A 55801-nucleotide genomic window follows, 5' to 3' on the forward strand; every position below is an offset into this window, starting at 1 on the left:
TATGCCTACATTCCCGACATGTCAGTGGCCGGCGGCCAACTGTCGTTCAACGTCAATGCGCGGGTCATCCGCCGCGACAAGCTGGATGAGGCGTTCTTCGTCCCTCCCGATGCTCCGGGCGTCCAGCGTGTGCGCGGCATCGAGGGTGAATCCGGCCGCCTCACCGCCGAGACCGCGTGGAAGCGCAGCTTCACCACTGACGGCGGACTGGTGCTGACGCCGCTTCTGGCTCTCCAGGGCGACGTCGACTATCTCAACGCATCCTCGGCTTCGCTCACCGCCATCAACCAGATGGCTACCGATCCCAGGATCAACGCTGACGACGACATGCGCTCCTCGTTCGCCCGCTTCATGGCGACCGCCGGGCTCGAAATGCGCTGGCCGGTGCTGTTTTCGATGATCGGCTCCAGCCACATCGTCGAGCCGATGGCGCAAGTCTTCGTGCGCCCGAACGAGCAATATGTCGGCGGGCTCGCCGTTCCCAACGAGGATGCGCAGAGCTTCGTCTTCGACGCCACGACCCTGTTTGAGCGCGACAAGTTCTCCGGCTACGACCGCGTCGAAGGCGGCACCCGCGCCAATGTCGGGTTCCGCTACTCCGGCGCCTACGACAATGGCTGGGGCACAAACGCCATCTTCGGCCAATCCTACCAGCTGGGCGGCCGCAACTCGTTCGATTCCCCGGATCTGGTCAATGCGGGTGCCGATTCGGGGTTGGAAACTGAGACCTCCGATTATGTCGGCCTCATCGGCTTCAGCAGCCCGAGCGGCTTCTCGGGTTCGTTCAGCGGCCGCTTCGACGAGCAGAGCTTCGAAGTTCGCCGTGCCGAGGTGAAGGCTGCCTATTCCGGCCTGCCGATTTCGCTGAGCGCCAAATACGCCTTCATCCAGGCGCAGCCGCTTTACGGTTTCACCACCGATCGCCATGAAGTGACGCTCGGCGCCTCGACGCACCTAGCCGAGAACTGGCGCGTGTTCGGCACCGGCACCTACGACCTGCAGCAAAGCGTGCTGGTCAAGGACGGCGTCGGCTTTGCCTACAATGATTCCTGCTTCACCTACCTGATGACGTTCTCGGAATCGCGCGACCTCATCACCAAGGAAGTGTCGCAGAATGTCGGCTTCAACCTGTCGTTCCGCACGCTCGGCGATTTCGGTTCGTCGCAAAGCTCGATCGACTCCATCCAGTAGAGCCGGCTGACGACATCGTTTTGCCGCATAAAGCGGGCACGGCATTCGCTCATCCAAAACCGGGCTAGAATTGGGATGCTTTCGATGAGGAAATACCTGTTTTCGGCAGGATTCGCGCTCCTGATAGCGGCGACCTCGGCCTCGGTCACCCTGATGGCGCCGCCGGCCTTCGCCAGTGAAATCAAGTATGTCGTCAACAACATGCCGATCACCACCGGCGACATTGCGCACCGGGCTGCCTTCCTGAAGCTGCAGCGCAAGAAGGGCGACGCGGGCCAGGAAATGATCGACCAGGCCCTGCGCACGGCCGAGGCCAAGCGCCTCGGCATCCGTATCACCGACGCCCAGGTCGAGGCCGCCTATCAGCGCTTTGCCTCGAACAACAAGATGCAGCTCAAGCAACTGGACGGCGTCATGGCGCAGTCCGGCGTAACCAAGGAGCATTTCAAGGAATTCATCCGCGCCCAGATGGCGTGGAACCAGGCGCTGAGCGCACGCTATAGCGGCGGCGGACAGGCGAGCGAACAGGACCTGGTCAAGCACATGCTCGAAAAAGGCGGCGCCAAGCCGAGCGCCACCGAGTACATGCTGCAGCAGGTGATCTTCGTGGTGCCGAAGGCTGAGCGCAGCGCCACACTCGCCAAGCGCAAGCGTGAGGCCGAGGCCATGCGCGCCCGCTTCAACGGCTGCGCCACCACGCGTGAATTCGCCAAGGGCCTCATCGACGTCACCGTTCGCGATCTCCCCCGGGTGCTGGCGCCGCAACTGCCGCCGGACTGGGCCGAGCAGATCAAGGCCACCAAGCTGGGCGGTGCCACGGCCGTGCGCGAGACCGATCGCGGCATCGAATTCATCGGAATCTGCTCGTCACGCGAGGTTTCCGACGACAAGGCTGCCCAGATGGTGTTCCAGAGCGAAAGCACCGGCGACAAGAACGCCGACGAACTCTCGGCCAAATATGTCGAGGAGCTGAAGGCGAAAGCCAAGATCGTCACGCGCTGAAGCCGGCCTGGCCGTGCGTGAGACAGAGCTTCCGCTGGCGTTGAGCGTCGGCGATCCGTCCGGCATTGGACCGGAAATCGCCATTGCCGCCTGGCAGAGGGCACGCCATTCCGGGGCAGCGCCCTTCTACCTTCTCGCCGATCCGGCGCTGATTGCCGCGCGGGCGCGGCGGCTCGGCGCCGAGGTGGCAATCGCGGAGACGCTGCCGGCACAAGCCGCCGATGTCTTTCAACATGCATTGCCCGTGGTACCGCTGGCGGCCCGCTTCACCGACGATCCCGGCCGGCCCGACCCGACCAACGCCGCCGGCATTATCGAGGCCATCGACCGCGCCGTCGCCGACTGCCTCGCCGGCGATGCGGCCGCGGTCGTCACCTGCCCGATCGCCAAGAAGCCGCTTTACGATGCCGGCTTCGGCTTTCCCGGCCACACCGAATATCTGGCGCATCTGGCCTCCCTCCACACCGGTGGCGTAGAGACGCCGGTGATGCTGCTGGCCGGCCCCGAATTGCGCACCGTTCCGGTCACCATCCACATCGCGCTGGCCGAGGTGCCGAAGGCGCTGACAACGGAGCTGATCGTTGCGACTTCGCGCATCACCGCTGCCGATCTTGCAAGCCGCTTCGGCATCGCCAGGCCGAGGCTCGCGCTTGCCGGACTCAATCCGCATGCCGGCGAAAGCGGCGCCATGGGTACGGAGGATGAGCGCATCATCCGTCCGGCGGTCGACATCTTGCGCGCGCAAGGCATCGACGCTCTCGGACCGCTGCCGGCCGATACGATGTTTCATGCGCGCGCCCGCGCCGGCTACGACGTGGCGATCTGCATGTATCACGACCAGGCGTTGATCCCGGCCAAGGCGTTGGCCTTCGACGAGGCGGTCAACGTCACGCTTGGCCTGCCGTTCATCCGCACGTCGCCCGATCACGGCACTGCCTTCGACATCGCCGGCAAGGGCATTGCACGTCCCGACAGCCTGATCGCGGCGCTGACGCTCGCCCGCCGGCTGGCCGATACCGGCACAAGGGTCGCAGCCGCATGAGCATCGATGGGCTACCGCCGCTGCGCGAGGTGATCGAGCGTCATGGGCTGCAGGCGAAGAAGGCGCTTGGCCAGAATTTCCTGCTCGACCTCAATCTGACCGGCAAGATCGCGCGCGCCGCCGGCGACCTCTCCGGCAGCACCGTGATCGAGGTCGGCCCCGGCCCCGGCGGATTGACCCGGGCGCTGCTGCTTGCCGGTGCAAAGCGCGTCGTTGCCATCGAACGCGACGAACGCTGCCTGGCGGCGCTTGCCGAGGTCTCCAACCGCTATCCGGGCCGGCTCGAAGTGATCGGCGGCGACGCGCTGAAGACGGATTTTGCCGCTCTTGCCAATGCCGCGGCGAAAGGCGGCGGCCCGGTGAGGATAGCCGCCAACCTGCCCTACAATATCGGCACCGAGCTTCTGATCCGCTGGCTGACCGTAGCGGACTGGCCGCCCTTCTATCAATCGATGACGCTGATGTTCCAGCGCGAAGTGGCCGAGCGCATCGTCGCCGGCGCCGGCAGCGATGCCTATGGCCGGCTCGGCGTTCTGGCCGGCTGGCGGACCGAAGCCAGGATCGTCTTCGACGTGCCGCCGCAAGCTTTCACGCCGCCGCCCAAGGTGACGTCCTCGGTGGTGAATCTGATGCCGCGCGCCCTCCCGCTGGCGACGGACGTGAAAAAACTCGGCCGCGTCACCGAAGCCGCTTTCGGCCAGCGTCGAAAGATGCTGCGGCAGAGCGTGAAGAGCCTCGGCGGCGAAGCCTTGCTGATGCGTGCCGACATAGATCCGACAAGGCGCGCAGAGACGCTCAGCGTCGAGGAATTCGTGCGGCTGACGAACGCGGTGTAGCTTTCCTTCTCCCCGTGAACGGCGAGAAGGAGAAACCCTACTGCGTTTTCTCGTCCAGCAGCCCCGAGACGAAATCGAACAAACCCGGCCGCCTATCCCGTCGCAGCCGCTCGGCAGTGACTATGCCGCGCACTTCGGCGAAGGCGCGGTCGAGATCGTCGTTGACGATGACGAAGTCGTATTCCTTCCAGTGCTCGATCTCGTTGCGGGCGTTCTTCAGCCTGGTCTCGATCACCTGTTCCTGGTCCTCGGCGCGGCGCTTCAGCCGCGCCTTCAATTCCTTCATCGACGGCGGCAGGATGAAGATCGAGACGATGTCGGCGCGCATCTTCTCCTTGAGCTGCTGGGCGCCTTGCCAGTCGATGTCGAACAGCATGTCGCGCCCTTGCGCCAACGCCAGTTCGGCCGGCTCACGCGGTGTCGCATAGCAATTGCCATGCACCTCGGCCCATTCGAGCAGTGCGTCGGAATCGCGCAGCCGCTCGAATTCGCGCATGGTGCGGAAGTGGTAGTGGACGCCTTCGATCTCCGAGCCACGGCGTGGCCTGGTGGTGACCGAGACCGAAAGTTCCAGGCTGCCATCGCTTTCCAGCAGGTTGCGCGCGATCGTCGACTTGCCGGCGCCGGACGGCGACGACAAGACCAACATCAGCCCGCGTCGGCGAATGCGCGACCCCAGATCCCTGGCAACCATCGGCTCCTTGGCACCCATTTTGGGTTACTCCAGATTCTGGACCTGTTCGCGAAACTGGTCGACCACCGCTTTGAGCTCCAGCCCGATGGCGGTGACAGTGGCGGCGTTCGACTTCGAGCACAGAGTATTCGATTCGCGGTTGAATTCCTGCGCCAGAAAATCGAGCTTGCGGCCGATGGCGCCGCCATTTGCCAGCAGCGCCCGGCCCGACGCCACATGTGTCTTCAGTCGGTCGATTTCTTCGCGGATGTCGGCCTTGGTGGCCAGGAACGCCGCTTCCATGTGCAGCCGGCCGGCATCGAGATTGGCCGACGCATCCATCAGCAGCCGCACCTGTTCGGCGATCCGCTCGCGGATTGCCGCCGGGTCGCGCGACGGGTCGGCCTCGGCCTTGAGCGTCAGCGCCTCGATGCCGTCGATGTGACCGGAAAGCAGGGAGCGTAGCGCTTCACCCTCGCTTTGGCGCGCCTGCTCGAGACCGGCAAGCGCCGTTTCGAGCGCTGACAGGATTGCCGCGTCGAGCGCTGCCCGCACCTCCTCGGTTTCGCTGCTTTCAGGTATATCCAGCACGCCGCGCAGAGAAAGCAGACCGTCGGCGGACGCCGGGGCAACACCGAACTGGTCCTGCAGCCGCTTGGCCAAGCCGGCCAGATCCCGGAGGAAGACTTCGTTGACCACCGGCTGCACCTGCTGACCGGCGGCACGGCCGACGGTCAGGGTCGCCTGGAAATTGCCGCGTGCGAAGCGCTTCTGCAGCGTCTGCCGGACAGCCGGCTCGAGCCGCTCAAAGCCTTGCGGCAGCCGCAGCCTGACCTCGACGCTCTTGCCGTTGACCGACTTGACCTCCCAGGCGATCGAGGCGCCGTCGTGCTCGCCGACGGCGCGTGCAAATCCGGTCATGCTCTGCAAATTCATGATGCGGCTCGTGTCTTCCTGATGTTCCGATTCTGAAATCCTGCTGGCGTTCGATATCACGGGCAGCGCGAATGTCAGAATCGCAATACCGGCAAGGTGTTGATTTCCGGTGTCGTTTTGATCTCGCAGTGCTGAAATCTGCAGACGTCTCGGACCAGGGCCGAAGGCGCTTCGAAATGCGCCGCGCGTTCAAAGCAGTAGCGCGTCGCCTGTGTCTGCAGCGCGTAAGGTCAATCGGTCAAAAAGCGCCGGTCTGCTACTGGGCGGCACCCGCATCGCCGCCGGCGTCCCCGCTGTCGCCGCCGGCATCGCCACTGGCGTCACCGCTGTCATCGCCATCTGCCGGCGCATCGGTCTGGCCCGGGGTCTTGGCGCCCTTTGCGGCGTCTTCGACCTGCTTTTTCTGCAGCGCCCGATAGCGGGCAACGTTCTCATTGTGCTCGGCAAGCGTCGTGGCAAACACATGGCCGCCGGTGCCGTCGGCGACGAAGTAGAGATCGTCGGTCTTCGACGGGTTGGCGACGGCTTCGAGTGCGGCGCGGCCGGGATTGGCGATGGGCGTCGGCGGCAGGCCGTTGATCAGATAGGTGTTGTAAGGCGTCTGCTTCTCGATGTCCGACTGGTAGATCGGCCGGTCGGCGGGTTTGCCCTTGCCTCCGAACAGTCCGTAAATGATGGTCGGATCCGATTGCAGCCGCATGCCCTTGGCCAGACGGTTGAGGAAGACGGCGGCAACGCGCGAGCGCTCGTCGCCCCGGCCGGTTTCCTTTTCGACGATCGAGGCCAAGGTGACGAAGTCGTCGACATTGGCCAGAGGCAGGTCGGGGGCGCGCCGCTGCCAGACCTCGTCGACCAGCTTCTTCTGGTCGGCGAGCAGCTTGTCGACCATCTGCTGGCGCGTGGCGCCGCGGGTGAAGCGCAACGTATCGGTGGCGAGGCTTCCCTCGGCCGGCGTGGTCGCCGGCATGTCCCCGGTCAGCGCATCCTGCTCGGCAACGCGCTGCAGCGCCTGCTCGACCGTCAGCCCCTCGGGAATGGTCAGCGAATACATCACCGACTTGCCGCTCTTCAGAAGCTCCATGATATCGCGCATGGAGGCGCGCGGCTTGACCTCGTATTCGCCAGCCTTCAGCGCCGAGTCATTGCCATAGACGCGCACGCCAATACGGAAGATGCGGGCGTCGCTGATCAACCCACGCCGTTCGAGCTGGTCGGCGATATCCTGGACGCCGGTGTTCGGCTTGACCAGAAAGGTGTCGCCAGCGGCCGACGGGCCCGGTTCGTTGAAGGCCTGCTTGCCGAAATAAAGCGAAACGCCGGCGGCGAGGATCATCAACATCACAGCGGAGATGACGAAGTTCATGAACACGACGACCTGGCTGCGCGAGGCGCGAGAGCGCTTCGGCGGCGGTGTGCCGGCTTCCGGCCGCAAGGCCTCGGCCGCAGTCTTCGGCACGATCGGGCCGGTCTTCTGGTTTTGTCCGAATTGTCCGCTGCCGCCCGGATTGGTGTTCATAAGCGCCCTACCATCTGATCTCTTAGAGCGACCATGCGTCCGGTTGGACGCACAGCGTGCCCTAACATTTCAAGCCTACGCATCGTGCTTCAAAAAAAGCGCCTTCAGGCCGATGCGACGAATCCCCAGCGGCAGAGTAGGCTCGAATATGGCAAAATTGACGACAGACCGCTGGCGCGCCGGTCGATACCGCAATCAGCCGATATAACGCTGGAAGACCAGCGAAGCGTTGGTGCCGCCAAAGCCGAAGGAGTTGGACAATGCCACGTCGATCTGGCGGGGCCGTGGCGTGTTTGCTACCAGATCGATCGCGGTTTCGCGTTCCGGGTTGTCCAGATTGATGGTGGCGGGCGCGATGTTGTCGCGGATGGCGAGGATCGAGAAGATCGCCTCAGCGGCCCCCGCTGCCCCCAGGAGATGGCCGATCGACGACTTGGTCGACGACATCGAGATCTTCGAAGCGGCATTGCCGACCAGCCGCTCGACGGCGCCGAGCTCGATCGTATCAGCCATGGTCGAGGTGCCGTGCGCATTGATGTAGTCGATGTCGGCGGGCGTCAGCTTGGCCCGGTTAAGCGCCGCCGTCATACAGCGGAAGGCGCCGTCGCCGTCTTCGGCAGGTGCGGTGATGTGATAGGCATCGCCGGTCAGGCCGTAGCCGGTGACCTCGGCATAGATCTTGGCGCCGCGCGCCTTTGCGTGTTCGAGCTCTTCCAGAACGACCACGCCGGCGCCCTCGCCCATGACAAAGCCGTCCCGGTCCCGGTCATAGGGACGCGAGGCCTTTTCAGGCGTGTCGTTGCGGTCGGTGGACAATGCCCGGCAAGCGGCGAAGCCGGCAAGCGAGAGCCTGGTCACCGGCGCTTCAGCGCCACCGGCCAGCATCACGTCGGCATCGCCGAAGATGATCAGCCGGGCGGCATCGCCGATGGCGTGCGCGCCGGTCGAGCAGGCGGTGACGACGGCGTGGTTTGGGCCTTTCAGCCCGTGCCGGATCGACACCTGGCCCGACACCAGATTGATGATGTTTCCAGGAATGAAGAACGGGCTGATGCGGCGCGGGCCACGCTCGTGCAGGATCAGCGCATTCTCGGCGATGCCCTCGAGGCCGCCAATTCCGGAGCCGATCATGACGCCGGTGGCGCAACGCTCGGCTTCGGTGCCGGGCTCCCAGCCGGAATCCTTCAGCGCTTCGTCGGCGGCCGCAATCCCGTAAAGGATGAAGTCGCCGATCTTGCGCAGTTCCTTGGGCTCAAGCACGGCTTCGGGGTTAAGCGTGCCGTTGGTGCCGTCACCGCGGGGAATGACGTGGGCGATCTTGCAGGCAAGATCTTCCACTTCAAACTCGGTGACGCGCTTGGCAGCACTGCGGCCGGTCAGAAGTTCCTTCCAGCTGTGCTCGAAGCCCATGCCGAATGGCGAAACCAGGCCAAGGCCCGTGACGACGACACGCCTCATCGCAGGTCCTCCCCGGTGATGACTGCGGATAGCGTCAGGCCGAAGCCTTGTCGATGTACTTCACGGCGTCGCCGACGGTCAGGATGGTCTCGGCCGCATCGTCCGGAATCTCGACGCCGAACTCTTCTTCGAACGCCATGACGAGTTCGACCGTGTCGAGGCTGTCCGCGCCCAGATCATCGATGAAGCTCGCCTGCTCCGTCACCTTGTCGGCATCGACGCCAAGATGTTCGATGACGATCTTCTTGACGCGCTCTGCGGTGTCACTCATTTGGGGCATCCTCGTCTTTTGTTTGTCTGTCTTCGTTAGCGGGCAGAATGCCGCTAATCAAGCTGAAAGATGGTCCTGCCGGAAACGCAACGGTGCCGGACCGGTTTTTGCCCGAACCGCCGGGTTGCGGGCCGCATTACACGAAAATTGGCTAAGGTCCAAGGCGAAATGGTCTCTTTTCACAAGCCGGCCGTGTCTTCTTATAACCGGCCATATCCCGTCAAATCATCGCCATGCCGCCGTTGACATGGATGGTCTGGCCGGTGACGTAGGCGGCTTCGTTGGAGGCGAGATAGGCGACGGCAGACGCCACTTCAACACTCGTGCCCATGCGTCGTGTCGGGATCGCGGCCATGATCGCATCTTTCTGCTTGTCGTTGAGCTTGTCGGTCATGGCCGATTCGATGAAGCCCGGGGCGACGCAGTTGACGGTGATGTTGCGGGTGGCGATCTCCTGCGCCAGCGACTTGGAAAAGCCGATCATGCCGGCCTTGGAGGCGCAGTAATTGGTCTGGCCGGGATTGCCTGTGACGCCGACAACCGAGGTGATGTTGATGATGCGGCCATGGCGGCGGCGCATCATCGGATGGGTGAGTTCACGGGTCAGCCGGAACACGGCGGTCAGGTTGACCTCAAGCACGCTGTCCCAATCGGCATCCGACATGCGCACGAACAGGCCGTCCTTGGTGATGCCGGCATTGTTGACCAGTATGTCGACGCCTTCGAGCTCGGCTTCCGCCTTCTGGCCAAGTGCCTTGACCTCGTCGCGGTTCGACAAATTGGCTGGAAACAGCTTTACCCGGTCGCCGAGTTCGCCAGCCAAGGTCTCCAGTTTCTCGATGCGGGTGCCGTGCAGGCCGACAATGGCACCTTGCGCATGCAGCACCCGGGCAATCGCTTCGCCAATGCCCCCCGATGCGCCGGTGACGAGCGCCTTGCGGCCGGTCAGTTCGAACATTGTTATCTCCTGATCTCAGAGCGCACCCTTTGCATAGGTGCCGCCAAATCGCCAGCCTGTCAGCCCAATGCCGCCAGCGCCGCTTCGACATCGGCCGGCGTGCCTATGGCCGATGTGGCGATGTCGCGGTTGATACGCCGCGCCAGACCCGACAGCACCTTGCCGGCGCCGATCTCGTAAAGGGTTGCGACGCTGTTGGCGCCAAACCACTCAACCGTTTCGCGCCAGCGCACGCGGCCGGTGATCTGCTCGACCAGGCGCCGCGAGATTTCGTCGGGCTCGCTGGTCGGGGTCACGGTGACATTGGAGACGACGGGCACCACCGGTGTATTCCTGGTCACGCCCGCCAGCGCCTCGCGCATGACATTGGCCGCCGGCGCCATCAGCGCCGAATGGAAGGGCGCGGAGACCTGCAGCATCAGCGCCCGCTTGGCGCCCTTTTCGGTGCACAGTTTCGCGGCGAGTTCCACCGCCGCCTTGGCGCCGGAGATCACCAGCTGCCCACCGCCATTGTCGTTGGCGATCTGGCAGACCTTGCCGGACCCGGCGGCGGCTTCGGTGCAAGCGGCTTCGACATCGGGCTGTTCCAGGCCGATGATCGCCGCCATGGCGCCCTCGCCGGCCGGCACCGCCGCCTGCATGGCATTGCCGCGGATGCGCAACAGCCGGGCCGCATCGGCGACCGAGACGAAGCCGGCGGCCGCAAGGGCCGAGTATTCACCGAGCGAATGGCCTGCAACGTAGGACACCTTGTCCTTCAGCGAAAAGCCGCGCGCTTCCAGAGCCCGCACCGCGGCCAGCGACACCGCCATCAGCGCCGGCTGGGCATTGGCAGTCAAGGTCAGCGTCTCTTCCGGGCCTTCCCAGATCAATTTCGACAGCTTTTCACCCAGCGCATCATCGACTTCCTCAAAGACCCTGCGCGCCTCGGGGAAGGCGTCGGCGAGGTCTTTGCCCATGCCGACAGCCTGGCTGCCCTGTCCCGGAAAGGTGAATGCAACGGCCATTTGGGCTCTCTCCAGCGGCTGATTTTTCCTGCCTGTGACGCAAGGCGGACCGCCAAGTCAAGCCCGTTGGCGGCATTTCGGCCGTTGGTCGAGACGGAAGCCAGCCCCCGAGTCCCTGTTCCGACAGGCTTTTTGCCGATCACTCCTGATGAAAACCGCTCACGAATCGTTTGCTGGCTCTTCTTATTTCCGCCACAGGCGCTAGCATTTGAATGACAGTTCTATGACAGAACGGTGACGCGAGTGGAAAAACGCGTTGCTTGGGCCGGGGAAAGAAAAGTGGCAAGGATCAGGAAAGGCGCGGCCGTACCCGCGCCACAGTTCTTGGAAGACGATCCGTCCACCGGCTACCTGCCGGGGCGCAGATGGCCTGTCATCCGCTACGGTCTGGCCACTCTGCTTGCCTCCGCCGTCCTGGTGTTCGCCATCGAATGGATCGTGCGCGGCGATTTCTTCGGCACGGTCGACTTCTTCCTGCAGCCCTTCAAGCCGGGCTGGACCACCATCATCGTCTTTGCGCTGGTGCTGATAGGACTGGACGCCGTGCTCGGCCGCAGCCACCAGAGCCTGATGATCGTGGCGCCGCTGACCCTGGCGCTGGCCTTTGTCGGGCACCAGAAGTCGCATTATCTCGGCGATCCGCTCTACCCGACCGATTTCCTCTATTCGCGCCAGATCATGGCGTTGATGCCGCTGCTGGTGCGCGAGCGGCCCTGGACGGCGCTCGCCATGGCGGTCGGCATCGTCGCCGGACTGTCGTTGCTGATCTATGGCTGGCGGCTATGGCGCCGCAAAGTGCCGATCCTCAGCCGCAAGGGGCGGCTGGCGCGGCTGACGCTGGCAGTGCCGCTGCTCGCCTTCTTCGTCTCGATCATGGACTATGCCACCTTCTCGTGGACCCGCGACCGGCTGCAGATCATCCCGATCATGTGGGACCAGAAGGAGAACTACGCCTCCAACGGCTTTGCCCTGGCTTTCGCGCTCAACGTGCCGATGGCGCATGTCTCCGCACCGGCCGGTTACTCCGACAAGGCAATCGACGCGATAGACAGGCCGGATGTGACAGCCTCGGTGCCGGACGAGAAACCCGACATCATCATCGTCATGAGCGAATCCTTCTGGGATCCGACCAAGCTGCCCGGCGTCACCATCACGCCCGACCCCATCCCCAATGTTCGGGCTTTGCGCTCGGGCTATATGTTCTCGCCCGAATTCGGCGGCATGACCGCCAACATCGAATTCGAGGCGCTGACGGGCTTTTCCAATGCCTTCCTGCCGGCGGGCTCGATCCCCTATCAGCAATATGTGCGCACGCCGACGCCGTCGCTCGCGACCTTCCTGAAAAGCGAAGGCTACCGCGCGCGCGCCATCCATCCCGGCACCAACTGGTTCTGGAACCGGGGCGCGGTCTATGCCGATTTCGGCTTCAACGATTTCCGCTCGGAAGAGACGCTGCCGCCGTTGCAAAAGCGCGGGCCGCTGGCCTCCGACGCAGCAATGACCGACGAGATCATCGCAGAGGCCGACGCCAGCGAAGATCCGGTGTTCTTCTTCGCCGTCAGCCTGCAGAACCACGGCCCCTACGAGCCGTACCGCTATTACAATCCGACCCACAAGGTCGCGGCACCGATCAGCACATGGGCGCGGGAATCGCTGCTCAGCTATGCCGAGGGTTCGGCCGATGCCGACCGTGGCCTCGAGCGGCTGATCGACTGGGCGAAGAAGCGCCAGCGGCCGACGGTCATCGCCTTCTTCGGCGACCATCTGCCGCCGCTCGGCCCCGTCTATGTCGAGACCGGCTTCCTGAAAGACAATGTCGCGCCGCGCAGGGAGGCTACGCCGGAGGCCGCACTGGAGCACCACCAGACGCCGCTGATCATCTGGTCGAACCGCACCGGTCCGGCGCAGGATATGGGCGCGGTCAGCCCAGCCTTCCTGCCCTACCACATCCTGACCACGGCCGGGATCACGCACCCTTACTACACCGGCTTCCTCGGCGCGCTGCGCGAACGCTACCGTGTCGTCGACCGCAACCTTCTGCTGACGCCGTCAGGCGAAGCGACGCCCGACTGGGCGCGGCAGAAGGACATCGATCCGGCGATCAACGATTTCCGGCTGATCCAGTACGACATGATGTTCGGCAAGCGTAAGGCCGCGCCCGACTTCTTCCCTGAAACGGTGGACAAGGTCGTCGCCCATACAAGCTGAATAGACGGGGCGAGCCGAGCCGCTCATGTGAGATATATTGGCATTTTTTCGAGTGGCACGCCTCAAGCGGCCCGCTCGCCGGTGCCCTACCCTTGCCTTCCAGCCAAATTGCTGTATAGACGCCCGCAATCTGCCGGTCCTTGCTGGGGGCTGAACGGAGGGCCGGAGGTTTTGCCCAAAACCTTCGTGTGAAGCCAGAAGCGCTTCCGCCTCCCGTGTCTCCGCTCTCGACCGTCTCGAAATGCTCCTTTCTTCCCCGCCCTTTTGGGACCAACGGGTCAGAGAAGTTGCAGAGGCTTTTGCCGCGAGGATCCGGGAGAGAAACGAAAGAAAGGCACTGAACCACTATGGCTCTATACGAACATGTGTTCCTTGCCCGGCAGGACCTCTCGCAGCAGCAGGTCGATGCGCTTGTCGAACAGTACAAGGGCGTCATCTCCGCAAATGGCGGGTCCGTCGGCCGGGTCGAGAACTGGGGACTGAAGTCCCTCACCTACCGGGTCAACAAGAACCGGAAGGCTTACTACACGCTTATGGACCTCACCTGCCCGCCGGCAGCGCTCAACGAGATGGAGCGCCAGATGGGTCTGTCCGAAGACGTGCTGCGTTTCCTGACCGTCAAGGTCGAGGCGCATGAGGAAGGCCCTTCGGCCATGATGCAGAAGCGCGAAGAGCGCTCGGAACGCGGCGGCTTCGGCGACCGCGACCGTGGTGATCGTGGCCCGCGTTCGTTCGGCGACCGTGATCGCGGCGATCGTGGCGATCGTCCGCCGCGCTCGTTCGGCGACGCCGGTGGCGATCGTGGTCCGCGCCGTCCGCGCGAAGGTGTTGAAGGGGGTGCAGAATAATGGTCGACATCAATCAGATCCCGACCCGGCGCCCGTTCCATCGCCGCCGCAAGACCTGCCCGTTCTCCGGCGCCAACGCGCCCAAGATCGACTACAAGGACGTGCGTCTCCTGCAGCGCTATATCTCCGAACGCGGCAAGATCGTGCCGTCGCGCATCACCGCCGTCAGCCAGAAGAAGCAGCGCGAACTCGCCAAGGCGATCAAGCGCGCCCGCTTCCTCGGCCTGCTGCCCTACGTGGTTCGCTAATTTCTTTGATGCGGGCGGCTTGCCGCCCGCATTTCTCCCACGGCGACGGGCGCCGTAGGGTCAGTTTGATGATGCATGCCGTTGTTCCAAAACCGGGACCACTTTTTCGGCGACATGCGTTGAAATCCCGAGTTGAGGTGAAAAGCCTCTAACTGCCGCGACAGGCAGGACAGCGACACCGGCGCCACGGCGCCCGAGCTTCCTGACCTGTTCCATTCAATTCGGCGCCGATCCCGCGGTCGGTGCCCAGACGAAGGAACAAGACCATGCAAGTTATTCTTCTCGAACGCGTTTCCCGCCTCGGCCAGATGGGCGATACCGTCAAGGTCAAGGACGGCTTTGCCCGCAACTTCCTCTTGCCGCAGGGCAAGGCGCTGCGTGCCAACGAGGCCAACAAGAAGAAGTTCGAGGGCCAGCGCGCCCAGCTCGAAGCCCGTAACCTCGAGCGCAAGTCGGAAGCCTCTCAGGTTGCCGAAAAGCTCGACGGCAAGAGCTTCATCGCCGTGCGTTCGGCCGGCGAGACCGGCCAGCTCTACGGTTCGGTGTCGACCCGCGACATCGCCGACCTGCTGACGGCGGAAGGTTTCTCGGTCAACCGCAACCAGATCCAGCTCAACCAGCCGATCAAGACCATCGGTGTCACCAATGTGGCGATAGCGCTGCATCCGGAAGTCGAGGTCACCATCAGCCTCAACATCGCCCGCACGGCCGAGGAAGCCGAGCGTCAGGCCAAGGGCGAGACGCTGACCACCGCCGAAGCCATCTATGGCGACGACATCAACGACAATGCGCGGCCGGAGAACTTCTTCGACCCGAACACCGAGTTCGAAGGCGGCGAAGACAACGCTTGATCGCTTAACGACAAGCGAGGGGAGCGGCGCTCCCGATCACATTGTCGTCATCCAGCCTTTGTGGACCAATGCCCGGGCGTCTCGCCCGGGCATTTTTGTGCCAAATGGAACTTTTCGAACCCCTATATATTGAGGCAGAATTAGACAGCCAGTCTGACCGTGAGGGGACATTTGGGCATGAATATTCTGTTGAAGCGCGTTCTCGACCGCCTGGTGCGCACGGGCAATCTCAAAGTCACCGGGCCGAAGGGCTCGACCGTGGTTTTCGGAGACGGCAGCGGCGAGCCGGTGCACATGCACATCAAGACCAGGCATGCCGAGCGCGCCATCACCTTCGATCCGATGCTGGCCGTGCCGGAAGCCTACATGGACGGCGAACTCGACGTCCTCGAGGGGGGCGTGCTGGGCGTCATGCGCATCGCCTTCCAGAATATGGGCAGCGGCGGCATCGACGCCACCTGGTCGAAGGCGATCGAAGGCCTGCGCCACGCCTTCCGCCGCCTGCAGCAGATCAACACCGCCTCGCGCTCGCGCCGCAACGTACAGCGCCACTATGACCTGTCGGGCGATCTCTACCGGCTCTTCCTGGACGAGGACATGCAGTATTCCTGCGCCTATTTCGAGCAGCCGGACATGACGCTCGACGAGGCGCAGGCCGCCAAGAAGCGCCACATCGCCGCCAAGCTCAGGCTGAAGGCCGGCCAGACCGTGCTCGATATCGGCTCCGGCTGGGGCGGGCTTGGCCTTTACCTCGCCAAGACCTTCGATGTCGACGTGCAAGGCGTCACGCTGTCGACCGAGCAGCACGGCGTCGCCACGGACCGGGCCCATGCGCTGGACCTGCAGGACCGGGTGCATTTCGACCTGAAGGATTACCGCGAGCTCAATGAGCGCTTCGACCGCATCGTTTCGGTCGGCATGTTCGAGCATGTCGGCGTCAACCACTACCGCACCTTCTTCGACAAGGCGGCGACGCTGCTGAAACCCGACGGCGTCATGCTGCTCCACACGATCGGCCGCACCGGCGTGCCATGGGCGACCAGCGCCTTCGTCCGCAAATACATCTTCCCTGGCGGCTACATCCCGGCGCTTTCGGAGGTGATGCCGGCAATCGAGAAATCCGGCCTCGTCGTCACCGACATAGAGATGCTGAGGCTGCATTATGCCGACACGCTGAAGCATTGGGGCCAGCGCTTTGCCGCCAACCGCGACAAGGCCAAGGCGATCTATGACGAGCGCTTCTGCCGCATGTGGGAGTTCTATCTCGCCGCCTCGGAAGCCGCCTTCCGCTGGCAGGATCTGGTGATCTTCCAGATCCAGATCGCCAAGAAGAACGACACGCTGCCGATGACGCGCGACTACATGGCCAAATGCGAGAGGGCGCTGGAAATGCGCGATATGGGACATCGCCCGGAAACCGCAGCCGCCGAGCCTGCCGTTGCCAGGTCTGTCGCCGCCAAGTCCGTTGCTGTCAGGTCCGCTGCCGCCAAACCGGCACGCCGCCGCAAGGTGTCGGATCGGGAATAACGCCTCGATTGCGTATTGCCGCTTGCCATTGCCGGCTCCGGCACTGAAAAAGGTCTCCTTCTCGCGAGACCTTTTCCATGACCTTCATCCTCACTATCGCAGCCGCCGTGGCCGGGATCGCCTGCGCCCCGGTCATCCTGTTCGCGCCGCGCGGAGCGTGAGCGTGGAACTGCCCCCACCGCTCAGACAAGGCGTCGAGCGCCTGCTCGAAACGATACCGCTGTCGGCGCTGCGCCATGCGGCGAAGACGCTGTCGGACCGCTACCGCGCCGAACTGCGCGATGGCCGCCTGCACATGGCCGAGGAGATGGCGGTGAAGGCCTATCTGGCGACGCGGCTGCCGGCGACCTATGCCGCGGTGCGCGCCAGCCTCGATTCGCTTGCCGATGCGCGGCCCGATTTCCAACCAAGAACCCTGCTCGATGTCGGCGCGGGCCCGGGCACGGTGCTTTGGGCCACCACGGGCCTGTGGCCCGATCTCGAACAGGCAGTGCTGATTGAAGCCAGCGCCGCGGTGCGCAAGGTCGGCCAGTCGCTGGCTCTTGATACCATCGCCGCCAGGACGGACTGGCGCGCCGGCGATGTGACCATCGACCTTGCCGACCTCAGGCCTGCCGACCTCGTCACCTGCGCCTATGTGCTGGACGAGATCGCGCCGGCATCGTTGCCGAAGCTTGTCGCCCGGCTCTGGCAATTGACCGGCGACACGTTGCTGATCGTCGAGCCGGGCACGCCGGCCGGCTGGCAGCGTATTCTTGCCGTGCGCAGGCAATTGCTGGAGGCCGGCGCGCATGTGCTGGCGCCGTGTCCGCATCAAGCACCCTGCCCGCTTGAGCCGCCCGACTGGTGTCATTTTTCGCGCCGCGTCGCCCGCTCGCGGCTGCATCGCCTGGCCAAGGATGCCGATGTGCCGTGGGAGGACGAGAAGTTCATCTACGTCGCAGCGTCGCGGCAACCCGCGCCTGCACACCAGCCGCGCATCATTGCACCGCCGAAAGCCGGCTCCGGCAAGGTGCTGCTCAAATTGTGCCGGCCGGACGGCAGCGCAGGCGAGACGCTTTTCACCAAGCGCGACGGCAAGCTGTTCAAGGCAGCGCGACGGCTCGACTGGGGCGACACATTGGATGGAAGAATCGGATAGTCACCGAGATTGTTCTTGCTTCGTTCCTGTCGGACCAATACAATCAGCATTGCGAGTCAACCGGAATCAGAGCACGGGAATTCTGTCCTGTGGACGGTCCGCTGCCCCTGTGAACAACGGGCATCAACGACGATTGAACGAAACTGATGCATATAAGTCAGCACCGGATCTTTCGCGTTCTGGTATCGAGAAGCCGGGATCGAAATCGGGGACATCATGGCAGAGGCAGCACGAAAATTCGGCGTGGCGGAGCAACCGCTTTATCGCGAGGCGCCGAACAACATCGAGGCCGAGCAGGCGCTGCTCGGTGCCATCCTCGTCAATAACGATGCCTTCTACCGCGTCTCCGACTTCCTCAAGGCCGGCCATTTCTACGAGCCGCTGCACCGGAAAATCTTCGAGGTCGCGGCCGAGCTCATCCGCATGGGCAAGGTGGCGACGCCGATCACGCTGAAAACCTTCCTGCCGGCCGACGAGAAGGTCGGCGACATGACAGTGGCGCAGTATGTGGTTCGTCTGGCGGTCGAGGCTGTCACCGTCGTCAACGCCACCGACTATGGCCGTGCCATCTACGACCTCGCGACGCGCCGCGCGCTGATCACCGTCGGCGAGGACATGGTCAACATCGCCTATGACGCGCCGGTCGACATGGCGCCGTCCGAGCAGATCGAGGATGCCGAGCGGCGGCTGTTCGAATTGGCCGAAACCGGCCGCTACGATGGCGGCTTCGAGAGCTTCACCGACGCCGTCAAGACCGCCGTCGACATGGCCAACGCCGCCTATATGCGCGACGGCCACCTGTCAGGCCTCGCCACAGGCATGCGCGATCTCGACCGCCGCATGGGTGGCCTGCAGGCGTCGGATCTGATCATCATTGCCGGCCGTCCGGGCATGGGCAAGACATCGCTCGCCACCAACATCGCCTTCAACATCGCCGAAATGTATGTGCCGGCGCAGCAGGCCGACGGCTCGTTCAAGGCCGCCAATGGCGGCGTCGTCGGCTTCTTCTCGCTGGAAATGTCGTCTGAGCAGCTCGCCACCCGCATCATTTCCGAGCAGACCGAAATTTCGTCGTCAAAGATCCGCCGTGGTGAGATTTCGGAGATGGATTTCGAAAAGCTGGTCGCCTGCTCGCAGACCATGCAGAAGATCCCGCTGTTCATCGACCAGACCGGCGGCATCTCGATCGCGCAGCTTTCGGCGCGCGCACGCCGGCTGAAGCGTCAGCGCGGCCTCGACCTCATCGTCATCGACTATATCCAGCTGATGCAGGGTTCATCCGCCAAGGCTTCGCAGAACCGCGTCCAGGAAATTACCGAGATCACCACCGGCCTGAAGGCGCTGGCCAAGGAACTTTCCGTGCCGATCATCGCGCTGTCGCAGCTGTCGCGTCAGGTCGAAAGCCGCGAAGACAAACGCCCGCAACTCTCCGACCTTCGCGAATCCGGTTCGATCGAGCAGGACGCCGACGTGGTGATCTTCGTCTATCGCGAGGAATATTATCTGAAGAACCGCGAACCCAAGCCCGGCACCGACGAGTACATCAAGTGGGAACACGAGATGAACGAAATGCGCGGCAAGGCCGAAGTCATCGTCGCCAAGCAGCGCCACGGCCCGACAGGTTCGGTCAGCCTCGCCTTCCAGGGCGAGTTCACCCGCTTCTCCGACCTAGCCGAAGAGCACCATATTGCGGAGAGGTTTGAGTAGCTTTTTGGCCTATGTCAGCGTCCCGTCACACCCCCCTCTGGCCTGCCGGCCATCTCCCCCGCAAGGGGGGAGATCGGCAGCTTTGAGGGCGGCGTCTGTCTTGCGACGGGCGCGGTTGGCGAAAGCATCGATGACAGCCAATCTCCCCCCTTGCGGGGGAGATGTCCGGCAGGACAGAGGGGGGTGTGCAGGATCGCCAGCCTTCAGTCTTTTGCGCGCGGCATCCCACCATGGCTAAATCCCGCGTCCAGTTCATCTGTCAGAATTGCGGATCGGTGCACCAGCGCTGGGCCGGCAAATGCGATGCCTGCGGCGAGTGGAATACACTGGTCGAGGAAGGCACGTCGGGCGGCATCGGCTCGGGCCCGGCAAACACGCGCAATGCCCGCAAGGGCCGCGCCGTGGTGCTGACCAGTCTGTCCGGCGACATCGAGGACGCGCCGCGGATCGTTTCGGGCATTGGTGAGCTCGACCGCGCCACCGGCGGCGGGTTCGTGCGTGGCTCGGCGCTGCTGGTCGGCGGCGACCCCGGCATCGGCAAGTCGACGCTTTTGACCCAGGCCGCAGCAGCGCTCGCATCAAAAGGCCATCGCATCGTCTATGTCTCGGGCGAAGAGGCCGTCGCCCAGATCCGGCTGCGGGCGCAGCGGCTTGGCGTCGCCGACACACCGGTCGAACTCGCCGCCGAAACCAATGTCGAGGATATCCTGGCGACCATCGCCGACGGCAGGCGGCCGGACCTCGTCATCCTGGATTCCATCCAGACGCTGTGGACCGACCTTGCCGATTCGGCGCCCGGCACGGTCACGCAAGTGCGCGCCGCCGCCCAGGCGATGATCCGCTATGCCAAATCGACCGGCGCTGCCATCGTGCTGGTCGGCCATGTCACCAAGGAAGGCCAGATCGCCGGCCCGCGCGTCGTCGAGCACATGGTCGACGCCGTGCTCTATTTCGAAGGCGAAGGCGGCCACCATTACCGCATCCTGCGCACGGTGAAGAACCGTTTCGGGCCGACCGACGAGATCGGCGTCTTTGAAATGTCGGACAAGGGACTGCGCGAAGTCGCCAATCCCTCCGAGCTGTTCCTTGGCGAACGCCATGCAAAGTCACCGGGTGCCGCGGTTTTTGCCGGGATGGAGGGCACTCGCCCGGTGCTGGTCGAGATCCAGGCGCTGGTGGCGTCGTCCTCGCTGGGCACGCCGCGCCGCGCCGTCGTCGGTTGGGACGGCGCGCGGCTGTCGATGATTTTGGCCGTGCTCGAAGCCCATTGCGGCGTGCGCTTCGGCACCCACGATGTCTATCTCAACGTTGCCGGCGGCTACCGGATTTCCGAGCCGGCTGCCGATCTGGCGGTTGCCGCTGCACTGGTTTCATCGCTCACCGGTCTTGCCCTTCCCGCCGATTGCGTCTATTTCGGCGAAATCAGCCTGTCGGGCGCTGTGAGGCCGGTTGCGCATGCGCAACAGCGCCTTAAAGAGGCCGAAAAGCTGGGTTTTGGAAGTGCGGTTCTGCCCTTGGGCAGCGAGGAGGTTGCCAATGGTACTGGTCCTGGCGGGATCGGGGCCGGCGCTTTCCAGCCGACCGAACTTGCCGATCTGGTGGCGCGCATAGCCGGCTCACGGCGCAGCCGTGTCGACGAGGAAGAATGACGCGGCTCGCCCGAGCCGTGAAAAGACAATCGGAGTGGGGCGAACAACATGCCGATTACGCTGCTTGACGGAATTCTCGTCGGCTTCACCCTGGTCTCGGCGATGCTCGCCATGGTTCGCGGCTTGTCCCGCGAAATCCTGTCCGTCGTCTCCTGGGCCGCTGCCGCCGCGGCGGCGTTCTTCTTCTACAAGCCGGTGCTGCCTTACGTTCAGCCCTATGTCGAAAGCGACAAGATCGCCATGGCGGCGTCCGCCGGCATCGTCTTCGTCATCGCGCTGATTGTCGTCTCCGTCATCACCATGAAGCTTGCCGACTGGATCATCGATTCCAGGATCGGCGCGCTCGACCGTACGCTGGGCTTCCTCTATGGCGCGGCGCGCGGCATCCTGGTCGTTGCGGTGGCGCTTCTGTTCTTCAACTGGCTGGCCGGCGCCAAGGCGCCTGCCTGGGTCGCCAACGCCAAGTCGAGGCCACTGCTCGAGACCATCGGCGCCAAGCTGGAAAGCCTGCTGCCCGAGGATCCGGAAAACGCCATCCTGAAGAAGCTCAACCCGAATCAGCCGGCAGCACCCGAGACGCCTCCGGCAGCCGATGCACCGGCCGCGGATGCGCCGGCAACCGGCGATGACGCGCCAGCGCCGGACGACGAGACCGACGCTCCGGCCGACAATGCGCCGGCACAGCCCGCCGCTCCGGCGCCGGCCGCACCGGCAAACTGAACTGAAACGGCATGGCGCCCACTAGGCGGGCGCCATTTATGAGCTGACTATGGTGTGAACCGCGCACGGCGTGCGTTGCTTTCGCGGCGCTATCGCCTTATATGGCCATTTTAGCGGAGCTTGAGCCCCATGGCAGTTTCGAAGGCAGACGCAGACGACGTGCTTTCCGCCGAAGCAGACGATCATTTCCACGACGAATGCGGTGTGTTCGGCATTTTCGGCCGTCAGGACGCCGCGGCCATCGTCACGCTGGGCCTGCACGCGCTGCAGCATCGCGGCCAGGAAGCGGCCGGTATCGTCTCCTATGACGGCACCCAGTTCCATGTCGAACGCCATGTCGGTCTGATCGGCGACACATTCACCAAGCAGCATGTCATCGACAGCCTGCAAGGCAACCGTGCCATCGGCCACACGCGCTACGCCACCACCGGCGGCGCCGGCATGCGCAACATCCAGCCCTTCTTCGCCGAACTCGCCGATGGCGGCTTTGCCGTCGCCCATAACGGCAACCTCACCAACGCCATGACCGTGCAGCGCGCGCTGCAGAAACAGGGCGCGATCTTCTCGTCGACCTCCGACACCGAGACGCTGTTGCATCTGGTTGCGACCAGCAAGGAACGCGATTTGAATTCGCGCTTCATCGATGCCGTGCGCCAGGTCGAAGGCGCCTTTTCGCTGGTGGCGATGACCTCCAAGAAGATGATCGGCTGCCGCGATCCGCTCGGCATCCGCCCGCTGGTGCTCGGCGATCTCGACGGCGCCTGGATCCTGGCCTCCGAAACCTGCGCGCTGGACATTATCGGCGCCCGCTTCGTGCGCGACCTGAAGCCCGGCGAAATGGTCGTCGTGACCTCGAAGGGCATTGAGAGCCTGTTCCCGTTCGAGCCGCAGAAGACCCGCTTCTGCATCTTCGAATATGTCTATTTCGCGCGGCCGGACTCGTCGGTCGAAGGCCGTAACGTCTACGAGGTGCGCAAGCGCATCGGCGCGGAACTGGCGCAGGAAAGCCCTGTCGAGGCCGACATCGTCGTGCCGGTGCCGGATTCCGGCACGCCGGCGGCGATCGGCTTTTCGCAGGCTGCCGGTATCCCTTTCGAACTCGGCATCATTCGCAACCACTATGTCGGCCGAACCTTCATCCAGCCCGGCGATTCGATCCGCCATATGGGCGTCAAGCTCAAGCACAATGCCAACCGCCGCATGATCGAGGGCAAGCGCGTGGTGCTGGTCGACGATTCCATCGTGCGCGGCACCACCAGCCAGAAGATCGTGCAGATGGTGCGCGATGCCGGCGCCAGGGAAGTGCATATGCGCATCGCCTCGCCGCCGACCAGCGCGTCGTGCTTCTACGGCGTCGACACGCCGGAGAAGTCGAAGCTCTTGGCGTCACGCATGTCGATCGAGGAGATGGCCGAGTTCATCCGCGTCGATTCACTCGGCTTCCTCACCATTGATGGGCTCTACCGCGCCGTCGGCGAGGCCGGCCGGGACAATGAGCAGCCGCAATTCTGCGACGCCTGCTTCACCGGCCAGTACCCGACCCGCCTGCTCGACTTCGAAGGCCACGACAATGTGCGCACGCTGTCGCTGCTGGCGAACAACGGGGCGTAGAGCCCAACTGCCATTCTTGAAAGCGCTCGCATGACCCTCGACCTCTCCGGCCGCGTCGCGGTCGTTACCGGCGCCTCGCGCGGCATCGGCTATTTCATTGCCAAGGAACTTGCCGCCGCCGGCGCGCATGTCATTGCCGTCGCCCGCACCGTGGGTGGGCTGGAAGAACTCGACGACCAGATCAAGGCCGAGCACGCCAGGACCGGCAAGGGTGAAGCGACGCTGGTGCCGCTCGATCTCTCGGACATGGCCGGCATAGACCGGCTGGGCGGCGCCATCCATGAGCGCTGGGGCAAGCTCGACATACTCGTGGCCAATGCCGGCGTGCTCGGCGTCATCTCGCCGATCGGTCATGTCGAGGCGAAAACCTTCGAGAAGGTGATGACCATCAACGTCACCTCGACCTGGCGGCTGATCCGCTCGGTCGACCCGCTGCTCCGGCTGTCCGACGCCGGCCGCGCCATTCTCATGTCCTCCGGGGCCGCGCATTCGGCACGCGCCTTCTGGGCGCCCTATGCGGCGTCAAAGGCGGCGGTGGAAGCCATGGCGCGCTCCTGGGCGCATGAGACGCAAAGCCTGCCGCTGCGCGTCAATGCGGCCGACCCCGGCGCCACCCGCACCGCCATGCGTGCGCAGGCGGCGCCCGGCGAGGATCCCGAGACGCTCCCGCACCCTTCAGAGATCGCCCGGCGCATCGTGCCGCTGGCCAGCCCCGAGTTGAAAGAGACAGGGCTGATCTTCCAGGCCAGGCAGCAGCGCTTCGTCGCCTACCGGCAGCCGGAATAAAAGCTGGGCTGAAGCCGGATTAAACAAGCCTCCAGTTACGTTTCTTCTGACGTAGGACATTCGAAACCGGAGGACCGACATGCGTAGACTTCTTCTCGTTGCCGCCGCTGCGATTGCCGCCACGACTGGCGTAGCCCTTGCGCAAGACGCCAAGATGAGTTTCTTCGTTACCAGCGTCGGTTCCGGCAAGGGCGCCGATCTCGGCGGCCTCAAAGGCGCCGATGCGCATTGCGCCTCGCTGGCGGAAGCCGCGGGGGTGACCGGCAAGGAATGGCACGCCTATCTCTCGACCGCCGATACCGATGCGCGCGACCGCATCGGCAAGGGCCCGTGGGTCAACGCCAAGGGCGAGAAGATTGCCGACGATGTCGCCTCGCTGCACAGCGACGCCAACGCCATCACCAAACAGACGGCGCTCAACGAAAAGGGCCAGGTGGTCAACGGCCGCGGCGACAAACCGAACCGGCACGACATACTGACCGGCTCGAAGCCCGACGGCACCAAGATCGCCGACCAGACCTGCGGCGACTGGACCTTGAGCGGGGCGGAAGGGGCGGCAATGATGGGCCATCACGACCGCACCGGCCTCGATGAGTCGGCGGCAGCGAAATCCTGGAACTCCTCGCATGCCTCGCGCGGCGGCTGCAGCCAGGAGGCGCTGAAACGCACCGGCGGCGACGGCCTGTTCTACTGCTTCGCGGTGAACTGAGAGCAGGATAGAGCGGTTCGCCGTTTCACGGAAACGGCGAACCGCTCTATCCCTTTGTTTTTACGCAATTCCGGACGGAAAACCGATCACACTTTTCCTGGAATTGCTCCAGGGGGAGCGGTTCCGTTCACGGGTCTGTGATGATCCGGCAGGTCGCTCCCCCGTCGCCCTGCTTTCGCCATCTGCCGGGAGTTGCTAGGGTCAATCCGACTCCGACATCCAGCAAAAGCGAGGAATTCCCATGGCTGCTCCCAGCGTAGCATTGGTCTGGTACCTGGTGATCGCCGGCCCGCAAGGCGGCATGGTGGTTCTGCCCAGCACCTTCGACACCCGCGAACAATGCACGAACGCCATCACCGAATACCAGAAGCAGCCGACCCCGGCCGGCTGGGCCGTGAACTGCGTGCCGAGCGCTTCGCCGTTCACCGACGAGGGCGACGCGGAAGAGCCGGCGGCGCAGTAATTTGTATCTCCCCCCTTGAGGGGGAGATGGCCGGCAGGCCAGAGGGGGTCGCCGCGCGTGGAGCGCCAACCTCCTTTCTGCACAAAAGGGCGTCGCGTCCAATCGGCCCGACCCCCTCTGTCGCCTTCGGCGACATCTCCCCCTCAAGGGGGGAGATCAGGCTCGTGCGCTCACCGTCAGCTCCGGCTTGCTGTTGATCGTCTGGAACACCACGCAATAGCGCTCTGTGAGCTTGATCAGCGAATCGATGCGCTCTTGCGGCTCGTCGGTGTCGAGATCGAAATTCAGCCGGATGGCGCGAAAGCCCACAGGTGCATCTTTCGCCACACCCAGCGTGCCGCGAAAGTCGAGATCGCCTTCGGCCTCAACGGTCGCCGCGCCAAGCTTGAACTCCAGCGCGGTCGCCACCGCCTTCAGCGTGACCCCAGCGCAGGCGACCAGGGCCTCCAGAAGCATGTCGCCCGAGCATAGTTCGAGCCCGGAGCCGCCGGTTGCCGGATGCAGGCCGGCCACGGCCAGCGCCCTACCGGTTTCCACCTTGCAGGCGATCGACTGGTCGTCGATCGAACCCCTGGCGCGAAGCGTGATCAGCGCCTGCGCGGCGTCGCCGCGATAGGCCTCCTTGAGCGGCGCCTGCATGGCTTTGAGCGCGGTGGCGTCCATGGTCCTGTCCTTTCGAGTCCGTCGCGCTTTGATAGCACTGATATGCCGGCGGGCAGAGGGGCCAGGACGTTCGCGAAGAGTTACTTTGACTTCGATCGCCCAGACCATACCTATTCGGGAGCCATTCCCGGAGGTGTCATGCGTGCCAAGCTGAAGCTCATTCCTGCAATTCTCCTGTTGCTTGGCGCACTGATAGGGCCCGGCCTCGCCGAAACGCCCAAGCGTCCTGCACCCACCGGCGGCGTGCTGTCGCTGCTGCCGGCGCCACAAACGACCAGCCATTCAATCACCATTGCCGGACGCAAGCTTGACTACCAGGCAAAGGCCGGCACGCTGTCGCTGCTTTCGGGGAAGGCCGAGGTTACGGCGGAAATCTTCTATGTCGCCTACACGCTGCCGCCGACGGCGGGTGCGGAGAAGGCTCGTCCCATCACCTTCGTCTTCAATGGCGGCCCCGGAGCGGCGTCCGCCTATCTGCATCTCGGCGCGCTCGGGCCACGTGTCATCGCGACCGGGGCCGATGGCCAATTCCTGCCGCCGCCGCAAAAGCTGATCGACAATCCCGACAGCTGGCTCGACATGACCGACCTCGTCTTCGTCGATCCGGTCGGCACCGGCTACAGCCGCGAGGCGCCGGGCCAGGATACCAAAGACTTCTGGGGCATCAGCCAGGATGCCAGCTCGATCGGCGCCTTCATCCGGCTCTATCTCGCCCAGAACGGCCGCACCGGATCGCCGCTCTTCCTTGCCGGTGAAAGCTATGGCGGGTTCCGGGCAGCCCTTCTCGCCAGAACCCTGCAGGAGGATGTCGGCCTGAGCCCCAACGGCATTGTGCTGATCTCGCCGGCGCTGGAATTCACGCTGGTGCTACCAGATGAATTCCAGCCGCTGCATTGGGCGCTTGAACTGCCCTCGCTGGCGGCGGTGCGACTGCGCGGCGAAGGCGTCAGCGGCGAGGCGCTGCGCGAAAAGCTCGCCGAGGTCGAAAAGTATGCGCTGGGCGATTACCTCGCCGCCCTGACCGGCGGGCTGGAACAGGGCGGACGACTGGCCAGCCAGCGCGTGGCCGAGATCACCGGCTTGCCGCTCGACCTCGTGCAGCGCAATTTCGCCCGCATCCCGACCGCCCTGTTCGCGCGCGAATTCCAGCGCACCAGTGGCAGGGTGCTCAGCCCATATGACGGCACGATCGCCACCGCAGACATCGCGCCGGAGAGCGCTCGCAGCGCCGGCCCGGATCCGGTGCTCGACCGCAGCGTGCCGGCGTTGACCTCGGCCTTTGTCGGCTATGTCAGCAGCGAGCTGAATTTTCGCACCGATGTCAGCTACCGGTTGCTCAACGGCGACGTGACCCACAATTGGGACTACGGCGGTTCGCGCCAAGGCTACGCCGGTGCCATGCACGATCTGCAGCGGGCGCGCTCGCTGAACCCGGCGCTCGGGGTGGTGATCGTGAACGGCGACACCGACCTGGTCACGCCCTATCTGGCCTCGCGCTATCTGGTGAACCAACTCCCGACGCTCGCCAATGCCAAGCCTATCCGTCTCGACGTCGTCGAGGGCGGCCACATGATGTATTTCAGGCCCGACGGCCGGCGCGCGCTGAAGGAGGCCGCTTCGGAACTCTACCAGGCAACGCAGTAGGCCGTGGCAGCCGTTCAAAGCCGACCTACCCTTCTGAGTGCATAGCCCAGGCGAAGCTATCGGCGGTCTCCGCCGCGGCGCGGTGGTAAGGTCAAGAACCGGTTCCACTGCCGGCCGTTGGCGGACGGCGCCCGGAGAGGGCTTCAACCGCGTCTTCGATGCCGACGACCTGCCGCTCGACGTCCTCCAGATACAGTCGCCCGGCCGCAATCTGACCGTCGATGATCTCGAACAGCGTGACCCCGCGCACCTCAAAGGGTTGCCCGTCGCGGCGAGTACCTGACCAATGCCATTCGATCCAGGTCGTTTCACCGTCTTGGACCGAGCGCGTGACCGTTGCGTGGAAGTCAGGTATTCCGGTGAACATGGCCTCCCAGTTGGCGCGCATCTGGTCGCGCCCGACGAAGGCTCTGCCCGGGTGCGCCGGCTGTACGCTCCGATAGTTCTCGTGGATAAGAGCGGTGACAGCGTCGAGATGATGCGCGTTCATCGCCGTCACCAGTCGATCGATCACTTCAGTCATCGAAACTCCCGGATGCAGCACATGCATCAGCGCGCCCTCTCCGTAGTCCGCGCCGGGGTGAGCCACGCCGATCAATCCGCGAGCCTCAAAATTACCTGATTGGGCTATGGCCGTCCAGCATTGCATGACGCCTAACCTGCGCGTTCGCCTCCTCGCGTAATAGCGTCAGCGACCACTGCTAAGTGGCTTTTGGTCATGCAAGCCCTTTGTAAGCCTCAGGCGAATGCAGGCCGCCGGCCCCTGCCCCAACGCAAGCCCGAAGCTGGCGCAGAGGCGTGCTGGCTGTGCCATGGAATGATGACACCCTCCTGACGGCAGGTTGTCAGGATCGCAAGCTTAGTCTGGTGACATGACGGATTCTCCCGGCGAGCCCGACACGCTCATGCATCACACGGCCAGCATCGCCGCCGAGCGCACGCTTGGCATCATCCTGGTGTCGGCCTCGGCCGTCGCCTTCGCGCTCACCGGCGTGCTGACCAAGTCGATCAATGCCAATCCACTGACCATCACATGCTGGCGCGGCTTCGTCGGCTCGATCCTGATAAGCTTCTACGTGTTCTGGCGGCGCCGCCGCTCGGGCGGGAGCGAAAGCCTGCGGCTCGGCTGGCGCGGCTGGCTGCTGGCGGTCGAGGGTGCGGCGGCCAGCATCGCCTTCATCTCGGCGTTCAAGTTCACCTTTGTCGCCAATGTCGCGGTCATCTACGCCACCGCGCCCTTCATCACCGCGCTGCTTGCCTTCGTGCTGGTGCGCGAGCCGTTCCGGGCGCAGACACTTGTTGCCGCCGCAGTATCGCTGTGCGGCGTGACGATCATGGTCGGCTCCGGCTTCGGCACGGGTCATCTCTTCGGCGACGGGCTGGCTTTGCTGATGACCGCCGGCAGCGCGCTCTACATGATCATGGTGCGCGCCTTCCGCGACACGCCCGTTGTATGGGCGGGCGCGGTGTCGGCGTTCCTGCTGTTCGTCTTTGGCTGGTTCGTCACCGACCCGCTGGCGGTGTCTGCGCGCGACGCCGTGCTGCTCGTCGCCTTCGGCGGTTCCTTCGCGATGGCCTCTATCCTGTGGACGGAAGGCTCGCGGCTGATCCCCGCGCCCGAATCCGGCCTGCTCGGTTCGGCCGAAGTGCCGTTCGCGATCCTGTTTGCCTTCCTGTTTCTGGCCGAGATCCCGCCGGCCGCCAGCCTGATCGGCGGCGCCATCGTGCTGTGCGCGGTTTTTGCCCATGCGGGGCGCGACTGGCTGGTGGCGAGAAAAAGTGCGGCAACCCAATAATTATTTTCAAAGTCATGGAACCATCATTCGACTCGGGCATTATTGGTGCGACGGGTCACCCCCAAGTCCCCCCAAACCCCTCGACCCGTCCTCCTTAAAGCCGACCGTAAGGTCGGCTTTTTCTTTGCAAATCAGCTCGGAGCGCCCGGCAAGGCGAGGTTGTCGCTCAGCAAGGCGGCAAGATCGCGTGCCGGCCGGTCGGCGCCCTGACCGAGCCTTATGGCGAATTGTGCCGTCGGCACCGGCGGCAGGCCGAGGTCGCGCGGCGCTTCGACGATGCCGGAATGAGCGAAGCGGGCGGTGCGCAAGGTCAGCGCGATGCCGGCGTTGACCGCGGTGCGCAAGCCCGCAAGGCTGGCGCTGCCGGCGGCGATGCGATAGCGGCGGCCGGCGGCATCGAGCGCCGCAAGTGCGGCCTCGCGAAAACCGCAATAGGGATCGAGGAGTGCCAGCGGCAGCTCTTCCTCTCGCGCGGCCAGCCCCTTTTGCGAGCACAGCCACAGCATCGGCTCACTGAACAGCCCGACTTCGTCATTGGCGGGCGTTTTGCGCATGATGATGGCCAGATCGAGCTGACCGGCCTGCAGCGCCTCGCCAAGCTCAGCCGAGCGACCGACGCGCAATTCGATCCTGACGCGCGGATGGCTGGTCGCAAAGGCCCTGAGCAGCTCCGGCAGGCCGCTGTCGGCGAAATCCTGCGTCGTGCCGATGGCGACACGGCCGGCGGCGCGTGCGCCCTTCAGCGCCAGCCAGGCCTCGCTGTGGACGGCAAGGATGCGACGGGCATGGCCGACCAGATCCTCGCCGGCCGGTGTCAGTCCGCGCCCACGCCCCCGCGCCACCAGCAGCGGTTCGCCGACGATCTCCTCCAGCCGCTGCATCTGCGCCGTCACCGCGGAAGGCGAGCGGCCGACAGCGGACGCGGCCTGCGCCAGCGAGCCGCCATCGACAAAGGCGAGGAAGGTTCTGAGGAGATCGGGCTCGAGCGCTTGCATACTTCGATAATACAAAACCTTCTATTCCAAACAATTCGATTTTTTTGATCCAACCATCATGACATGGTCTCTTCAACGGCAAACAGACGCCGCTCAACCAAAGGAGAGAAAAATGCCGATCATCAACATCAGCGTCACCGGCAAGCCCGACGCCAAGCTGTCCGCGACGATTGCCAGGGAAATCACCGAGCTGACCGCAACGCATCTGCGCAAGGACCCGACGATCACCGCCGTCGCCGTCAGCTATGTCGACCCGCAGCACTGGTTCGCAGGCGGCAAGTCGCTGGCCGAGCACGGCGCCAACACCTTCTGGCTCGACATCAAGGTGGTCGACGGCACCAACACCAAGCTGGAGCTCGAAGCCTATCTGAAGGCGATCTTTAAAGCTTTCGGCCAACTGCTGGGTGGCGTGCATGAGGAGAGCTATGCCTTCGTGCACGAAGTTCCGGCTGCCGCTTATGGCTATGGTGGCAAGAGCCAGGAGTTCCGGTTCATCAGCGGGCGGTTGAAGGCGGCATGAGCGCCATCTCCCTTCTCCCCCTGTGGGAGAAGGTGGCCTCGCGAAGCGAGGTCGGATGAGGGGTGTTCCAGCGGAGTGAGACGTTGGCGTTACCTGGAACACCCCTCATCCGTCTCGGCGCTGCGCGCCGATCCACCTTCCCCCACAAGGGGGGAAGGAAGAGAGCGTCGAGCTCTACATTGACCTTGCCCCCCATTGCGTTACCCTCTCCTGCGAAGCGGACGGAGAGCCGCGATACCGGAACGTTGGGAGAGACGCGGCATGATCCTGACACTGGCGCTGCTTGCAGGCCTCGTGCTGGCCTGGCTGCTGATTGGCGCGATCGAGACCTTTCGCCTCGACATGCGCTTCGCCCAGGCGCTGCTCTACGTGCCGTTCAAGCTTGCCTACCGCATCGAGGACCGGCGCATCCGCATTGCGCGCAGTGCGCCGACGCCGGTGATCTATGTGGTTTCGCACCAGTCGCGCATCGAGCCGGCGCTGATGCTGTCGCTGCTGCCCGACGACACGCTGCACATTCTCGACGAGGCCTCTGCGCGCTCGCCCTGGCTGGAGCCGTGGCGCGAGCTTGGCCGCACCATCGCCTTCAACGCCGAGCATCTGTTCGTCAGCCGGCGGCTGGTCAGGGTGCTGAAGGGCAAAGGCCGGCTTGCCGTCTATCTCCCAGACGACGTCGAGCCTGATGTGAAGTCATTTCGCCTCTTCCGCGCCGTCACCCGCATTGCCATGCAGGCCGACGCCCGCATCGTGCCGATCTTCGTCGCCGGCGCGCGCGACTTGCCGGTGTCCTTGACCCCAAGGGACCGGGCGCCCCGACACTGGTTCCCGAAACTGTCGATCAGTGTGCTGGAGCCGATGACGATTGCCGAGCTGCTGGCGCGCAATCCCGATCAGGCTTCCAACACCAATGCGTTGTTCGACCGCATCGCCGAGGCCAGGCTCTATGGTAGCAACCTCAATCGCGGCCTGTTCCTGGCCATGCGCGATGCAGCCGATCGCACCGGCACCTCGCATCCGATCATCGGGGACGTGATCAGCGGTTCGCTCAGCTATCGAAAGATGTTTATCGGCGCGCGCGTGCTCGGCCGCCGCTTCGAGGCTATAACGGCACCCGGCGAAGCAGTCGGGGTGCTGCTGCCCAACGCCAATGGCGTGGTGCTGTCCTTTGTCGGCCTGCTGTCAGCTGGCCGCGTGGCTGCGATGATCAACTACACCGCCGGGCCGGCGAGCGTCACCGCCGCCGTGCGCACGGCAGTGATCCGCACCGTCATCTCTTCGCGCGCATTTGTCGAAAAGGCTGCGCTCGCTGACATCATCGCCGCGGTCGAGGCCGGTGGCGCCAAAATGCTGTGGCTGGAGGATGTGCGCGCAAGCGTCACAGCGCTGGAAAAGCTCGCGGCCGCCGTGCTGTGGCGCCTTCCGCTGCAGCGGCAGGACGCAGCCAAGCCGGCGGTGATCCTGTTCACCTCGGGTTCGGAAGGTACGCCCAAGGCCGTGGTTCTGTCGCACCGCAATCTTCACGCCAATGCCATGCAGGCCGAGGCGCGCGTCACCATCTCGCCGTCCGACATCCTGCTCAACGTGCTGCCGGTGTTTCACTCTTTCGGTTTGACCGGCGGCACCATCCTGCCTTTGGTGACCGGGGTAAAGCTGTTCCTCTACCCCTCGCCGCTGCACTACAAGATCATTCCTGAGATCGCCCGCAAGGTGAAGCCGACGGTCATGTTCGGCACTGACACGTTCCTCGCCAATTATGCCCGCACCGCCAAGGATGGCGATTTCTCGAGCCTGCGTTTCGTCGTTGCCGGTGCCGAGGCGGTGAAGCCGGAGACACGCCGCGTCTACCGCGAGCGCTTCGATGCCTCGATCATCGAGGGGTTCGGGCTGACCGAGGCCGCCCCCGTTGTCGCCGTCAACACCGCCATTCATGGCCGCGACGGCACGGTCGGGCGACCGCTGCCGGCGGTGCGCATGAAGCTCGAAGCCGTCGAAGGCATAGAAGATGCCGGTCGCCTGTGGCTCGACGGGCCGAATTTGATGATGGGCTACATGACGGCCGACCGCCCCGGCGAATTGCAGCCGCTGGACGGCTGGCACGACACCGGCGACATCGTCTCGGTCGACCGCGAGGGCTTCATCACCATTCGCGGCCGCGCAAAACGCTTCGCGAAGATCGCCGGTGAGATGGTGTCGCTCGGCGCGGTCGAAATGCTGGTGCAGTCGCTATGGCCGGAAGAGCGCCACGCCGCGGTGGCAGTGCCCGACAAGCGGCGCGGCGAGCGCATCGTGCTGGTCACCACCGCCGGCGACGCCGATCCGGAAGAACTGCGCAAGTTCGGCAAGAAGGCGGGCGCCGCCGAACTGATGGTGCCCAACGACATCGTCAAGGTCGGCGAGATTCCGGTGCTGGGCTCGGGCAAGACGGATTATGTCTCGACGCGGAAGCTTGCAATCGAAAAGCTGGGGCTCAGCGCTGCGGCTTGAGGCTTGCGGACGTCGTCGAGAATTCGTTCCGAGCTCGGAGCGGAGCGAAGCTCTAGAGAACCATCCACGACAACAGCAGAATGACGCCGACCGCCATCATCAGCAGGCCCGGCCAGTTCTGCGACAGACCGAAGAATCCGAGCCCACGCCGCCGTGGCTCAAGTGTCGGGCCCGTCGTTGCGAGATTCTGCGTGGGGGCATCCGGCGTCGCGGAAACGGGCGCTGGATCGCTAAGCCGCCGCGCCTGAGTACGGCGCCGGCCATGTACACAACACCAGCGACAGTGAGCAAAGCACCGATGAGAATGACAGCCATTTCCGCCTCGCTTTCTTCAGGTCCTGCACCTGATGCAAGTTGGCTGCGAATGCCCGCTGAGGGACATAACGATCAGCATGGCCGACAGGTTCCGACGGGTCGGGTGTCATGCGGCAAGCGCCGAAAGCCAGGTGACCGCCGGCAGCGAATGGCGGCAGGTCCTGTCAGCCAATATCCGAAGGCGGCACCTTCTCGCCCTCGATCTTGGCGCGCTTGGAATAGGCGCGCACGCTGAAGGGCAGGAAGATGAGATAGCCGGCGACCGAGGCGGTCAGCGTGTACCAGGGATAGGTCATCAGCAGCAGCACGTAGAGCACGACCGCGAGGATGATCGGCAGCACCTTGTCGCCCGGCACTTTCAGGCTTTTGCCGGAATAGACCGGCAGCCGGCTGACCAGCAGGAAGGCGACCAGGATGGTGAAGCCGCTGGCGACGAAGGCGGCGGTACGGCTGGGCTCAACGCCAACGTGCAGGAATGACAGGTAAAGCGGCAGCATGACCAGCACGGCGCCCGCCGGCGCCGGCACGCCGACGAAATATTCGCTCTGCCAGATCGGGCGATCATGCTCCTCGTCGAGCACATTGAAGCGCGCGAGCCGTAAGCCGCAGGCGATGGCGAACAGCAGCACCGCGATCCAGCCGGGCGATCCTGCGCGGTCGAGCAGGAAGGCATAGAGCACCAAAGCGGGCGCGACGCCGAAATTGACGATGTCGGCCAGCGAATCCATCTGCGCGCCGAATTTGGATGTCGCCTTCAGCATACGCGCCAGGCGCCCGTCTATGCCATCGAGGAAGGCGGCGAGCAGCACCATCACCACTGCCGGCTCGAAGCGGCCTTCGAAGCCGAAGCGGATGCCGGACAGCCCGGCACAGATGGCAAGCACGGTGACCAGATTGGGCAGCACCATGCGCATCGGGATTTCGCGAATGCGCGGGCCACCGCTGCCGTGAGCCTCGAATTTTTTGAACGGCGCGCCCACCGCTTACGAGATCCTGACGAGTGGGGTTGCGGCGATGCCGCCGAATTCCGCGAGCACGGTTTCGCCGCCGACCGCGGTCTGGCCGACGGCGACACGCGGCACGGCGGTCGAAGGCAGGAAGACGTCGACGCGCGAGCCGAAGCGGATCAGGCCGAACCGTTCGCCGATGGCGATCGAGCCGCCGCTCTCGGCCCAGCAGACGATGCGCCGCGCCACCAGGCCGGCGATCTGCACGGCGACCACGGTGCCGTTGGGGCTGTCGATGACCAGCCCGTTGCGCTCATTTTCCGAACTTGCCTTGTCGAGTTCGGCGTTGAGGAACTTGCCCGGCCGGTGCTCGATCTTGGAAATACGGCCGCGCACGGGGGCGCGGTTAACGTGGCAGGAAAACACGTTCATGAATACCGAGATGCGGGTCATTTCGGTGTTGCCAAGGCCGAGCTCGCGCGGCGGCACCGCCGGCCCGACCGCCGAGATGATGCCGTCGGCGGGGCTGACCACCAGCCGGTCGTCGACCGGCGTGACGCGCTCGGGATCGCGGAAGAAATAGACGCACCATGCGGTCAGGATCAGGCCGACCCAGAACAGCAGCGAGGAGAAATAGCCGAGGAACAGCGTGCCGGCGCCAAAGGCGGCGATGAACGGATAGCCCTCGCGATGGATCGGGACGAAAGCATTCTTGACCGAGTCGACTAGGCTCATTTGGTGGAGCTCATGGGCTGGGGCGGTCCCTGTTTCAGGTCCGGCCTCAATACCGGAAAGGCTCCGCCGTCGCAACGCAACATTGGGCAAGGCTGCATTGGCCACGGCCGGCGGCAACGGCGACGTGCTTGCCTGTCGGCGGCTTTGCCGCCAGAATTCAAGCCACGGCTGGCTGAAAGCGCGGCGAAGGCGACTGCCCATGATACCGAAATCAGGGAAAGCGCACCACACCGCCACGCGATTGGCAGCTATGGGTGCCGTTTTGACCGCGCTGCTGGCAGCCCATGCGGCGGCGCAAGGCAAGCCGTCCTTCGATTGCGCCAAGGCCGCCAGCGTGGCGGAAAAGGCCATTTGCACTGATCCGGCTCTGGCACAAGCCGATGCCGATGTAGCGAAGAATTATGCCGCGCTGCTGAAGATGCTCGATGCTCCTGCCGGCAAGGCGCTGCGGCACGACCAGAGCGATTTCATCGTGTATCGCGACCATATCGCCGGCTTCAACGAGAACACGCCCAAGCAGCAGCAGACTTTCGATCTCGGCGAATTCCTGCATGACCGCGCGACCTTCCTGGCCGGCATCCGCAAGCCGGCGGATGCCGGTTTGATCGGCACATGGAGCAGCGTGCGCGGCTCGGTCGAGATCAAGGCAACGGGCGCTGGCAAGCTCGAGATTTCGGAAGATGTCGTCTCCAATCCGGTCTCAGGAAGTGGGTCGTGCGAGATCGACGGCACAGTTGCCAACCGCAAGACGCTTCGGCTCGAAGACACCGACGACAACGACAAACCGACCGGGTTCGTATTCACCTTTCGCCGCGACGGCGATGCGCTCGTCGTCGAGCAGACCGGCGCCGGCATGGATGACAGATCCGAGCCGCCATCATGCGGCGCCAACGGGCATGCGGACGGCACATTCTTCCTGAGCGAAAAACCGTAAACCTGCTGTCGGGGAACCAGCCCCTCGCCCGTCCTTGGAGAGACGGCGCCGATCATGGTCCCCATGACGACGCTCCCAACAAGGAGTCACCCCAAATGCAGAACCAGACGCGTCTCGTTGCAGCCGACCTCGCTTTCGGGGAGTCGCCGCGCTGGCATGATGGGCGACTGTGGGTCTGCAACTGGGGAACCGGCGAGATCGTCGTGGTGGATGAGCACGGCAAGAGCGAGGTGATGCTCACCGTGCCGGCGATCCTGCCCTATTCCATCGACTGGTTGTCGGATGGCCGGCTGCTCGTCGTCTCGGGGCGCGACGGCCTCCTGGTACGGCAGGAAACGGACGGCACCCTCGCTACCCATGCCGATTTGAGAGACCTGTCGAACAGCCCGTGGAACGAGATCGTCGTCGACGGGCGCGGCAATATCTATGTCAACGGCGGCGGGCCGGCGCCGGGGGCGGGCGAGCATTTCGGGCCGGGCACCATCGTGCTGATCACGCCTGACGGCAAGGTCCGGCAAGTGGCCGAGAACATCGCGTTCGCCAATGGCATGGCCGTGACGCCGGACAACAGCACGTTGATCATCGCGGAATCGCATGCCAACCAGTTGACCGCTTTCGACATCGGCGCCGATGGCAGCCTTTCCAACCGCCGCGTCTGGGCCGATCTCGATGGCTTTCCCGACGGCATCTGCCTCGATGCCGAAGGTGCTGCCTGGTATGCGGATGTTCCCAACAAGCGTTGCGTGCGGGTACGCGAGGGTGGTGAGGTCTTGCAGACCGTAAATGCCGACCGCGGCTGCTTTGCCTGCATGCTGGGCGGACCCGAGGGCACGACACTGTTCATCGCCGCCGCCGAATGGCGCGGCTTCGAGAACATGATCAGCGACGCCCGCACCGGCCAGGTGCTCAGCGCCGAAGCGCCAGCACCTGGAGTCGGCTGGCCTTCTTACATCTCAGGCAAGCGCTGATAGTTGGCGATATCGGCCTTCACGCCAAGCCGGGCGATGGTCTCCTGCGGGTTGAAACCTGCCCGCTCATGCGCCGCCTTGACGATCGGCACGACATTGTCGACGGCCGCCTGGTTTTGCCATTCGACAATGGTGACGAGGTTGAATTCGCCAGGACCGGAGAACTGCTCGAGCACGAAATCCTGGACGAAGCCTTGCTGCAGGCGCAGCAATTCATGCGTTGCCCTGACCTTGCGAAGGATCTCTTCGCGCGCCTCGGCGGGCACGATGAATTTGTCGACCCTGAATACGGCTGCATCGGCAAACTGTTGATTTAGTTGATCCATTTCAATCTATCTCCGTTCTTGAACACATGGCTGTGCGGTGGCTCAAGAACGGTTTGCGAGCTCAACCAAAGTTGAGGTCAAGGGGAAAATCGAGGTGATGTTCGATCTCCCCCCTCGTGGGGGAGATTGGCGATCCGCCGCCTAACTAACCTCCGACGTCCTCCTCCGCACAATCACACCCAGCTCATCGCTCTCCCTGGCAATACGCAGCCTCTCCTCGGCTTCCGTCGCTTCGCGCTGGCGGTCCCACATCGAGGCGTAGAGGCCGTGTTGACGCATCAGCTCGGCATGGGTGCCACGTTCGGCGATCTGGCCGTCCTTGAGCACGATGATCTCGTCGGCGGTGATCACCGTCGACAGGCGGTGGGCAATCACAATGGTGGTGCGGCCCTTGCTGACCAGGTCGAGCGCGGCCTGGATTTCCTGTTCGGTATGGCTGTCCAGCGCCGAGGTCGCCTCGTCGAGCATCAGGATCGGCGGCGCCTTCAAAATGGTGCGGGCGATCGCCACGCGCTGCTTTTCGCCGCCCGACAGTTTCAGGCCGCGCTCGCCGACCATCGAGCGATAGCCTTCCGGCAGGCGTTGGATGAACGGACCGATCTGGGCGAGTTCGGCCGCCTTTTGCACATCCTCTTCGCTGGCGCCGACGCGGCCGTAGCGGATGTTGTAGGCGATGGTGTCGTTGAACAGCACAGTGTCCTGCGGCACCATGCCGATCGCGCGGCGCAGGCTCTGCTGCGTCACGTCCCTGACATCCTGGCCGTCGATCAGCACCTGGCCGCCCTGGACGTCGTAGAAGCGGAACAAAAGCCGCGAAATGGTCGACTTGCCGGCGCCCGACGGGCCGACAATGGCCACCGTCTTGCCTGCCGGCACCTCGAAGGAGACGCCCTTCAGGATTTTGCGGTTGGGATCATAGGCAAAATGCACGTCGCGGAACTCAACCTTGCCGGCAGAGACGGCAAGCGGCTTGGCACCGGGCTTGTCGGTGATTTCCTGCGGCACGTCGAGCAGGTCGAACATCTGTTCGATGTCGGTCAGGCCCTGGCGGATTTCGCGGTAGATGAAGCCGATGAAATTGAGCGGCACCGACAGCTGCACCAGCATGGCGTTGATGAAGACGAAGTCGCCGACCGTCTGCGTGCCGGCCTGCACCTCCAGCGCCGACATGCACATGACGATGACGGTGCCGAGGCCGAAGATGATGCCCTGGCCGAAGTTAAGCCAGCCGAGCGAGGTCCAGATTCTGGTCGCGGCCATTTCATAGCGCGCCATCGACCGGTCGAAACGCTCGGCCTCCATGGCCTCGTTGTTGAAATATTTGACGGTCTCGAAATTGAGCAGCGAGTCGATCGCCTTGGTGTTGGCGTCGGTGTCGCTGTCGTTCATGTCGCGGCGGATCGAGATGCGCCAGTCGCTGGCGCGGACCGTGAACCAGACATAGACCCAGACAGTGATCGCCACAACGGCCACATATTTCCAGCCATAGGTGTAGGCGAAGATGCCGGTGGTCAGCGCGAATTCGAGAATGGTCGGCGCCGTGTTGAGCATGATGAAGCGCACGATCGTCTCGATGCCCTTGGTGCCGCGCTCGATAATGCGCGACAGGCCGCCGGTGCGCCGCTCCAGGTGAAAGCGCAGCGACAGCTGGTGCATGTGAACGAAGGTGCGGAAGGCGAGCTGGCGCACGGCATATTGGCCGACGCGGGCAAACAGGGCGTCGCGCAGCTGGTTGAAACCGAGCTGCACCAGCCGCACGACATTGTAGGCGACGACCAGCATGACAGGCGCCAGCAGGAAGGACGGCAGTGGCGGCGCAGATTTGGCGTCGCCGGCCAGTGCATCCGTCGCCCATTTGAAGAAATACGGACCTGCGACCAGCGTCAGCTTGGCAACGACAAGAAGCAGCGTCGCCCAGGTGACGCGTGCCCTGAGATCGGCGCGGTCGGCCGGCCACATATAGGGCCACAGATTGCGCAAGGTGCCGAAGGTCGAGCTATCGGAAACGGTTTTTTCTGCCACTTTTCTTGCCTTTTGGGTGAGAGCGGATCAGCGGCCGGAGCAGCAGGAATTAACGAGCGCGGTCAGCGATACGGAAACGTCCGCGAGTGCCGCGCGGTCGACCTCATAGCGCGAGCGCTGCCGGTCGGGCTGGAAGCGGACCAGGCCGGCCTCGACCAGGATCTTCAAATGCTGGGAAACGGTGGACTGCGCCAGATCGAGATGGTCGACGACCTCGCGACAGCAGCAGGAATTGCTGGCCGACAAATGTTTCAGGATCTCGATACGCACCGGATGCGAGAGCGCCGCGAAGCGAGCGGCCACCGCGCGGCTTGCGGGCGGTGCGCAGTTTGCGTGGTCTGGTTCTGTCAGGGAGTCTGTCATCGTTCATCGGCGATAGACGATGAACTGATATGGGGCAACCTAATCCGATGGGTAGAAGGGCCATCTCCCCCACGAGGGGGGAGATTAGCCGATCACCTACTGCGCCTTCACCGGCGCCGTCGTTGCTTGCTCGCCCATCGCCTTGAGGTCGGCGGCTTCGCCTTCCTTCGACTTTTCCGGCACCTTGAACACCTGCCCCGGCCAGATGCGGTCGGGATCGCTGATCTGGTCCTGGTTGGCGAGATAGATGGTCGAGAAGCGCACGCCGTGACCGTAGACGCGCCGCGAAATCCGCCACAGCGTGTCGTTGCGGCGGATGATGACGGCGCCGTCGGCATGTTCGAGTTTCGGCGCCACCGTTTCCGGCACGTCGGGCGTTGCTGCCGCAACGACAGCCGGAGCCTCGGCAGCGGGCGCTGCCGGGGCCGCCGGTGCCTCGGCTACTGCGGGTGCGCTGGCAGCCGGAGCGGCAGGAGCCGGTGCGGGAGGGGCCGGCGCTTCGGCAGCAGCCGGTGCGGCCGGCTTTGCCTCGGCTGGCTTGGTCCCGGCGGGTGCCACCGCGGCGACCGTGTCGCCAGGCTCACGCTCGAACGGTACGGCGGCGCGGGCAACCACCTTCACGCCGTCGGCATCGAGACCGTCGACATGGATGGTGTAGCTGCCAACCGGGATGTCGCGCGTCGCCTCTACCAGGAAATGGCCGTCCGACGACGTCACCGCGTCGCCGAGCAGGATATCGTTGGCATAGGCGCGCACCTTGCGGCCAGCATCGGCGAGACCGGCAACGAAGATCTTGTTGCCGTCGATCTCGACCGCCTCGACGACGATCTTCGGCTCGGCCACCGCCGCAGCCGGCGGTGTCGCCGGTGGGGGAGCTGCGGCGGCATCCACCGCGGCCGGGGCGGCAGGTGCGGTCGCGGCAGGCGCCTCGGCAGCGGGAGCAGCGGCTTGATCGCCGGCAGCCGGTGCCGCAGGCTTGGTCTCAGGCGCCGGAACGGTCAACAGCTCGGCCGGCTTGCCAGGCTCCTCGACCATCGCCAGCACCTGGCCGGCGGCGTCCTTGGGAACCGAAACGACGGCGGTCTGCACCGAAGGCGTAACGACATCGCCTGTCGTTGAGCGCAGCGCAATCGTATAGTCGCCGGGCTTGAGCGGATCGTCGAGGACGATGACAAAGGCGCCGTCCGGGCCGGCGACCGTCGAGCCGAGCACTGTCGAGCCGTTGAGGATCTCGACCTTGGAATTGGGCGCGGCATTGCCGGCAACGACGATAGAGCCGTTGCTTTCGACGCGCACGACATCGAAGCTCGGCACAACCGGGCCGGCCACAGCCGGCGCAGCAGCTTCTGTGGCTGGAGCCGTTGCGTCGGCAGGGGCCGGCGTAGCCTTGGCATCGGTGGGCGCGGCAGGCGCCGGTGGCAGCCTTCCCTCGGTCCCTGTATCGGCCGGCTTGTCAGCCGGCGGCGTCAGCGACGCAACCTCCGCCGGCGGCGTGGGATTGAGATACGGGTCGAGTGCGCCCGACACATAGGCGGTTCCGACGACCGCGACGGTCCCACCCGCCGCGAACAGAAACGCCTTCAATGGATTAATAGCCATATTTCCCCTGCCCCTTAGCCACCTAACGCCGGTCTAGCGCTTTTTGCCGGAACCGACAAGAAAAAGCCCGGGCTTGTCGGCCTCTGGGGCTTGACCCCGCATTCAGACCCAATCACCAATCACGAATGAACACGATTCGATCCGTCTGCGTCTACTGCGGCTCGTCTCCGGGCCGCGATGAAATCTACGCCAAGGCCGGACACCTGCTTGGCCGCTCGCTCGCCAAATCCGGCCTGCGACTGGTCTATGGCGGCGGCACCAAAGGCATTATGGGCGCCGTCGCCGAAGGCGCGCTCAAGGCCGGCGGCAGGGTGACGGGCATCATTCCGCGCTTCCTCATCAACAAGGAGGCGACCGAAACCGCGCTTGACCGGCTCGACGAGTTGCTGATCACCGACAACATGCACGAGCGCAAGCATAAGATGTTCGAAAAATCCGACGCCTTTGTGGCGCTGCCGGGCGGCATCGGCACGGTTGAGGAGATCGTTGAGGTCATGACTTGGGGTCAGCTCGGCCATCACCGCAAGCCGATCGTCTTTGCCAACGTCAAAGGATTCTGGAATCCGATGCTGGCGCTGCTCGACCACATGTCGAAAGAAGGCTTTATCCATACCGCGCAACGGGTCAGGCCGCTGGTGGTCGAAGACCCCGAAGCCATCGTCGCCGCCATCATGGTGGCGGGCTCGTCGGTCGATGCGCCGACGGAAGGCGTGCAGTCGGTGATTGATAAGATGTAGGGGAGTAAGGGAGTATGTTTAGAAGACCCCCTACTCTCCTATTACCTCCCTCAAATCCACAATCACCGCCCGCTTGTCCTGACGTCGCCATGCCAGATGGATCGAGACGGTCCGCTCGAACCAGGGCAGGTCACGGAACAAGATCCCTGAGGGTGCCGCGCTCTGGAGACTTGCCTGAACCGTCGCCAGACCGAGCCCGGCGCTGACCAGGCCGAGCGAGGTCAGGGGATCAGCAGTCTCATAGGCAATGTCGGGCACGAAGCCGGCCTTGGCGCAGGCAGCCAGGAACTGAGCCCGGTTGGTGTCGTCGGGCTGGCGCACCACCGTGATCCAGACGCGGCCATCGAGATGCTCGGGCCGGATGTCGACGACGGCGGCGAGCGGATCATTTTGCGGCATCGCCAGCACCAGCGGTTCGCGCTTCACCAGCACGGCGGCAAGATCGGGATCGTCGGCAGCGGGAGGGCCGTAAACGAAGCCGAGGTCGAGCGAACGCTGGCGTAGCCCCTCGAGTTGGACCGCGGAACGCTGGTTCTTCAACTGCAGATGAAAATCCGGCCGGTCGCGGCGGAACTGCCGCAGCATCCGGCTGACAAGGCCGGCATGCACGGCGCCCTCGACATAACCGATGGCGAGCCGCCCGACAGCGCCGCTGGCAAGGTTGCGGCCAAGCTCCTCCAGACGCCGTGCATTGGCAAGCAGCGCCTGCGCCTCGGCAAGAAAGGCCTTGCCTTCGGCATTGAGGTGAACGCGCTGCTTGGCCCGCTCGAACAGGGTGATCCCAAGCTGCGCCTCGAGCTGCATGATCTGGCGGCTCAGCGGCGACTGCGAGATGTGCAGGAGTTCCGCGGCACGGCCGATAGTGCCGGCTTCGGCCACGGCGACAAAATAGCGGAGCTGGCGCAGGTCGAACATTTTCTCACCTCGCAATGTCCTGACAGGTCTCAACTTTAGCCTAATCAGTCTTGGACAGTCTGACCATCGGCAGCGATAGTTTGGGCATCGAAACCACAGGAGACAGAAATGCAGTTCTTTGCCCTTCTCACCCGCAACACCGAAAAGTTCAGCGATGCCGATTTCGCGCCGCTGCTGCCCGGCGAAGCCGAACAGCGCCGCACGCTCTATGCCGTGGGCGCTGTGCGCCAGGTGTGGAACCGCGGCGATATCCCCGGCAGCGGCATGATGTTCGAAGCCGGCAGCGACGCCGACGTGCGCGGCCACCTCGCCACCTTGCCGCTGATCAAAGCCGGGATGATGGACATCGCCGCAGTGGTGCCGCTTGCGCCCTACCCCGGGTTTGGGCCCAAGCGCTGAGAGATCCCAGCCAAGTGCGGCCGGCGGCAATCGACGCCGCTGGCTGTCTGGCGACGATCCACCGCAAGGCTTTGTGACGCCCGGAGCATGCCGCAAGCTGATCGACAGACTGTGATCGGCTGTCAAGAAACTGTCACACAGAACCCGGCTCGCCCGTGTTAGGAATAGCAGGCCGGCATCCGCGCGCGGCGTGGTCGAAATTTATACTTGACGAGGCGAGCCGTGAACATCGCTCTCAACGCGGAAGGCACTCCCCTGTCGCCTTACCTGCCCGACGAGCACGGGCTGTTCTTCATCTATCATTTCACCGCCGGGGGGCTGCGCACCAAGGACGCCGCCGAGGCTGCTTGGACCTGGCGCAGCTACCAGTTGTCCGACTTGCGCGCCCGCCGCGAGATCGCCGCCGAGGCGGCCCTGCCCGCGCCAGTGCGCGAAGCGTTCCTCGGCGCCAGCCAGGGCTGCCACATCGATCTCGAGGATGACTGGCTCTATGGCGACCTGCCGGACCTGCGGCACGATTATTCGGCGGAGGCACGCGGGCTCGGCCATTTCCGTTTCGCCCTCAACGAAAAAATGCTGATCGGTGCACGCAAGCAGCCACTGGAATCGGTCGATCTCGTGCGCAAGGCAGTGGAGAGCAGCTCGCGCAAATTCCGCTCGCCGGCCGATTTGATCGAGGCGGTCATGGGCCAGTCACTCGACGGCATGGCGGCCGAACTCCACGGCCTTGGCGATACGCTGGACGGCATCGAGGACCGCATCGTGCGCGATGCCTGGCACAGCGAGCGGCAGTCGCTGGTCGAGGCGCGCCGTCAGCTCGTGGTCATCCATCGACAGATGGCGACGCTGACGAACCTGTTTCGCCATCTCGACCATTCACATCGCAACGAACTGGCTGACCCGATCAACGACATGGCGACAAGGCTGTCGCATCGTGCGCACACGCTCTATCACGACGGCGAACAACTTCAGGCGCGCACAAGGCTGCTGCAGGATGAATTGATGGCCAAGCTGACCATGCAGTCGAACCAGCTGCTCTATGTGCTCTCGGTGATGACGGCGGTGCTGCTGCCGATGACCATCATTTCAGGCCTGTTCGGCATGAATGTCGGCGGCCTGCCGATGGTCAACACGCCGATGGGCTTCTGGGTGGTCACGGCGGTTTCGATCGTCATCGCCGCGGCGACCTATCTGTTCGTCAGGCGGCTTGGGCGCATGTAACCGCCCGTCCTAAGGATCTCACGCCGTGGCGCGAAGATCCTCGATGACGGTGCCGGAGGCAGCGACTTCCGCCTCATGGTCCGGTTCCCGCCAGGTCTCGGCAAGGCCAGCCGCATACCATTCCTGCATCGCCGGCAGGCCAAGCAGCTGCGCGGGATAGGCGGCGGCCGCACCCTCGAAAGAGAGCCCGTAGGACTGCACGCGGAACGCCACCGGGGCAAAGAAGGCGTCGACCGCGGTGAAATGGCCGCCGGCCAGAAACGGTCCGCCGAAACGGGCAAGGCCATCGTTCCAGAGATCGCCCAGACGGAACAGATCCTGCCTGAGCGCAGCCGACATCGGCAACGGCTTTACCCGCACGCCGCAACTCATCGGGCACGCACCGCGCAAGGCGGTGAAACTCGAATGCATTTCGGCGGCGGCGGAACGCGCCCAGGATCGTGCCCTGGCCTCGGCCGGCCATACGCCATGGTGGCGCTCGGCGAGATATTCGGCGATGGCAAGCGAATCCCAGACGGCCCAGCCGTCATCGACCAGGCAAGGCACGCGGCCGCTGGGCGAGAACGCCCGGTAGAGATCGAAGCTCGGGCCGGTCGGGAACGGTGTCAATTGCTCCTCGAACGGAATGTCGAGGGTGCGCATCAGCACCCAAGGCCGCAGCGACCATGATGAATAGTTCTTGTTGGCGATGTGCAACACGTACATGGACGTCTTCCTATTTCGCGGCCGAAACCGCTGGGCGGATTTCACGCCCACGGAACATCGACCAGGAATACATCGCCAGCGCCGTCCAGATCAGCGCGAAGGCAATCGCCTGCGTGGTGCCGAATGGTTCGTCGAAAATCAACACGGCGATCAGGAAGACTATGGTCGGCGCGATATACTGCATGATGCCGATGGTGGAGAGGCGAAGAAGCTTGGCCCCGAAGGCGAAGAGAAGCAGCGGCACGGAGGTGATCGGTCCGCAGCCGATCAGCAAAGCCGTATCGGTGGCGTTGCTGGAGATGAAATGATCCTGGCCGGTGGCGATCAGGTAGATGATATAGCCCAGTGCCGGCACCGACAGCAAAAGCACTTCGAGCAGAAAGCCCTGGCTCGGGCCGATCGGCAGCGTCTTGCGAAAGAAGCCGTATGCGGCGAAGGAGAAGGCCAGCGCCAGCGACACCCAGGGCAGTTTGCCGGCCTCCACCGTCAGCACCGCAACGGCGATCGCCGCCAGCGCTACCGCCGCGATCTGCAGCCGGTCGAGCTTGTCGCCAAGCACCAGCGCGCCGACAACGATGACGACCAGCGGGTTGATGTAATAGCCGAGCGCGGTCTCGACGGTGCGGTCGACCGAGATCGCCCAGACATAGATGGACCAGTTGACCGAAATCAGCGTCGCCGTCAGCGCCGCCATGCCGATGCTGCGCGGTGAGCGGATCGCGGCCTTGAAATCGGCGGTGCGACCGGCCCAGACCAGCACGCCTGCCGCAATCGGCACCGACCAGACGATGCGGTGGGCGATCACCTCGATCAGCGGCAGATGCGCGACCGCCTTCATGTAAAAGGGCAGCAAGCCCCACAGGAGATAGGCGCCGAGCGCCAGGAGGAAGCCGCGGCGGGCTTTGGCATCGGCGTCGGGCTGGGTTGTTTCAGTGGCCATGGCCCAAGGCTATGGCCCAGCGGGATGCTCAAAACCATCCCAAATTGCTGATGGATCAATGGATTTTTTCTGATGGATGGAGGATGGGCGCTGGTTCCTCGCCCCACGAAGTGGGGAGAGGTGGCCCGGCGAAGCCGGGACGGAGAGGGGCAGCGCGGCGGCTGTGATTTGGTGCTCAAGTTGATGACAGGGCCGTTTCGCATTTATGCCTTCACCGGCTCTGACTTCGCAGAGGTCGTCCCCCTCTCCGTCCGGGCTTCGCCGGGCCACCTCTCCCCCGCTGCGCGGGGGCGAGGAAAGGATGGCGGTACTACTCCGCAGCCACCAGCCCCGCCATATCGCGGTTCTTCATCAGTTTGTAGACGATGGAATCCATCAGCGCCTGGAATGAGGCGTCGATGATGTTTTCCGACACGCCGACCGTCCACCAGCGCGCGCCGGTGCCGTCATGCGATTCGATCAGCACCCGGGTGATCGCCTCGGTGCCGCCATTGAGGATACGCACCTTGAAGTCGGCCAGCTCCATGTCGGCGATCTCGCCCTGGAACTTGCCGAGATCCTTGCGCAGCGCAATGTCGAGCGCGTTGACCGGGCCGTGGCCTTCGGCAACAGACATTTTTTCCTCGCCATCGACCATCACCTTGACGATGGCTTCCGACACCGTCTTCAGCTGGCCGTTGGCGTCGAAGCGGCGCTCGACCATGCAGCGGAACGAGGTGACGTTGAAGAACTCCGGCAGACCGTGCAGCATCTTGCGCGCCAAGAGCTCGAAGGATGCATCGGCGCCTTCATAGGCATAGCCCTCAGCCTCGCGTTCCTTCACCACCGAGATCAGCGAGTCGAGCCGATGATCGTCCTTCGGCACGTCGATGCCGCGGCGTTTCAGCTCGGCGAGGAAATTGGCCTTGCCGCCCTGGTCCGAAACCATGACGCGGCGGCGGTTGCCGACGGCTTGCGGCTCGACATGTTCGTAGGTCGCCGGCTCCTTGGCGAGCGCCGAGGCATGGATGCCGGCCTTGGTGGCGAAGGCCGAGGCGCCGACATAGGGCGCCTGCGCTTCCGGCGCGCGGTTGAGCAATTCGTCGAAGGCACGCGACAGGCGCGAAATGCCGGTCAGCGCTTCGGCTGAAATTCCGGTTTCAAAACGATCCGCAAAAGCCGGCTTCAGCGCCAGCGTCGGCACGATCGAGACCAGATTGGCGTTGCCGCAGCGTTCGCCAATGCCATTCAGCGTGCCCTGGATCTGGCGCACGCCGGCCTCGACGGCGGCGAGCGAATTGGCCACGGCCTGGCCGGTATCGTCATGAGCATGGATGCCGAGATGATTGCCCGGAATGCCTGATGCGATGACCTTGTCGACGATGGCGCGGACTTCCGAGGGCTGCGTGCCGCCATTGGTGTCGCACAGCACCACCCAACGCGCACCGGCATCGTAGGCCGTCCTGGCGCAGGCCAGCGCGTAATCCGGATTGGCCTTGAAGCCGTCGAAGAAGTGCTCGCAATCGACCATGGCTTCCTTGCCGGCAGCAACGGCCGCTTCGACCGAAGCCTTGATGGACTCGAGGTTCTCCTCATTGGTGCAGCTCAGGGCAACGCGGACATGATAGTCCCAGCTCTTGGCGACGAAGCAGATGGCGTCGGACTTCGACTGCACCAGCGACGCCAGGCCTGGGTCGTTGGACGCCGACACCCCTGCCCGCTTGGTCATGCCGAAGGCGACGAATTTTGCCTTCGCCGTCCGCTTCTGCTCGAAGAAGGCGGTATCGGTCGGATTGGCGCCGGGATAGCCGCCCTCGACATAGTCGAGGCCGAACTCGTCGAGCAGCTTTGCAATGGCGATCTTGTCCTCGACGGAAAAGTCGATGCCCGGCGTCTGCTGGCCGTCGCGCAAGGTGGTGTCGAAGAGATATAGGCGTTGCTTTGTCATGGCTGCGCGGGTGCGTGCACACCCTCCTCTGGCCCGAAGGCCGATATCATTTCTTTCCCGCGAACTTGTCCGTTGCCCTGATCAACTGGTCGAGGATCCCCGGCTCCGAATAGGCATGGCCGGCGCCTTCGATGAGGTGAAAATCCGCTTTCGGCCAAGCCTTGTGCAGGGCCCAGGCGTAACGCGCCGGGCACGGCATATCATAGCGGCCATGGACGATGGTGCCGGGAATGTCTTTCAACTTGTGCGCGTCGCGCAGAAGCTGTCCCTCCTCCAGCCAGCCGGCATGAACGAAATAATGGTTCTCGATGCGGGCAAAGGCGATGGCAAAGTCGTCCTCGCCGAACTTGTCGCTGGTCTCGGGCTCCGGCAGCAGCGTGATCGTCTCGCCTTCCCACAGGCTCCAGGCAAGGGCTGCTTCGAGCTGTGCCTTGCGGTCTGAGCCAACCAGCCGCTTGCGGTAAGCGGCCATCATGTCGCCGCGCTCGGCCGGCGGGATCGGCACCTGAAAACGCTCCCACTTGTCCGGGAACATTTCGGAGACGCCGAACTGATAGTACCATTCGAGTTCGGCGCGGGTCAGCGTGTAGATGCCGCGCACGACAAGCTCGCTGACGCGATCGGGGTGGGTCTCGGCATAGGCGAGCGCCAACGTCGAACCCCACGAGCCGCCGAACACCAGCCATTTGTCGAAGCCGCACATTTCGCGCAGGCGCTCGATGTCGGCGACAAGATGCCAGGTGGTGTTGGCGTCGAGCGAGGCGTTGGGGGTCGATTTCCCGCAGCCGCGCTGGTCGAACAGAATGACATCATAAAGCTTCGGGTCGAACAACTGCCGATGTTTTGGCGAGATGCCGCCGCCGGGACCGCCATGCAGGAACACCGCCGGCTTGGCGCCTTTGGTGCCGGAACGCTCCCAATAGATCTGGTGGCCGTCGCCGACATCGAGCATGCCGGACTCGAAAGCCTCGATCTCAGGATAAAGAGTACGAAGTTCACTGCTCATTTCATTGCTCATATCTGCAGGCCGTGCGCCGGCCAGTCCGTGGTTTCGTGGTCGGGATGCTGGAAGGAGATGATCTGCTCCTGGCGGGTATAGAAATCCGGATCCTGATGCACGGGCTGGTCGAAGATCGTCTCCACCCAGGGCAGCCGGGCGGCGTAATTGATCTGGATCTGCGGCGCGAGATCGGAGCGGTCGTCGAAGGCGCCGATGGCGATCTCCAGCGCGCCGGGCTGGCGATAGGTCAGCGGCGTGCCGCAACGGGCGCAGAAGCCGCGATCGATGTTGACCGACGACTGGAAATAGGTCGGTTCCTCGCGCACCCATTCGACTCCATCCTTGGGCACGGTGACCAGCGCACCGAAGAACGACCCGAACTGTTTCTGGCACATGCGGCAATGGCAGATGGAGGGACGGCCGAGCTTGCCCTTGATGCGGAAGCGCACGGCGCCGCACTGGCAGCCGCCGGTTCTGATATCATCGGTCATGATTTTTCCTCTGGCGGCCATTGTTCGGTGTCGTGGTCGGGATGCTGGTAGGAGACGAGTTCGGCAAGATAAGGAGCCGATGACATGTCGGCCATCGTGTCCTCGCCGGGCAATTGCGGGATGGTATCGACATAAGGCAGTTTTGCCTCGGTGCCCCACTGGATCAGCGGCGCGATGTCAGCCGGATTGTCGAACGCCCCAATGGCGAGGCCAACGCCGTCGGGCGCGGTGAAGGTCAGCGGCGTCCCGCAATTGCCGCAAAACCCACGATCGACATGGCTGGACGAGGCGAAATATTTCGGCTCGCCGCGCGTCCAGTCGAGTTTGGCGCCGCGCACCGAAACCAGCGGCGCGTAGAAGGACCCGAACGCCTTCTGGCACATGCGGCAATGGCAGATCGAGGCGTCACCCAATGTACCTTCGACGCGGAAGCGCACCGCGCCGCACTGGCAGCCGCCGGTATAGACTGGCCGGTTGTCGAGGCTCATCGCGTCTCACTCCAATTCATGGCTCATTCCGGGGCATGGCAGACGGCCTCGACATTGTTGCCGTCGGGATCGAAGACAAAGGCGCCGTAGTAGTTCGGGTGATAGTGCGACCGCAGGCCCGGGCCGCCATTGTCCTTGCCGCCGGCGGCAACCGCCGCGGCATGAAAGGCATCGACCTCGGCGCGGCTGCGCGCGGTGAAGGCGACATGCTGATGGGTTCTCGGCTCGTCCTTGCCGGCCTGCAGCCAGAACACCGGCCGGTCGCGGCCATAACCGCCCACCTTGGCGCCGCCGGTATATTCCAGCGGCACCATGTAAATCAGCGACGCGCCAAGCGGCGCCATCGCCTGGTCGTAAAAGGCCTTCGAAGCGTCGAAATCGGCGACATTGATGCCGAGATGGTCGATCATGAAACAAACTCCTCCCTTGATGGTGCCGGCATTTCAGCGCCGGCCAGGCCAGCCTCGATCACGATGTGCTGGCAGACATTGTCGATATCGCGGATGACGTCGTCATTCCAGAAGCGCAGGACGGTCCAGCCACTGGCCCTCAAATAGGCGCTGCGTGTCTCGTCGCGTTCCGCGTGCCCGGTGTCGGCATGCTGGCTGCCATCAACCTCGACGATCAGGTGGTGGGCTGAACAGGCAAAATCGACAATGTAAGGTCCGATTGGCACCTGCCGGCGAAAGCTCATCCCCATCAGCCGATGAGCGCGCAATTCATTCCAGAGTTTAAGTTCGGCATCGGTCATAACCCGACGCATGGACTTGGCATTCTTGCGCTGGCGGGAGGGAACGAGGTCGTGACCCATGTTCAGGCCACTCCACGCTGGCGATTAGCGAAAATCGAGGCGAAGGCTGATCTCCCCCCTTGCGGGGGAGATGTCCGGCAGGACAGAGGGGGGTGCTGTCCCGCAAGCATAGCAACTGGGGAGTGCTGCCTTCTCAGGAGATGGCTGGCGTGCACGTAGCGGAACTCAAAAGTCGGCGTTCCTTCACACCCCCCTCTGTCCTGCCGGACATCTCCCCCGCAAGGGGGGAGATCGGCCGTCGCCATCGACTTCGCCAAGCTTGCAACGGCGTTTGCCACCCTCACCGCTTTACCTCCCACGTCGTCACGCGCTCTCCGGTCGCCGGGTCCTTGCCGTCCTTCAACTGCACGCCTTGCGCCAGAAGCTCGTCGCGGATGCGGTCGGCTTCTGGCCAGTTTTTCGCGGCGATGAGAGCAAGGCGATTGGCGATGGCTTTGGCGACGTTGTCTTCATCCACCTTTGCCGACGCTACATCGAAGCCGAGGAACAGCAGCGAGGCCTTTAGCGATGCGGCCGCTTCGTTGCCATCCGCGACCTCGCCAGCAAGCTGCGTCAGTTGTTGGAAGGCGGCGTAGGTGGCGAGATCGTCGGACAATGCCGCCACGATTTCCACAGGCACCTGCCCGGCGGCCGGCGCCAAATCGGCGGCGCGCTTCCATTTGCGCAGCGTGTTCTCAGCCTCTTCCAGCTTGCGCACGGAAAAATCGATTGGCTCGCGATAATGCGTCATCAGCATGGCCAGCCTGAGCACTTCGCCCGGCCATCTGCGGCCGCCGAACGTGTCGGTCTCCAGCAGTTCGGCGATGGCGTAGAAATTGCCGAGGCTCTTCGACATTTTCTGGCCCTCCACCTGCAGGAAGCCGTTGTGCATCCAGACATTGGCCATGACTTCGGTGCCGTGGGCGCAACGCGACTGGGCGATCTCATTCTCATGGTGGGGGAAGATCAGGTCGAGGCCGCCGCCATGGATGTCGAAGACGTCACCGAGATAGGCGGCCGACATGGCCGAGCACTCGATGTGCCAGCCGGGCCGGCCCCTGCCCCACGGGCTGTCCCAGCCGGGCTCTTCCGGCGAGGACAGTTTCCATAGCACGAAGTCGCCCGGGTTCTTCTTGTGCGCGTCGACGGCGATGCGCGCTCCAGCCTGTTGCTCGTCGAGATTGCGCTTCGACAGCTCGCCGTAGTCCGGCATCGAGGCGGTGTCGAACAGCACCTCGCCCGCCGCGACATAGGCATGGCCGCGTTCGATCAGACGCTCGATGAGCGTGATCATGTCGGCTTTGCCGTCAGCGCGCCGCGCGACGAATTCGGTGGCGCGCGGCTCGACCGTCGGCGGCAAGCAACCGAGTGCGGCGACATCGCTATGGTACTGGTCGGCGGTCTTTTCAGTGACGCGGCGGATCGCCTCGTTGAGCGTCAGTTTTCCCGACGCGATCTCGGCACCGAAATCGCGCAGCGCGCGGGCGTTAATCTTGTCGTCGACATCTGTGATGTTGCGCACATACGTAACGTGCGCCTCGCCGTAGAGATGACGCAGCAAACGGAACAGCACGTCGAAGACGATCGCCGGCCGCGCATTGCCGATATGGGCAAAATCGTAGACGGTCGGGCCGCAGACATACATGCGCACATTCGCGGCGTCGATCGGGACGAACACGTCCTTCGTCCGCGTTAGCGTGTTGTAGAGGCTGAGACCCTTCGATGCGTCAGACATTAAGTGCCCTTCCGGTCCGTTAAATTCTGGGGAAAGCCGTCCTTGCGCCTAGGCACAAATCGGGCTCCAGCCTGCTGGCCGGGGCGTTTGTCCACTCTGGGGAAAGATGAGGCGAAAACGTCCGGACCAGCGCGAGGCTAGCCAATAATGCAAATGCCACAAATGGCGAAAAACGTTTTCATGGGCGGCTTTATCGCCTTGGCCGGTGTTGCCGTCAAGTCGCAACTTCCGGCAAAAGCGTCGCTGGATCACAGGTCATGAGCCAGTGAAACATTTTATTAAACATGTCGGCACAGTCATGAAACATTCGCCGGCTAGTTCACCACAGGTCACGATTCGGTCAGATTCGGCCGGCAAACGCAGACACGGAAATGTTACCAGGGAAGAGACTGATGTCACGAACCAAGCAGGAATCGAGCCGCGCCAAGCAACCGGCGCTTGCCAGCCACTACCGAGCAATCGGGCCGGCCGCGATCGTCGCTGCCCTTCTGCACACAGCGAAGAAGAAGAAGCCGGCGCCGAAAATCACCTCGCCCCGCGCTGCCTAAGCAAGGCGAGCCGGCCGCCGACAAGGCGCCTGCCGGCATGGGAGGCTGAGGCGCTTGAGAGCGCCTGAAAACAGCAGCTCTTCCTCATTGAGCAGGTTCTTCCCGAAGACTGGATCCTTGGGATCGTGCTCTAGAACAGCGTCATTTGACTGTCGTCCGCGCCGGGCTTCTGGCGCCTGACCTTCTCGGGCTCAGGCCCGACGATGCCCCTGTGCTGTATCTCCGGCGCCGTGTTGGCGACCTTGTTGACGAGGTCGGAGACGGGAACTGCCTCGAAGAAATCGGGCTGAGCGGGTCTGAGCAGATCGGCCACGTCGCGCGGTTCAAGCGCCCGGCAGTCCAGCCAGCGGGCGAAATCCTCAGGCGCGATCACCACCGGCATGCGGTCATGGATATGAGCGATGCCGGCATTGGCATTGACGTGAGAATGGCGCCGGTGTCCATCTCCGAACCGCCGGGCTCAGCATAAGTTTCGACCAGCCCGGCAAAGGCGAGGAGCCCGCCATGCCTCGGCCTTATCCAGTAGGGTTGGCCCTTCTTGCCGTTGCCCGATTGCTGCCACTCATAGAAGCCGGAGGCCGGCACCAATGCGCGGCGATGGCGCATGGCGGCTTTGAACGAGGCCTTCTCCGCCGCCCCTTCCGAGCGCGCATTGAACAGCAGCGGAAATTCCCTTGTGTCCTTGACCCAGGTGGGGATCAGACCCCAACGCACCAGCATCGCCTGGCGATACGGAAAATTCGAGCCCGGCATGCGCGGCGGCCCGGACAGCGCCATCAGTACCGGCTGCGTCGGCGCGATGTTGTAGCGGGCCGGAAAATCCTCCAGTTCGGCCAGGGTGAGCAAGGCAGCGGTCTCGTCCGGCGTGGCCGTCAGGGCAAAGCGTCCGCACATGGGCAAGCTCGATGAAATGATCCGATCGCGAAAGTGGCGATGGAACCGGCGTAGCGCAACCGCTAAAGCTCTCTGCCGCAGGCCGGTCCACAGGGGCCAGCCTCGGGCAGGGCGAATCGAGAGCGATGAACGAGCAGCGCAAGACACTTCCCGCAGTCTCCGTCGCCGTCGTGCGTGGCAAGACGGTGCTGCTCGTCAAGCGGGCGCGACCACCGTCGCAAGGGGTCTATGCCTTTCCCGGCGGCAACGTCGAGCCCGGCGAAACTCTTGAGCAAGCGGCGGCGCGCGAATTGCTGGAGGAGACCGGGTTGCGGGCGAAAGACTATCGTCCGCTTCGCGACATCCACATCGACGGCAGCAGCGAGAATCACCCGGTCGACTATCTCTTGACGGTCTTCGGCGCTGTCTATGCCGGCGGCGAAGCGACAGCCAGTGACGACGCCGAGACCGCCGCCTTCTATACGCTGAACGAAATGACCGACATGCCGCTCGCGGGCGATGTGTTTGACGTCACTGAGGAGCTTCTGGGCTCGAGCGGCTCCGGTATCTGAACGCAGAGAATCGCCTTGCAGGCGACAAATTGTTTCGCCAGATAGATTTATGACCCGCGCCGCGCTCTTCCTCGCCGCATGCCTCGCCGCCAACACGGCTGTCGCCGTGCAGCCGGCGCTGGCCGCCGAGTCGCCGTTCGAGCCCGGGCTGATGCGGTTGGCCGAGGTGCTGGGATCGCTGCATTTCCTGCGCAATCTGTGCGGCGAAAAGGGCGACCAGTGGCGCACCGAAATGGAAAAGCTGATCGATTCGGAAAATCCCGATCCGGAGCGGCGCGCCCGCTTCATCGCCAGCTTCAACCGCGGCTACCGCTCCTTCGGCGGAACCTATACGCAATGCACGGCATCGGCGACCGAAGCGATCAGTCGTTACATGAAGGAAGGCGAGACGTTGTCGCGCGACATCGCCTCGCGCTACGGCAACTGAAGGGCGCCTGACGGCGTCATAGCCAACAGCTTTTCGTGCATCCAGCCTTGTATCCGCGGCGCCTTGATGCAATCTTGGTGTTGCACTTTGGCAACAGTATTAACGAAACGTTAGAGCGCGGATGTGGAATTAACTCAAACTGAAGGTTTTCATCCCGCTCACCGGTCTAATCGGCTAAGTTTTGAATCGGACCGAACGCAGGCGATGAAGTTTGTAAAAGACGATCAAAAAAATGTCGTATTTACAAATACTTACTTATCCTGTGTGGAGATAGGGACAGCCCAAGCCGGATCCGACCCGTCGGATCGTCGCTTGAAAAGGGTGGACATCGCAATGGAACATGGCGTCAACGACATCGACGCGC

At 64.0% G+C, this 55801-nt stretch carries 56 protein-coding genes and 1 pseudogene (2 of these 57 running past the window's edge); 30 read left to right on the forward strand and 27 right to left on the reverse strand.

Annotated features, from left to right (window positions below; translation table 11 throughout):
- The 4 genes from ACWGTI_RS17830 to rsmA all read left to right on the forward strand — a co-directional run.
- Positions 1 to 1191, forward strand: the 3' end of a protein-coding gene (locus ACWGTI_RS17830) for an LPS-assembly protein LptD (protein ID WP_454588329.1). The gene continues 1233 nt to the left of window position 1, outside the view; 1191 of the gene's 2424 nt are visible here — the last part of the coding sequence; its start codon lies off the left edge, out of view; it ends in the stop codon at positions 1189 to 1191.
- A 75-nt stretch (positions 1192 to 1266) separates the two neighbouring features.
- Complete coding sequence (locus ACWGTI_RS17835; RefSeq protein WP_454588330.1) at positions 1267 to 2193, forward strand: peptidylprolyl isomerase; 927 nt, start codon at positions 1267 to 1269, stop codon at positions 2191 to 2193.
- A gap of 13 nt (positions 2194 to 2206) precedes the next feature.
- Positions 2207 to 3235: a 4-hydroxythreonine-4-phosphate dehydrogenase PdxA gene (gene pdxA, locus ACWGTI_RS17840; RefSeq protein WP_454588331.1), complete on the forward strand. Its 1029-nt coding sequence runs from the start codon at positions 2207 to 2209 to the stop codon at positions 3233 to 3235.
- Positions 3232 to 4071 carry a 16S rRNA (adenine(1518)-N(6)/adenine(1519)-N(6))-dimethyltransferase RsmA gene (gene rsmA / locus ACWGTI_RS17845; RefSeq protein WP_454588332.1) on the forward strand — a complete coding sequence of 280 codons (840 nt, stop codon included), beginning with the start codon at positions 3232 to 3234 and terminating at the stop codon, positions 4069 to 4071. Before pdxA ends, rsmA begins: the two co-directional genes overlap by 4 nt.
- Positions 4072 to 4108: 37 nt before the next feature.
- Here the strand turns inward: rsmA and gmk are convergent, their stop codons facing one another.
- From gmk to fabD, 7 genes are all read right to left on the reverse strand, one after another.
- Positions 4109 to 4783: a guanylate kinase gene (gene gmk, locus ACWGTI_RS17850; RefSeq protein ID WP_454577104.1), complete on the reverse strand. Its 675-nt coding sequence runs from the start codon at positions 4781 to 4783 to the stop codon at positions 4109 to 4111.
- Between the two features lie 6 nt (positions 4784 to 4789).
- Positions 4790 to 5680: a YicC/YloC family endoribonuclease gene (locus tag ACWGTI_RS17855; RefSeq protein ID WP_454588333.1), complete on the reverse strand. Its 891-nt coding sequence runs from the start codon at positions 5678 to 5680 to the stop codon at positions 4790 to 4792.
- Between the two features lie 256 nt (positions 5681 to 5936).
- Positions 5937 to 7196: an endolytic transglycosylase MltG gene (gene mltG / locus ACWGTI_RS17860; protein ID WP_454588334.1), complete on the reverse strand. Its 1260-nt coding sequence runs from the start codon at positions 7194 to 7196 to the stop codon at positions 5937 to 5939.
- A gap of 195 nt (positions 7197 to 7391) precedes the next feature.
- Positions 7392 to 8654: a beta-ketoacyl-ACP synthase II gene (fabF, locus tag ACWGTI_RS17865; protein WP_454577101.1), complete on the reverse strand. Its 1263-nt coding sequence runs from the start codon at positions 8652 to 8654 to the stop codon at positions 7392 to 7394.
- A 34-nt stretch (positions 8655 to 8688) separates the two neighbouring features.
- Entirely contained in the window at positions 8689 to 8925 is a 237-nt protein-coding gene (locus ACWGTI_RS17870) for an acyl carrier protein (protein ID WP_006203723.1), read from the reverse strand.
- 220 nt (positions 8926 to 9145) lie between these two features.
- Positions 9146 to 9883: a 3-oxoacyl-[acyl-carrier-protein] reductase gene (gene fabG, locus ACWGTI_RS17875; RefSeq protein ID WP_027045360.1), complete on the reverse strand. Its 738-nt coding sequence runs from the start codon at positions 9881 to 9883 to the stop codon at positions 9146 to 9148.
- A 59-nt stretch (positions 9884 to 9942) separates the two neighbouring features.
- Complete coding sequence (fabD, locus tag ACWGTI_RS17880; RefSeq protein WP_454588335.1) at positions 9943 to 10890, reverse strand: ACP S-malonyltransferase; 948 nt, start codon at positions 10888 to 10890, stop codon at positions 9943 to 9945.
- A 279-nt stretch (positions 10891 to 11169) separates the two neighbouring features.
- Between fabD and ACWGTI_RS17885 the strand changes: the two genes are divergently transcribed.
- The 13 genes from ACWGTI_RS17885 to ACWGTI_RS17945 all read left to right on the forward strand — a co-directional run bounded on the left by ACWGTI_RS17885 (position 11170) and on the right by ACWGTI_RS17945 (position 25358).
- Positions 11170 to 13098, forward strand: coding sequence for an LTA synthase family protein (locus ACWGTI_RS17885; RefSeq protein ID WP_454588336.1), 1929 nt, complete (start codon positions 11170 to 11172; stop codon positions 13096 to 13098).
- 347 nt (positions 13099 to 13445) lie between these two features.
- Entirely contained in the window at positions 13446 to 13946 is a 501-nt protein-coding gene (rpsF, locus tag ACWGTI_RS17890; protein WP_112560792.1) for a 30S ribosomal protein S6, read from the forward strand.
- The gene (gene rpsR, locus ACWGTI_RS17895; RefSeq protein WP_006203718.1) at positions 13946 to 14194 is read left to right on the forward strand and encodes a 30S ribosomal protein S18; all 249 of its coding nucleotides are present in this window, start codon (positions 13946 to 13948) and stop codon (positions 14192 to 14194) included. The genes rpsF and rpsR overlap by 1 nt, the downstream gene beginning before the upstream one ends.
- A gap of 266 nt (positions 14195 to 14460) precedes the next feature.
- Positions 14461 to 15045, forward strand: coding sequence for a 50S ribosomal protein L9 (rplI, locus tag ACWGTI_RS17900; protein WP_181059027.1), 585 nt, complete (start codon positions 14461 to 14463; stop codon positions 15043 to 15045).
- A 177-nt stretch (positions 15046 to 15222) separates the two neighbouring features.
- Entirely contained in the window at positions 15223 to 16572 is a 1350-nt protein-coding gene (locus tag ACWGTI_RS17905; RefSeq protein ID WP_454588337.1) for a class I SAM-dependent methyltransferase, read from the forward strand.
- Between the two features lie 163 nt (positions 16573 to 16735).
- Complete coding sequence (locus tag ACWGTI_RS17910) at positions 16736 to 17713, forward strand: small ribosomal subunit Rsm22 family protein (protein WP_454588338.1); 978 nt, start codon at positions 16736 to 16738, stop codon at positions 17711 to 17713.
- Positions 17714 to 17929: 216 nt separating this feature from the next.
- Entirely contained in the window at positions 17930 to 19420 is a 1491-nt protein-coding gene (locus tag ACWGTI_RS17915) for a replicative DNA helicase (RefSeq protein ID WP_454577095.1), read from the forward strand.
- 230 nt (positions 19421 to 19650) lie between these two features.
- On the forward strand, positions 19651 to 21069 hold the full coding sequence (gene radA / locus ACWGTI_RS17920) for a DNA repair protein RadA (protein ID WP_454588339.1): 1419 nt from the start codon (positions 19651 to 19653) through the stop codon (positions 21067 to 21069).
- Positions 21070 to 21117: 48 nt separating this feature from the next.
- Positions 21118 to 21789, forward strand: a complete 672-nt coding sequence (locus ACWGTI_RS17925) for a CvpA family protein (RefSeq protein ID WP_454577093.1) — start codon at positions 21118 to 21120, stop codon at positions 21787 to 21789.
- 129 nt (positions 21790 to 21918) lie between these two features.
- Complete coding sequence (gene purF, locus ACWGTI_RS17930; protein WP_112397309.1) at positions 21919 to 23400, forward strand: amidophosphoribosyltransferase; 1482 nt, start codon at positions 21919 to 21921, stop codon at positions 23398 to 23400.
- Between the two features lie 30 nt (positions 23401 to 23430).
- A complete protein-coding gene (locus ACWGTI_RS17935) occupies positions 23431 to 24186 on the forward strand; it encodes an SDR family NAD(P)-dependent oxidoreductase (protein ID WP_454588340.1) in 756 nt (251 codons plus the stop codon).
- A 79-nt stretch (positions 24187 to 24265) separates the two neighbouring features.
- A complete protein-coding gene (locus tag ACWGTI_RS17940; RefSeq protein ID WP_454588341.1) occupies positions 24266 to 24895 on the forward strand; it encodes a hypothetical protein in 630 nt (209 codons plus the stop codon).
- A 241-nt stretch (positions 24896 to 25136) separates the two neighbouring features.
- A complete protein-coding gene (locus tag ACWGTI_RS17945) occupies positions 25137 to 25358 on the forward strand; it encodes a hypothetical protein (protein WP_023689120.1) in 222 nt (73 codons plus the stop codon).
- 156 nt (positions 25359 to 25514) lie between these two features.
- On the opposite strand, the gene ACWGTI_RS17950 is transcribed toward ACWGTI_RS17945, so the two are convergent.
- Positions 25515 to 26021 (reverse strand): OsmC family protein, encoded by a 507-nt coding sequence (locus ACWGTI_RS17950; RefSeq protein WP_454588342.1) that lies wholly within the window; start codon positions 26019 to 26021, stop codon positions 25515 to 25517.
- A 138-nt stretch (positions 26022 to 26159) separates the two neighbouring features.
- Between ACWGTI_RS17950 and ACWGTI_RS17955 the strand changes: the two genes are divergently transcribed.
- The gene (locus tag ACWGTI_RS17955; RefSeq protein ID WP_454588343.1) at positions 26160 to 27665 is read left to right on the forward strand and encodes a S10 family peptidase; all 1506 of its coding nucleotides are present in this window, start codon (positions 26160 to 26162) and stop codon (positions 27663 to 27665) included.
- Positions 27666 to 27756: 91 nt separating this feature from the next.
- On the opposite strand, the gene ACWGTI_RS17960 is transcribed toward ACWGTI_RS17955, so the two are convergent.
- A complete protein-coding gene (locus tag ACWGTI_RS17960; protein WP_454577087.1) occupies positions 27757 to 28188 on the reverse strand; it encodes a nuclear transport factor 2 family protein in 432 nt (143 codons plus the stop codon).
- A 349-nt stretch (positions 28189 to 28537) separates the two neighbouring features.
- On the opposite strand from ACWGTI_RS17960, the gene ACWGTI_RS17965 reads away from it, so the two are divergent.
- The gene (locus ACWGTI_RS17965; RefSeq protein ID WP_454588344.1) at positions 28538 to 29461 is read left to right on the forward strand and encodes a DMT family transporter; all 924 of its coding nucleotides are present in this window, start codon (positions 28538 to 28540) and stop codon (positions 29459 to 29461) included.
- Between the two features lie 131 nt (positions 29462 to 29592).
- Here the strand turns inward: ACWGTI_RS17965 and ACWGTI_RS17970 are convergent, their stop codons facing one another.
- The gene (locus ACWGTI_RS17970; protein ID WP_454588411.1) at positions 29593 to 30456 is read right to left on the reverse strand and encodes a LysR substrate-binding domain-containing protein; all 864 of its coding nucleotides are present in this window, start codon (positions 30454 to 30456) and stop codon (positions 29593 to 29595) included.
- 112 nt (positions 30457 to 30568) lie between these two features.
- On the opposite strand from ACWGTI_RS17970, the gene ACWGTI_RS17975 reads away from it, so the two are divergent.
- Together ACWGTI_RS17975 and ACWGTI_RS17980 are read left to right on the forward strand one after the other, a co-directional pair.
- Positions 30569 to 30976 (forward strand): tautomerase family protein, encoded by a 408-nt coding sequence (locus tag ACWGTI_RS17975; RefSeq protein ID WP_454588345.1) that lies wholly within the window; start codon positions 30569 to 30571, stop codon positions 30974 to 30976.
- Positions 30977 to 31237: 261 nt separating this feature from the next.
- Positions 31238 to 33460, forward strand: a complete 2223-nt coding sequence (locus ACWGTI_RS17980; protein WP_454588346.1) for an AMP-binding protein — start codon at positions 31238 to 31240, stop codon at positions 33458 to 33460.
- Between the two features lie 479 nt (positions 33461 to 33939).
- On the opposite strand, the gene ACWGTI_RS17985 is transcribed toward ACWGTI_RS17980, so the two are convergent.
- Both ACWGTI_RS17985 and ACWGTI_RS17990 read right to left on the reverse strand, forming a co-directional pair.
- Positions 33940 to 34755, reverse strand: a complete 816-nt coding sequence (locus ACWGTI_RS17985) for a CDP-alcohol phosphatidyltransferase family protein (RefSeq protein WP_454588347.1) — start codon at positions 34753 to 34755, stop codon at positions 33940 to 33942.
- 3 nt (positions 34756 to 34758) lie between these two features.
- On the reverse strand, positions 34759 to 35808 hold the full coding sequence (locus ACWGTI_RS17990; RefSeq protein ID WP_454588348.1) for a phosphatidylserine decarboxylase: 1050 nt from the start codon (positions 35806 to 35808) through the stop codon (positions 34759 to 34761).
- Here ACWGTI_RS17990 and ACWGTI_RS17995 point away from each other — a divergent pair.
- Both ACWGTI_RS17995 and ACWGTI_RS18000 read left to right on the forward strand, forming a co-directional pair.
- On the forward strand, positions 35708 to 36391 hold the full coding sequence (locus ACWGTI_RS17995) for a lysozyme inhibitor LprI family protein (protein ID WP_454588349.1): 684 nt from the start codon (positions 35708 to 35710) through the stop codon (positions 36389 to 36391). The two genes, ACWGTI_RS17990 and ACWGTI_RS17995, sit on opposite strands and share 101 nt — an antisense overlap.
- A gap of 95 nt (positions 36392 to 36486) precedes the next feature.
- Positions 36487 to 37359 (forward strand): SMP-30/gluconolactonase/LRE family protein, encoded by an 873-nt coding sequence (locus ACWGTI_RS18000; protein WP_454588350.1) that lies wholly within the window; start codon positions 36487 to 36489, stop codon positions 37357 to 37359.
- Here ACWGTI_RS18000 and ACWGTI_RS18005 read toward each other — a convergent pair.
- From ACWGTI_RS18005 to ACWGTI_RS18020, 4 genes are all read right to left on the reverse strand, one after another.
- On the reverse strand, positions 37338 to 37685 hold the full coding sequence (locus tag ACWGTI_RS18005; RefSeq protein WP_454588351.1) for an antibiotic biosynthesis monooxygenase: 348 nt from the start codon (positions 37683 to 37685) through the stop codon (positions 37338 to 37340). The two genes, ACWGTI_RS18000 and ACWGTI_RS18005, sit on opposite strands and share 22 nt — an antisense overlap.
- A gap of 141 nt (positions 37686 to 37826) precedes the next feature.
- A complete protein-coding gene (locus ACWGTI_RS18010; RefSeq protein WP_454588352.1) occupies positions 37827 to 39707 on the reverse strand; it encodes an ABCB family ABC transporter ATP-binding protein/permease in 1881 nt (626 codons plus the stop codon).
- A gap of 27 nt (positions 39708 to 39734) precedes the next feature.
- Positions 39735 to 40070 carry an ArsR/SmtB family transcription factor gene (locus ACWGTI_RS18015; RefSeq protein WP_454588353.1) on the reverse strand — a complete coding sequence of 112 codons (336 nt, stop codon included), beginning with the start codon at positions 40068 to 40070 and terminating at the stop codon, positions 39735 to 39737.
- 96 nt (positions 40071 to 40166) lie between these two features.
- Positions 40167 to 41669, reverse strand: a complete 1503-nt coding sequence (locus ACWGTI_RS18020) for a LysM peptidoglycan-binding domain-containing protein (protein WP_454588354.1) — start codon at positions 41667 to 41669, stop codon at positions 40167 to 40169.
- A gap of 125 nt (positions 41670 to 41794) precedes the next feature.
- Between ACWGTI_RS18020 and ACWGTI_RS18025 the strand changes: the two genes are divergently transcribed.
- On the forward strand, positions 41795 to 42406 hold the full coding sequence (locus ACWGTI_RS18025) for an LOG family protein (RefSeq protein ID WP_454588355.1): 612 nt from the start codon (positions 41795 to 41797) through the stop codon (positions 42404 to 42406).
- Between the two features lie 30 nt (positions 42407 to 42436).
- Here ACWGTI_RS18025 and ACWGTI_RS18030 read toward each other — a convergent pair whose 3' ends face one another.
- Positions 42437 to 43321 (reverse strand): LysR substrate-binding domain-containing protein, encoded by an 885-nt coding sequence (locus ACWGTI_RS18030; protein ID WP_454588356.1) that lies wholly within the window; start codon positions 43319 to 43321, stop codon positions 42437 to 42439.
- Between the two features lie 108 nt (positions 43322 to 43429).
- Here ACWGTI_RS18030 and ACWGTI_RS18035 point away from each other — a divergent pair, with 108 nt between their 5' ends.
- Together ACWGTI_RS18035 and ACWGTI_RS18040 are read left to right on the forward strand one after the other, a co-directional pair.
- The gene (locus tag ACWGTI_RS18035; protein ID WP_454588357.1) at positions 43430 to 43720 is read left to right on the forward strand and encodes a hypothetical protein; all 291 of its coding nucleotides are present in this window, start codon (positions 43430 to 43432) and stop codon (positions 43718 to 43720) included.
- A 222-nt stretch (positions 43721 to 43942) separates the two neighbouring features.
- Entirely contained in the window at positions 43943 to 44941 is a 999-nt protein-coding gene (locus ACWGTI_RS18040; protein WP_454588358.1) for a transporter, read from the forward strand.
- A gap of 18 nt (positions 44942 to 44959) precedes the next feature.
- Here ACWGTI_RS18040 and ACWGTI_RS18045 read toward each other — a convergent pair whose 3' ends face one another.
- The 9 genes from ACWGTI_RS18045 to cysS all read right to left on the reverse strand — a co-directional run bounded on the left by ACWGTI_RS18045 (position 44960) and on the right by cysS (position 53017).
- On the reverse strand, positions 44960 to 45646 hold the full coding sequence (locus tag ACWGTI_RS18045) for a glutathione S-transferase family protein (RefSeq protein WP_454588359.1): 687 nt from the start codon (positions 45644 to 45646) through the stop codon (positions 44960 to 44962).
- 10 nt (positions 45647 to 45656) lie between these two features.
- Positions 45657 to 46586: an EamA family transporter RarD gene (gene rarD, locus ACWGTI_RS18050; protein ID WP_454588360.1), complete on the reverse strand. Its 930-nt coding sequence runs from the start codon at positions 46584 to 46586 to the stop codon at positions 45657 to 45659.
- A 310-nt stretch (positions 46587 to 46896) separates the two neighbouring features.
- On the reverse strand, positions 46897 to 48513 hold the full coding sequence (cimA, locus tag ACWGTI_RS18055; protein WP_454588361.1) for a citramalate synthase: 1617 nt from the start codon (positions 48511 to 48513) through the stop codon (positions 46897 to 46899).
- Positions 48514 to 48559: 46 nt separating this feature from the next.
- Positions 48560 to 49519: a prolyl aminopeptidase gene (gene pip / locus ACWGTI_RS18060; protein ID WP_454588362.1), complete on the reverse strand. Its 960-nt coding sequence runs from the start codon at positions 49517 to 49519 to the stop codon at positions 48560 to 48562.
- 8 nt (positions 49520 to 49527) lie between these two features.
- Positions 49528 to 50004 carry a GFA family protein gene (locus ACWGTI_RS18065; protein WP_454588363.1) on the reverse strand — a complete coding sequence of 159 codons (477 nt, stop codon included), beginning with the start codon at positions 50002 to 50004 and terminating at the stop codon, positions 49528 to 49530.
- The gene (locus ACWGTI_RS18070; protein WP_454588364.1) at positions 50001 to 50492 is read right to left on the reverse strand and encodes a GFA family protein; all 492 of its coding nucleotides are present in this window, start codon (positions 50490 to 50492) and stop codon (positions 50001 to 50003) included. The genes ACWGTI_RS18065 and ACWGTI_RS18070 overlap by 4 nt, the downstream gene beginning before the upstream one ends.
- 23 nt (positions 50493 to 50515) lie before the next feature.
- Positions 50516 to 50902 carry a VOC family protein gene (locus ACWGTI_RS18075; protein WP_454588365.1) on the reverse strand — a complete coding sequence of 129 codons (387 nt, stop codon included), beginning with the start codon at positions 50900 to 50902 and terminating at the stop codon, positions 50516 to 50518.
- Positions 50899 to 51303 carry an endonuclease domain-containing protein gene (locus ACWGTI_RS18080; protein WP_454588366.1) on the reverse strand — a complete coding sequence of 135 codons (405 nt, stop codon included), beginning with the start codon at positions 51301 to 51303 and terminating at the stop codon, positions 50899 to 50901. The genes ACWGTI_RS18075 and ACWGTI_RS18080 overlap by 4 nt, the downstream gene beginning before the upstream one ends.
- A gap of 280 nt (positions 51304 to 51583) precedes the next feature.
- Positions 51584 to 53017, reverse strand: a complete 1434-nt coding sequence (gene cysS, locus ACWGTI_RS18085; RefSeq protein ID WP_454588367.1) for a cysteine--tRNA ligase — start codon at positions 53015 to 53017, stop codon at positions 51584 to 51586.
- Positions 53018 to 53409: 392 nt separating this feature from the next.
- Here cysS and ACWGTI_RS18090 point away from each other — a divergent pair, with 392 nt between their 5' ends.
- Positions 53410 to 53565 carry a hypothetical protein gene (locus tag ACWGTI_RS18090; RefSeq protein ID WP_454588368.1) on the forward strand — a complete coding sequence of 52 codons (156 nt, stop codon included), beginning with the start codon at positions 53410 to 53412 and terminating at the stop codon, positions 53563 to 53565.
- Positions 53566 to 53695: 130 nt separating this feature from the next.
- Here ACWGTI_RS18090 and ACWGTI_RS18095 read toward each other — a convergent pair.
- A pseudogene (locus ACWGTI_RS18095) lies at positions 53696 to 54459 on the reverse strand (SOS response-associated peptidase).
- A gap of 125 nt (positions 54460 to 54584) precedes the next feature.
- Between ACWGTI_RS18095 and ACWGTI_RS18100 the strand changes: the two are divergent.
- The 3 genes from ACWGTI_RS18100 to ACWGTI_RS18110 form a co-directional block, all read left to right on the forward strand.
- Entirely contained in the window at positions 54585 to 55010 is a 426-nt protein-coding gene (locus ACWGTI_RS18100) for an NUDIX hydrolase (RefSeq protein WP_454588369.1), read from the forward strand.
- A gap of 49 nt (positions 55011 to 55059) precedes the next feature.
- Complete coding sequence (locus ACWGTI_RS18105; RefSeq protein WP_454588370.1) at positions 55060 to 55437, forward strand: TIGR02301 family protein; 378 nt, start codon at positions 55060 to 55062, stop codon at positions 55435 to 55437.
- A gap of 333 nt (positions 55438 to 55770) precedes the next feature.
- A protein-coding gene (locus ACWGTI_RS18110; RefSeq protein ID WP_008874920.1) for a hypothetical protein crosses the window boundary here: on the forward strand, positions 55771 to 55801 show its start. Its footprint extends 227 nt past the window's final position; the window shows 31 of its 258 coding nt (coding positions 1-31); the start codon lies at positions 55771 to 55773; the stop codon falls past the right edge of the window.

Source organism: Mesorhizobium sp. ArgA1 (genome assembly GCF_053714375.1).

Coding starts and splice junctions, on each gene's coding strand:
- ACWGTI_RS17935 (WP_454588340.1), top strand. CDS start 23,431: ATGACCCTCGACCTCTCCGGCCGCGTCGCGGTCGTTACCGGCGCCTCG.
- ACWGTI_RS17915 (WP_454577095.1), top strand. CDS start 17,930: ATGGCAGAGGCAGCACGAAAATTCGGCGTGGCGGAGCAACCGCTTTAT.
- ACWGTI_RS18075 (WP_454588365.1), bottom strand. CDS start 50,902: ATGATCGACCATCTCGGCATCAATGTCGCCGATTTCGACGCTTCGAAG.
- fabD (WP_454588335.1), bottom strand. CDS start 10,890: ATGGCCGTTGCATTCACCTTTCCGGGACAGGGCAGCCAGGCTGTCGGC.
- ACWGTI_RS17960 (WP_454577087.1), bottom strand. CDS start 28,188: ATGACTGAAGTGATCGATCGACTGGTGACGGCGATGAACGCGCATCAT.
- ACWGTI_RS18020 (WP_454588354.1), bottom strand. CDS start 41,669: ATGGCTATTAATCCATTGAAGGCGTTTCTGTTCGCGGCGGGTGGGACC.
- rpsR (WP_006203718.1), top strand. CDS start 13,946: ATGGTCGACATCAATCAGATCCCGACCCGGCGCCCGTTCCATCGCCGC.
- ACWGTI_RS18065 (WP_454588363.1), bottom strand. CDS start 50,004: ATGACCGATGATATCAGAACCGGCGGCTGCCAGTGCGGCGCCGTGCGC.
- ACWGTI_RS18080 (WP_454588366.1), bottom strand. CDS start 51,303: ATGGGTCACGACCTCGTTCCCTCCCGCCAGCGCAAGAATGCCAAGTCC.
- cimA (WP_454588361.1), bottom strand. CDS start 48,513: ATGACAAAGCAACGCCTATATCTCTTCGACACCACCTTGCGCGACGGC.
- rplI (WP_181059027.1), top strand. CDS start 14,461: ATGCAAGTTATTCTTCTCGAACGCGTTTCCCGCCTCGGCCAGATGGGC.
- ACWGTI_RS18045 (WP_454588359.1), bottom strand. CDS start 45,646: ATGTACGTGTTGCACATCGCCAACAAGAACTATTCATCATGGTCGCTG.
- ACWGTI_RS17970 (WP_454588411.1), bottom strand. CDS start 30,456: ATGCAAGCGCTCGAGCCCGATCTCCTCAGAACCTTCCTCGCCTTTGTC.
- ACWGTI_RS17855 (WP_454588333.1), bottom strand. CDS start 5,680: ATGAATTTGCAGAGCATGACCGGATTTGCACGCGCCGTCGGCGAGCAC.
- fabG (WP_027045360.1), bottom strand. CDS start 9,883: ATGTTCGAACTGACCGGCCGCAAGGCGCTCGTCACCGGCGCATCGGGG.
- ACWGTI_RS18105 (WP_454588370.1), top strand. CDS start 55,060: ATGACCCGCGCCGCGCTCTTCCTCGCCGCATGCCTCGCCGCCAACACG.
- ACWGTI_RS17940 (WP_454588341.1), top strand. CDS start 24,266: ATGCGTAGACTTCTTCTCGTTGCCGCCGCTGCGATTGCCGCCACGACT.
- ACWGTI_RS17870 (WP_006203723.1), bottom strand. CDS start 8,925: ATGAGTGACACCGCAGAGCGCGTCAAGAAGATCGTCATCGAACATCTT.
- ACWGTI_RS17975 (WP_454588345.1), top strand. CDS start 30,569: ATGCCGATCATCAACATCAGCGTCACCGGCAAGCCCGACGCCAAGCTG.
- rpsF (WP_112560792.1), top strand. CDS start 13,446: ATGGCTCTATACGAACATGTGTTCCTTGCCCGGCAGGACCTCTCGCAG.
- ACWGTI_RS18030 (WP_454588356.1), bottom strand. CDS start 43,321: ATGTTCGACCTGCGCCAGCTCCGCTATTTTGTCGCCGTGGCCGAAGCC.
- ACWGTI_RS17965 (WP_454588344.1), top strand. CDS start 28,538: ATGACGGATTCTCCCGGCGAGCCCGACACGCTCATGCATCACACGGCC.
- gmk (WP_454577104.1), bottom strand. CDS start 4,783: ATGGGTGCCAAGGAGCCGATGGTTGCCAGGGATCTGGGGTCGCGCATT.
- ACWGTI_RS18100 (WP_454588369.1), top strand. CDS start 54,585: ATGAACGAGCAGCGCAAGACACTTCCCGCAGTCTCCGTCGCCGTCGTG.
- ACWGTI_RS17945 (WP_023689120.1), top strand. CDS start 25,137: ATGGCTGCTCCCAGCGTAGCATTGGTCTGGTACCTGGTGATCGCCGGC.
- radA (WP_454588339.1), top strand. CDS start 19,651: ATGGCTAAATCCCGCGTCCAGTTCATCTGTCAGAATTGCGGATCGGTG.
- ACWGTI_RS18005 (WP_454588351.1), bottom strand. CDS start 37,685: ATGGATCAACTAAATCAACAGTTTGCCGATGCAGCCGTATTCAGGGTC.
- ACWGTI_RS18035 (WP_454588357.1), top strand. CDS start 43,430: ATGCAGTTCTTTGCCCTTCTCACCCGCAACACCGAAAAGTTCAGCGAT.
- rsmA (WP_454588332.1), top strand. CDS start 3,232: ATGAGCATCGATGGGCTACCGCCGCTGCGCGAGGTGATCGAGCGTCAT.
- ACWGTI_RS17925 (WP_454577093.1), top strand. CDS start 21,118: ATGCCGATTACGCTGCTTGACGGAATTCTCGTCGGCTTCACCCTGGTC.
- ACWGTI_RS18025 (WP_454588355.1), top strand. CDS start 41,795: ATGAACACGATTCGATCCGTCTGCGTCTACTGCGGCTCGTCTCCGGGC.
- ACWGTI_RS17950 (WP_454588342.1), bottom strand. CDS start 26,021: ATGGACGCCACCGCGCTCAAAGCCATGCAGGCGCCGCTCAAGGAGGCC.
- ACWGTI_RS18090 (WP_454588368.1), top strand. CDS start 53,410: ATGTCACGAACCAAGCAGGAATCGAGCCGCGCCAAGCAACCGGCGCTT.
- ACWGTI_RS17995 (WP_454588349.1), top strand. CDS start 35,708: ATGGGTGCCGTTTTGACCGCGCTGCTGGCAGCCCATGCGGCGGCGCAA.
- ACWGTI_RS17980 (WP_454588346.1), top strand. CDS start 31,238: ATGATCCTGACACTGGCGCTGCTTGCAGGCCTCGTGCTGGCCTGGCTG.
- fabF (WP_454577101.1), bottom strand. CDS start 8,654: ATGAGGCGTGTCGTCGTCACGGGCCTTGGCCTGGTTTCGCCATTCGGC.
- pip (WP_454588362.1), bottom strand. CDS start 49,519: ATGAGCAGTGAACTTCGTACTCTTTATCCTGAGATCGAGGCTTTCGAG.
- ACWGTI_RS17835 (WP_454588330.1), top strand. CDS start 1,267: ATGCTTTCGATGAGGAAATACCTGTTTTCGGCAGGATTCGCGCTCCTG.
- cysS (WP_454588367.1), bottom strand. CDS start 53,017: ATGTCTGACGCATCGAAGGGTCTCAGCCTCTACAACACGCTAACGCGG.
- mltG (WP_454588334.1), bottom strand. CDS start 7,196: ATGAACACCAATCCGGGCGGCAGCGGACAATTCGGACAAAACCAGAAG.
- ACWGTI_RS17990 (WP_454588348.1), bottom strand. CDS start 35,808: ATGGCCTTTTCCGCCACGCTGGCGGCCTTGGCGCAATCGAAGGACGGC.
- ACWGTI_RS18070 (WP_454588364.1), bottom strand. CDS start 50,492: ATGAGCCTCGACAACCGGCCAGTCTATACCGGCGGCTGCCAGTGCGGC.
- ACWGTI_RS18015 (WP_454588353.1), bottom strand. CDS start 40,070: ATGACAGACTCCCTGACAGAACCAGACCACGCAAACTGCGCACCGCCC.
- ACWGTI_RS18000 (WP_454588350.1), top strand. CDS start 36,487: ATGCAGAACCAGACGCGTCTCGTTGCAGCCGACCTCGCTTTCGGGGAG.
- purF (WP_112397309.1), top strand. CDS start 21,919: ATGGCAGTTTCGAAGGCAGACGCAGACGACGTGCTTTCCGCCGAAGCA.
- ACWGTI_RS17955 (WP_454588343.1), top strand. CDS start 26,160: ATGCGTGCCAAGCTGAAGCTCATTCCTGCAATTCTCCTGTTGCTTGGC.
- ACWGTI_RS17905 (WP_454588337.1), top strand. CDS start 15,223: ATGAATATTCTGTTGAAGCGCGTTCTCGACCGCCTGGTGCGCACGGGC.
- rarD (WP_454588360.1), bottom strand. CDS start 46,586: ATGGCCACTGAAACAACCCAGCCCGACGCCGATGCCAAAGCCCGCCGC.